The following is a 57,671-nucleotide window of genomic DNA, read 5'->3' as shown; positions in this document are numbered from 1 at the left end:
GCAGCTGCAACAAGCCTAATAGCTCTTCTGAGGTATGCTCTTTCGGTTCTTTTTCAAAGGCATAGGGATTCTTGAAAATACCCCGGCCGATCATGATTCCGTCTACGCCATATTTTTCTGCTAGCTCCAAACCTTTGGTACGATCAGGGATATCGCCGTTGATCGTCAGCTTCGTTTGTGGGGCGATTCTATCCCGCAAGGCAACCACTTCAGGAATCAATTCCCAATGGGCATCGACCTTGCTCATTTCTTTGCGGGTTCGCAAATGGATCGAAAGGTTGGCGATATCCTGTTGCAGGACATGGGTCAACCAAGCTTCCATTTCTCCTAGTTCGGTATAGCCCAAACGCGTCTTGACACTGACCGGCAGACCGCCAGCTTTGGCTGCTTGGATCAGCTCTGCAGCAACTTCTGGTCGCAAGATCAAGCCGCTGCCTTTGCCTCGTCCAGCAACGTTTGGCACTGGGCAGCCCATATTTAAGTCGATCCCTTTAAAGCCCATCTCCGCTAAGCCGATACTCATCTCACGGAAATACTCTGGCTTGTCGCCCCAAATGTGGGCTACCATCGGTTGCTCATCTTCGGTGAAGACTAAACGTCCCCGCACACTGTCGCGTCCTTCTGGATGGCAGTAACTATCGGAGTTGGTAAATTCCGTAAAGAAAACATCTGGTGCGCCGGCAGCTTGAACGACATGTCGAAAAACGACATCGGTGACATCTTCCATTGGTGCTAGGATAAAAAAAGGCTTCGGCAATTCAGCCCAAAAATTTGTTGTCATGATTTACGCTCCATTTCTTTGTCCAAGGATCTTATTTTATGACCCCACTTGCAAAACAAACCCCATTATACTAAGAATGCGTCAAAGAAGCAAAAGAGCAAGACGACACCCGCCGGTGCTTCGCCTTGCTCTTTTACAACAGATACTTAATACTGCCGAATAACTGGCGGTTCGTAGGCTTGAATAAAAGCTTCAAGCTCCTGGGTTGTTTGCGCAAAACCGATTTTTTCGCGATCGGCCTGCGTCAAGAACTCATTTTCCACCATATTGTCATACAAGGCTCTCGTTGCGCGGTAAAAATTGTTCACATCATAAAAAGCACACGGATTCGGGTTTTGACCGATTCTTGACCATGAGATCATCTCCGTGATTTCTTCCAGCGTACCAGGACCGCCTGGCAGTGCGACAAAGGCCTGCGACAATTCGAACATTTTTCGTTTTCTTTCTGACATCGTCTCGACGACATGGAGTTCGGTCAATCCAGGATGTGCTAGTTCCCGATCTTTCAAAAAGGTTGGGATCACCCCGATCACCTGACCGCCATTTTCTAAGACAGCATCTGCCAGCACGCCCATCAAGCCCGCTTTTCCGCCGCCATAGACCAGCGTATTTTGCCGTGAAGCGATCCACTGCCCCAATTCTTGGGCGGCTGTTGCAAAACTAGGTTCATTACCGACACTGGCACCACAATAGACTGCAATTTTCATAAAACTCTCCATCATCCTTCTCAATCATTTTGAAATAGTATATCATGATTCTGATAAAGGTTCTGGGAAAGGATGGAAAAAAAATTATGAACATTGAGGAATATCAACGATTTATCAGTGACTTCTACAAAGCCCGCAACTGGTATCAATATGATCCGTTTATTCGGGCGAATTTTTTAGCAGAAGAAGTCGGGGAAGTGAGCCGTGCCATTCGGACATTGGAGATTGGCCGTGACCGTCCCGATGAACAAGAAGGCTTGCCGGAAGAAAAACTGGCAAATCTGACGGAAGAATTGGGCGATGTACTGGATAACTTATTTATTCTCGCCGATAAATACGATATTTCTCTAGAAACGATCATGCAAAAACACAAAGAGAAGCTATTGTCTCGCTATCAAATGAACCATATGACAGAAAAAAATAGCTAACGGGATACTTGTTGCGGAACGGGCAGCGGCAAAGGTTGCTTTTCTTAAATACAAAAAACCAACGTTTCTGTGGTCGATCGGCCAGTGAAACGTTGGTTTTCTTCTATTATATAAAAAGTTGGTTCTCCTTTTTATGCAATAGGAGGTGTTTATTGTGCCATTTGCTCTACCAGTTCTTCCAAACCAGTCAAGGCTTGGTAGCCGTAGCCAAAGAGATAATTGTAGTCCATGCTGTAGACTTGTTTGTTTTTGATGGCTTTCATGCTGGAGAGTTTGTCATTTTTGTACAAGCCTTCAATGATTTCTTGACCAGAAACACTGCCTTCGATCGTTGACCAGTCGCCGACGATCAAGACATCGGGATCCGTTTCGATCAAGGTTTCGACACTGACTTCTCCTGAATAGTCTTGAAACACATTGTTCAGTTTGATCATGTCAAAGTTACTGTTGAAAAAAGACTCGTCTTGAGCGGCATAGACACTGACCACACTTGGATCAGACATAAAGAGATGGGCAAAGGTTTGCTCTTCTTTGTCTGCTACTTTTTCTTCCAAGGCACTCTGGCGATCCTTTAATTCTTTTTCAAAAGCAGCGGCTGCCTCGGGGACATTGAAGAGCTTACCAAGGTTTTCAATGTCTTGATACACAGAATCAAACGTCGCCCCAGTGACAGAGGTTTCTTGGACGTAAGTCGGAATGCCCATCTCGTTCAAGGAATCAACGGTGCCAACGCCCCAATCTTGATTATCAAAAAGTCCTCCGCGGCCAAAAATCAAATCTGGATCCACACTGAGCGCCGTTTCTTTACTGATATAGTCGCTGCCCAGGTCGTTTAGTTCTGCGTAATCAGCAGCAACTTCCTTATCAGCGGCACCAAAGGTTGCACCGACACCCGCAATCTGATCCTTGAGGCCGAGATGCAGCAGCAATTCCGCTGCTGGTCGTGTGTTGGCTACGACTTTTTTCGGTGCTTCATTAAAGGTTTGGTCCTTGGCGGTCCATTGCGTACCGCCTTCTGCTTTGGTGTAGTTGCTGATGGTTAAGGGATACGTACTTTCTGCCTGTGAGGAAGAAGCCGAAGTTCCTTCATCCTTCGTATTGCCGCAAGCGCTTAATGTAAAGACTGCCAATCCTACCCCAATCATTTTTCCCCATTTATTCATCTGTTTGCTCCTTTTCAAAATAATAATGAAACCCTAATCCGCCTGTGATCGGATGATGGTAAATACTGCATTTCACGCCATAGATTTCTTCGATCAGTTCTTCTGTCAGCAGCGTTTCTGGTTCGCCATACCCTACGACCCGACCATCTTTTAAGGCATAGATGATGTCGCAATAATTGGCTGCTTGTTCCAAATTGTGCAGCGCCGCCAACAAGCCAATCTTCAGATGCTTGACGGTCTCTAAGATTTCCAGTTGATATCGGATATCCAAATGATTGGTCGGCTCATCGAGAATCATAAATTTCGGTTCTTGGGTGATGGCACGAGCAAGGACGACCCGCTGTTTTTCGCCTCCTGATAATGAGAGGTAGCTGCGTTTTCTGTAGGCACTTAACCCTGTTTTGGCTAAGGCTGCGGTGACCAGCTCATGATCGGCTTTAGTGTCTTGTTCCAACAAACCCTTGTGGGGCGTGCGGCCTAAAAGCACCATCTGTTCTACTGTTAAATCAAAGCTCAACTCATTGAACTGACTGACGACGCTGACTTGCTGGGCGACTTTTTTTTCGGAACTTTTCAAAATATTCATCTCACCTAAATAAATGTCGCCGCTGTCAGGTTTCAACGTTTTGTAGATAGCTTTTAACAATGTAGACTTGCCGCTGCCGTTGGAACCAATCAAGCCGACAAATTGCCCCTGTGCGGTTTGGACGGAGATGTCTTTTAGAATCTGTTGGTCCCCGATCGTTAGATTGAGCTTTTCAACTGCTAATTTCATTCCGTCACCCCCCAAAGTTGTATTGCCGTTTGACAATGATATAGATAAAGATCGGTGCGCCAATCAGCGCTGTAATGATCCCGATCGGCAGTTCGACTCCTTGCAGGGTCGAGCGGGCGATCACATCCGCCCAAATCAAAAACAACGCGCCTGTCAAAGCGGTCAAAGGCATCAACAGGCGATGATCCGACCCGCTGACTCCACGTACGATATGAGGAATGATCAAGCCGACAAAGCCGATCATACCAGAATTCGCAACGATGATACTGGTTAATAGCGCTGCTAGCAGCATGTAAAAACGACGATAGAAGGTCAGCTTGACCCCTAAGGTGGAAGCAACTTCATCTCCCAGCAAAAGCGTATTCAAAACACGGTATTGCGTCAGGAAGAACAGCGTGATCAAAGAAACCAGAACCACGATAAAGCCCAATTTGTTCCAAGAAGCCGAGGCTAAGCTGCCCATCGACCAAAACGCCACAGTCTTCATCCCTTCTGCATTGCTAGCCAGATAGATGATCAAGTTTGAAACAGAGCTGCATAAGGCACTGACGATCGTCCCCGACAGCACGAGTTTTGTGGAAGTCATTTTCCCACCGATACTAGCAAGCAGCAGCACCAAAATGGTGGCAATCCCCGCTCCTGCAAAGGCACCAAACGATAAGCCCAGCTGCAAGACTAGCGCCGAGCCGCCAAAACCGACTAAGATGGCGAAGGTCGCCCCTAAGGATGCGCCTGAAGAGATCCCTAAGATATAGGGATCTGCCAGCGGATTTTGGACCACCGCCTGCATCACTGCCCCGCTGATCGCTAACCCCATGCCCACAAAAATAGACAGCAAGACCCGCGGTGCCCGAACAAACCAGACGATATTGATGTTTGCGTCTGAAATGCCTGAAAGATCACCAACCAATCCATGGCTGATTTTATAGAAGAGAATTTGATAAACTTCGCCAAGGGTGATATTGGCTTGTCCGTTTGCCAAAGCAACTCCTGCAGATAAGAGAATGGCGACAACTAAAACACAGCAAATGATTGTCGAAACCATCCAACGATTTGATTTAATCAACCCTACCGACATGTGATTCTCCTTTATTCAGCACGATCCTCTCCTGATTTCACAGCAAAAACAACCTGACTGTTGCCTCGCCACCATCATAAAAGAAGCATCTGTGCGTTTTTTCGCTTATAACAGTTCTTCTCATGAAAAGCGCCAAAGCCATGTACTGCTTTGACATCTATTTGCAAATGAGAATCACTCTCAATGAATAGAGTCATTATAAGGAACCTTTTGTGAAATGTAAATAATTTTCTGAAAATTTCCTTAAATAAGAGTTATTCTAATGTTCGTGATTGATTGGGCGTTTTCCTCTCCATTGACCTATCGAAAATACGGTACCCGTGAAGAAGCGAATCCTTTGGCAAAAATAATCCCATGCTTTTAAATGATGAAAAAAAGACAGACTTCATTTTGTACGAAGTCTGTCTCCAGTCTGATGCCTATGCTCAGGCAGGCTTGTTCTTGTAGCTTCCCTTTGTTCGAACGTGAAACCTATGCGTTGCCAAGGATTTGCTGATTCAACGAAATCATCTCCAAAAGACCTTGAGCGGCTTCACTGCCTTTGTTGCCGGCTTTGGTTCCCGCCCGTTCAATGGCTTGTTCGATTGTTTCAGTCGTCAACACACCAAACATGATCGGAATGTCGGCATTCAGACCAATTTGGGCTACGCCTTTCGCCACTTCATTTGAGATCAATTCATAGTGAGTCGTTGCTCCGCGAATCAAGGCACCTAATGTCACGATCCCATCGTATTGCTTGTGGTCAACGATTTTTTTGGTAATATACGGAATCTCATAAGCCCCTGGTACCCAATACACATCGATGTTTTCTGCTTTGACTCCATGACGCAGCAAATTGTCTTTGGCGCCTTCCACTAACTTGGAAGTGATAAACTCGTTGAATCGTGAGACCACGATCCCTACTTTGACTGCCTCTCCCTGAAACGTTCCTTCAAATACTGTCATCGCTCATTCTCCTTTGGTTGATTAAATAGATAGGTAATGGTGAAACTTTTCTTTCTTCGTTTTCAAATAGCTGCTGTTTTCTTTATGCGCAGGCATCTCCAGCGGTACCCGTGCTACTACCTTGATCCCTAAGCTTTCTAATTCCTTCACCTTGTCAGGGTTGTTGGTCATCAGTTGAATCTCCTGCACTTCTAAGGAACGTAAAACATCGGCGGCAAACGTGTAATGACGAGCATCTGCTGCAAACCCCAATGCAATATTTGCTTCATAAGTATCCATGCCTTGTTCCTGCAGCTGATAGGCACGGAGCTTGTTCCGCAAGCCAATACCGCGGCCTTCTTGGCGTAGATACAAAATCGCACCGCGGCCTTTTGCTTCGATCTGCCGCATCGCTTCTTGTAGCTGTTCGCCGCAATCACAGCGATGAGAGCCGAAGACGTCGCCTGTTAAACACTCTGAATGGATCCGTAGTAACAGCGGCTCGGTAGTATGTTGAATCTCGCCTTTGGCTAGTAAAAGGTGTTCATTGCCGAACTCATCTTCAAATAAGGTCAATTGGAACGCCCCATAAGCCGTTGGCAGATCCACCGTGATAGGCGTGGTTCCTCGTAGATATTCCGCCAACTCATCAATGGTCAAAAACGGCAGCTGCCATTTTTCTGCTAATTTTTTCAATTCTGGGACCCGAGCCATCGTGCCATCTTCATTTAAAATCTCACAAATGTAGGCTGCTTCCACGCTGCCAGCAAGCTTTGCTAAATCCACAGCCGCTTCTGTATGTCCTCTGCGTTCCAACACGCCGCCAGGTTGAGCGGTCAAAGGGAAGATATGACCAGGGCGATAAAAATCCGCAGCTTGTGACGCAGGATCAGCCAACTTTTCAATCGTCACTGCCCGGTCTTTCGCAGAAATTCCCGTACTCGTCGTCACGTGATCGACACTGATGGTAAACGCGGTGCCAAAGGCATCCGTATTATTGGCGGTCATCTCAGGCAATGCCAGCTTTTCAGCGATCGCTTGTGAGATGGGTGCACAGATCAAGCCGCGGCCATAAGTCACCATAAAATTGACGGCTTCTGGCGTTGCGTATTCAGCGATCCCAATCAAATCTCCTTCTGATTCCCGATTTTCATCATCGGCGACAATCACTAAGCCGCCTTTTTTTAACCATTCCACTGCTTGTTCTACTTTATGCATCGTCTGCCTTCTTTCATTTTCGTTGGTATTTGACATATTTCCCGATCATATCCGTCTCGATATTGACCCACTCCCCTTGTTTCAACTGCCCCAGCGTCGTCTGGTCTTTGGAATGGGGGATCAAGCTAACGGAAAATGCCTGTGCCGTCGTCTGGGTAACCGTCAAACTGACGCCATTGATCGCAATCGACCCTTGCGGAATGATTTCCCCTTGCACACTGACAGGATAAGCAAACGTCAAGATCAAGGCATTTTCCAACTGCTTTTTCTGGATCAAACGGGTCGTTACATCAATGTGGCCAGCGACAAAGTGGCCTTCAAAACGCTGCGTTGCTGCCATCGCTCGCTCCAAATTGACTTCGGCACCCACCGAGAGTTGTTTAAAGGTCGTTCGTTGAAAGGTTTCTGGCATGATATCCACCGTAAACGTCGTCGCTTGTTTGGCGATCGCCGTCAAACACGTCCCGTTGATCGCCATACTGTCTCCGATCTGGTAATCCGCCAGTAATCCTTCGGACGCACTGCAAGTTAGCTGGATCGTGCGGCTTTGCTTGCGGATCTCTTTGATGCGGCCTTTTTCCTGAATCAATCCTGTGAACATTCCTCTGGTCTCCTTCCTCGGATGCAAACATCTTCCCCAACTGCAGTCACCGTCACCTCTGTTAGCTGCTGCAGCTGTTTCGGGGTACGCTCACTGGTAAAACTTGCGAGACTATTGCCCCCAAGAAACTTTGGCGCCACATAGGTAATGCTTTCTTGCCACAGTCCGCTGGCTAAAAAGGCATCATGGATCGCAGCGCCTCCTTCTACGTAAAGCGATTGGACCTGTCGTGCGGCAAGCTCCTTCAGCAATGAAACAATTGTCAACTCTTCCAGCTGGATCACTGACACATGAGCTGGCAAATCACTGACAGTTGTCTGCTGCGTAAAAATCCACACAGGTGCCGAATCATCGACAAACAGTGCCAAATGGGGTTGCGACAGCGTTCGCCCCCGACGGTCTAACACGATGCGAATCGGCGGAAAGCTGGTTTCAACCGTGGTCAATAAGGTGGGATCATCCGTCAACACCGTCTGACTGCCCACTAAGATTCCTTGATAGTCCCCACGTTCTTGATGGACGTTTTGCCAAACCGCTGAACCAGTGATCGCACTGCGGGTCAACGCATCATGAGCGATCCGGCCATCTAAAGTGATCGCTTGCTTCAACGCCACGTAAGGTCGCTGATGCTGATGGTAAAAATTATAGTGTGGATTCAAACGTCGCACCGCTGTTTCTTCGATGCCCACCAACACGTCGATGCCCTGTTCTTCTAAAAAGCGCTTGCCTTGTCCAGCCACGATTGGGTTAGGGTCTAACTGGCCGACGACTACCTTTTTGATGCCACTGTCGATGATCAGCTGGGTGCAAGGCGGCTGTTTTCCTTGATGGTTGCAAGGTTCTAATGTCACGTATAAAGTCGAATTGATTAGGTCTTCGGAGGAATGGCATTGTTCGATGGCGTTTCGTTCCGCATGGGGCTGCCCATAGACTAAGTGAGCCCCTTTGGCAATGACCCGTTGCTCTTTGACGATCACAGCGCCCACTAGCGGATTGGTAAAGGTTTGGTAGCGCCCTTTTTTGGCTTCTGCGATCGCCAAACGCATGTATTCGTTATGCATCTTCCTTCCTCCTTTCAATAAAAAAATGCCTCGTGAGAATCTCACGAGGCATAGACAAACAAGACCGGCAAAAAATCAATTTTAGACGCACTGCGCCCCTTGAAATTTTGTGGTTTTTCTTCTCCCATCCAGACTTTCACTGTCGGTGCCAGATTCACACTGGCTCCACCGCATAGCTATGCGGGTCACGGACTTCAAGCATTGCGCTTGTCACCGTCGGTCGGGAATTACACCCTGCCCCGAAGAATACTATTCAATTCATGTGCATTTTAGCCCGACCATTTTTGTTTGTCAATAGGCCTGATTACAAGCCGATAGGAATTCCTCTTGGCTTTTTCTTTTGGCAACCCCAAAGCAGCGACAGCAGAAATCTCTTGTCGTTCCGCCATTTTCCTAAGCTGCAGCAAGGCGGTTTTGCCTGTGAAAAACACGAGAAAACCTAGGTTAAATATTTTTTCTCGAACGAAGCCATTTATCAAACTCCGTCACGAGTAAGACGACCATCCCAGAAGCTGCTGAGATGACCCAGCCGATCAAGGACATGTCCTCAGTATGAAAGGCGCTTTGCATAAATGGAACATAGGTCAATAACAGTTGCAGAATCAGCATCACACCAATGATCACGAATGCTTTTGGATTGGTGAAGGAAGCTTTAGAAAACGCTGGTGCACTTGTACGGATGTTGAACAAATAGAAAATCTTACTCAAGACCACGATATTGACCATCATGGTACTGGCAACGGCTTCGCTGACGCCTTGCAGCAAGAGCCAGTCATGAGCGATCAAACTGATGACTGCCATCAAGATCGATACATACGCCATCTGCCAAATATCGTGGCGATTCAACAATTTATTGCCTGTCTTTCGCGGTGTGCGGTTCATGATCCCAGACTCTGCTGGTTCAAAGATAAACGCAAACTGGATCGTAATAGCAGAAACCATGTTGATCCACAGCAGTTGCGTCGCCTGCAGCGGCAATTCTTTTTGCATCATGATCGTAAAGGCAATGATCAGCCCTTCGGCAAAAGATGTCGGCAACAGAAACAGAATGCTCTTTTTGATGTTGTCATAGATCCTGCGTCCTTCGCGAATCGCTAAGGACATGGTACCGAAATTGTCATCGGTCAAGATCATATCAGCAGAGTCTTTGGCTACATCCGTGCCGCTGATCCCCATCGCTACACCGATATCCGCCCGCTTCAACGCAGGGGCATCGTTGACTCCGTCCCCTGTCATCGCCGTGACTTTGCCTTTGGCTTGTAGCGCTCTGATAATGTCCAATTTATTTTTCGGCGTGGTTCGTGCAAAGACTTGATTCGTCAAGGCAGCATCTTGAAATTCAGCTTCACTCATCTGATCCAACTCGGCACCAGTCACGACGTGAATCTCATCCGCTAAGCCAAGCTTTTCCCCAATCGCTTTGGCGGTCAGAGGGTGATCGCCAGTGATCATTTTCACTTGAACACCGGCTTGGTTCATTTCCTTCAGGGAGGCAATCACTTCTTCTCGCGGCGGATCGATGATCCCAGCGATCCCTAGTAATTGCAGCCCTTGCTCAAAAATCGTTTCATCAATGTGATCAATCGAAACTTTCTGATAGCCCACCGCTACCACTCGTTTGCCTTCTGCCGACAAGCGGCGGACATGGTCTGTCCAATAGGCTTCATCAAAAGGCGCCGCTTGTTTTTGCACCATTTCAAACAATTTATCTGGGGAGCCTTTAACAAATAGCAAGCGTTCCCCCGCAGGGTTTGCCACTAGTTTCGCCATGTAGCGGTTGTCCGAATCAAAGGGCAGCATATCCAGCTCTTGGTAAGCAGGTGCTTGCGGATAGGCAAATTGCTTATGATACAGCGTCAAGAAGGAGCCATCTGTTGGTTCCCCATTGATCGTCCAGTGATTTCCTTCTGGCACTAATACCGTATCGTTGGCTTCGTAACCAGCTTCCAAAAACAACTGCAAGGTGTCTTGCGCGTGGACGTCCTCCTGCTTTGGACGAATTTCTCCCACCGGCGCATAGCCGTCACCCGTCACTTCATATTCCTGCTCAGCCAATACGATGTCTTTGACCGTCATTTCATTTTTGGTCAGGGTACCTGTTTTATCCGTCGCGATCACATCCACTGAGCCTAGCGTTTCAACCGCTGGCAGCGTTTTGATGATGGTGTGCTTGTTTTTTGCCATGTCGCTGACACCCATCGCCAAAACCACCGAGGTCGTTGCTGGCAATCCTTCTGGGATCGAGCCGACGATCATGGTGACAACGGCTAAGGATAAGACAGAGATCGCATAGGTCTGCTGGAACAAGCTGACGACAAATAGCAAGACCGCCACGCCCATGATCACATAGGTGATGCCTTTCCCCAGTCCATCAATCTCTTTCATCAACGGCGTTTTTCGTTCTTCCGTTTGATTGACTTCAGCTGAGATTTTCCCGATTTCAGTCGTGACGCCAGTAGCGATCACGATCCCTTTCCCGCTTCCTGACGTCACGGAAGTCGAAGCAAACGCCAAATTCCGTTGTTCCGCTAATGGCGTTGCTTCATCCATTGAGGCATCTGTTATTTTTTCCACCGAATCGGCTTCACCAGTCAAGGCGGATTCTTGGATACGCAAGTTGTCGGCTTCGATGATTCGCAGATCTGCGGGCACATTGTCACCAGCTTCTAGGAATACGACATCCCCTGGAACGACTTCGGCAGCTGGAATATCTTGACGAATCCCATTCCGATAGACCGTGGCTTCTGCTGATAGCATCTCTTTGATCCGTTCTAACGCATCGGAAGCATTCGCTTCTTGGTAATAACCGATCAACGCATTGACCAGCACGACGATGCCAATGATCACGGCATCAGAGAAATGCCCCATCAGCAGCGTTAAGATGGCAGAGAAAATCAAAATGTAGATGATCGTGTTATGGAATTGTCGCAGCAGCAAACGCCACTTGGCGGTTTTTTTGACCGCTAATTGGTTCAATCCGTAGGTTTCTAACCGCTCGGTTACTTGCGCCTCAGTCAACCCTTGATCGATTGACGGCACCTGATACTGTTCGATTGTTTCTGACACTGATAACTGAAACTCTTTTTTATTCATTTTTTTCTTCTTCCTTTTCTTTTTCATTGATGGATAACACAAATAAGCCCCTTATTTAGAAACTGCTCCTAAATAACGCGCTGTTGTTTGTCTCCTATTCAATTAAAAAGTAAGGCAAGTCAAAATAGTGTTTCTGCTCACCGTCACTCGAGTCGCTTGACATTCGTTTACCACCCCCTCTAAAGTTAGCAATAAGCGTAACAAACTATTTTTCCAAAGTCAAGAGTCACCGCTTTCAAAAATGAAAAGTGGCTGGCTTCTTCACAAAAAAAAGCCGCACGCCAACGATTCATTGCCGTACAGCTCCTTCAGTACATTCTCTTCAAGCCCAAAGGCTCGCCTTAAAGCTGATCCAGTGCCTCGCTGATGGGGGTTTCCCCAGCTTGGACTTTGATGACTTTTTGATAAGTTGCTGGACGTTCCAGCATTTCACCTAACAAGACGGCGACATCCTCGATGGGGATCGCACCAGAGGTCGTTTCACTGATCTCGATCAAACTAGAACCTGGCGTTTCTTTCAACGCACCCGGCTGCAAAATCGTATAGTCTAGTGCGGTGTTGTCGATCAGCCAGCGATCAGAGAAAAATTTGGCGATCGTGTAATCCATCAATGACGCCATGCCTTCCCTTTGCCACTGTTCAGGTTCTAAGGCATAGGCTGAGCTAAGGTGGATGTAGCGCTTAATTCCTTTTGCTTCAGCGGCTTGCATCACTTTGACCGCACCATACAGATCAGATTGCAGCAAGTCTTTGCCTCGGGAACCCGCCACGAAGTATACCGCTTCCGCATCTGCGAATTTCGCCGCCATCTCTTCCGGTTCTGTGTGTAAATCAAAGAACACGGGCTTGATCGTCTCCGTTTCTGTGATTTTCTCACTGCTGCGCGCACCAGCATAAACGATGTGTCCTTGTTTTTCTAGAAAGGTGATCAATTTTTGGCCTACTCGTCCAGTAGCACCAACGACAAAAATTTTCATTTTCTTTGCTCCTCTCGTTTCTTTTTCCAACTCTTGCTAGTATCATCGTAGGACAAAAACCAAGATCCAACAACTATTCTGTTTCTAAACGAAGGGGAAAAAAGCACAGCACAAACCAATTCTTGCTGTTTTTCCCCATAGAAACCCATGTTTTTTAAAAAACACCCAAAAAAATGAAAAAAATTTTCTCAAACAATTGACAAAGCGTTGACTCTTTTGTAGACTAGGTAGAAATAATTTAAATATTTAGAAAATTCCAAATAAAGAAAAGGACGGTGGCGTATATGACCCGCACCAATGTTAGCAAACGAATTATTTTATTATTATAGTCGGGACTGTTTGATTTTATACATTCAAAGAGTCCCTATTCACATTGCATCCAAAAAGAAGAACAGCTTCTTGAGATGGAGTGTTTTTTTATACCCATTTTCAAGAAAGCGGCCTTTTGCAAGCTGACACCTTGATGTCAGATAGATCCAAAACGCTCGTTGACCAACTGCTGCCGATTCCCCGCGGTTATGCACTGCACTTATTCTAAAGACCCCTTCTGTTTGGACACTTGATTGGTCAAGCAGAAAAAAGGAAGGATGATTTTTTATTATGAAAACCGTCAACACGATCGCTGCTTTTGTAAACAAGTATTTGATCTACATCATGATTTTATTGATGATCGTCTCTTATTTTTTCCCGCAACCCTTCTTATGGATTCCGCCTCGTACAACGATTCTTTTGAGCATCATCATGTTTTGTATGGGGATGACTCTAAACGTTGCTGCGTTTAAAATGGTCGTCTTACAGCCCAAAGCATTCATCTTAGGGGTGCTTTTCCAGTTCACCATCAGCCCTTTGGTGGCTTACGGCTTAGCGCAGCTGTTTGGTCTTTCTTCCAGTTTGATTATCGGTTTTGTCTTACTAGGCTGCGTTTCTGGTGGAACCGCCAGCAATGTCATGACCTTCATCGGCAAAGGCGATGTCGCCCTCACCGTTTCCATGACCACGGTATCGACCTTGTTAGCGACCGTCGTTACACCCTTTTTGGTTTATGTCTTGGCTGGTCAGTACACCGAGATCTCCTTCTGGGAAATGCTCTTGTCTGTCTTGCAGATGGTGCTTTTGCCAATCATTTTAGGGGTGATCGTCCACAAACTCATTGCCAAGCACATCGAGCGATTTCTGCAATCATTTGTGTTGATTTCTTCCGTCAGTATCTTATTGATCGTTGCAGGAACTGTCGCTCGCAACGGCGCCGTCATCGTCCAATCTGGCTTGATCGTGATTTTCTTAGTCTTGCTCCATAACTTGATCGGCTACGGCGCAGGCTATGGTCTGAGCCGTGTGATGGGCGTCAGTGCCACCCAAGCCAAATCCATCATGTTTCAATTAGGAATGAAAAATACTGGCCTAGCGATCTCGTTAGCCAATGCCCACTTTGCCGCCATTGCTGCAGCCGTTACCCCTGCCGCAGTCGGCATGGTGATCCATCAAATTACCGGACCAATTTTAGCCAATCTCGTGGCCAAGAAAGAAGGAGAAAAGTATGAGTCAAAGTATCTTTTTGCCAAACTACACAATCGGGGCGGACGCCTACGAAAAAGTAAATGACATCGTAAAACCATACGGCACCAATGCCGTGATCATCGGCGGAAAAACCGCCCTTGAAAAAGCTGAAGACAAGATCAAAGCCGCTTTAACGTCAGCAGTCCAAGTGACGGATACCTTGTGGTACGGCGGCAACTCGACCTATGAAAACGTCGATCAGCTGTTCGCTACTCCAAGTGTCCAAGCCGCCGATGTTCTATTCGCCGTTGGTGGCGGCCGCGTCTGCGATACCGTCAAAGTGGTTGGGGAAAAAGCTGGCAAACCAGTCTTCACCTTCCCAACGATTGGCTCCAACTGCTCACCAGTCACCGCGGTTTGTGTCATCTATAAAGAAAACGGCGAGATGCAAGGGTTGTTTTTCCCTTCGCAACCGCCGACCCATGCCTTTATCGACAGTGAGATCATCGCCCAAGCCCCCGACAAGTACTTATGGGCAGGAATCGGCGATGCCCTCTCCAAAGAGATCGAATCGACATTTTCAGCGCGGGGCGATCAGTTAGATTACACCGATGGGTTAGGCATCCAAATCGGCAAAATGTGCACGGAACGCTTATTGCAATACGGCACACAAGCCTTGAAAGACAGTGCCGCCAATCAGCCGTCTTATGCCATTGAGCAAGTCGTCTTGGATATCATCGTAACCACCGGCTTAGTTTCCGTCTTAGTCGTCAATGATTACAACTCCGCCCTTGCTCATTCCTTTTACTACGGAACGACCGTTTTGGAAAAAATGGAAGACTATTTACACGGCGCATCCGTTAGTTACGGCGTTTTGGCCTTGTTGCAGCTCGATCAGCAAGATGCCCTCTTCCAGCGCATCTACGCCTTTATGAAGGAAAACAAACTGCCGGTTTGCCTAGCAGATATGGGCCTTAACGACACCAGCGATCTTGAGGCAATCTTAGACAAAGCAATGACCACCAATGACATCGTCCACGTGCCTTATGAGATCACGCGAGAAATGTTTAAACAGGCAATCCTAGACGTGGAAGCCTATCATGCCAAACAAAACCAAGCAGCATTGGCAGCTGCCAATTAAATGAAACCCTCCAGCAATTCGTTGCTGGAGGGTTTTTGTTTGGCCTTTTTCTCTTCTTCGTACTTGTCCTCCTTCTTCTTTCTCACATGTTAAAAAAATGCAATCGTTTACTTTGATTTATTTTTAAAAACTTATTACTATTTTAGTATAACAAAGGAGGAGATTGGTTTGGAATTGGTTTATTTATCTGGGTTGTTTTTGGTCATTTTCTTGTTGTATTTTCTGGCAAAGAAAAATAATCGAATCAAACAGCTGTTTTCGAAGATCACGATTGCTTTTCTGTTTATTTACTTGGTTTGGCGTTTATTTTTCACGATCCCGATTGATAGTTCTGCTTCACTAGTATTTGGGATTATTCTCTATATTGCGGAAGTCATTGGTTTATTTGTCTATGGCTTTTTTGTTTACCTTTTTTCCAATAAGCTCTCAAAAGAATACCGCTACGAGGGGGATGAAGCAGAAGAATTCTTGCCAAGTGTCGCCGCTTTTATTTGTACTTACAATGAAGACATCAAGCTGGTGATCGCCACCGCACTGGCTGTCAAAGCCTTGAAATACCCCAATAAAAAAATCTATATCTGCGATGATGGCCATCGAGAGGAACTAAAAGAAATGGCCGAGCGAATGAACCTCGGCTATTTGACCCGCGAAGGAAATGCCAATGCTAAAGCTGGGAATATCAACTATGCCTTGTCCCAAACCAGCAGTGACTTGATTTTGCTTCTGGATGCTGACTTTATCGTCAAAAAGAACATTATTTTTGAAGCTGTCGACTATTTCCGCAATCCTAAAGTTGCATTGGTGCAATATCCACAAATATTTTATAACAAAGATCCTTTTCAATTACTGCGCAAATCCATGTACAACGAACAGGAATTATTCATGCGCTTTCTAGAACCCGCACTTTCTCGTGAGAATGCTTTGATCCATATCGGTACCAATGCCATCATTCGCCGCAGTGCCCTTGAAGAGATCGGCGGCGTTCCTACCAGCAGTATCACCGAAGATATGGCGACCGGGATGCTTTTACAAGACGCCGGCTATGAAACGATTTTTATCAATAAAGCCTATGCCTTGGGGATCACTCCTTACACTGCCAAAGAGCTGACCTCACAACGGACTCGGTGGGCGCAAGGAACGAAACAAATTTTTGACCACTTCAAACCGCGCCGCTTAAAAGGGTTGTCGTTCATGCAAAAACTTTGTTATTACAACTCCTATTTGTATTGGTTTACCTCTTTCCAAAAAATCATCTTTTTATTGGCACCAACCTTATTTATGGTTTTTGATATCTTTATCGTCAGAAGCAACAATCACCAATTGTTGCTGTTCTTTTTACCGCCTTTCATTATGATTTCCCTGTCGTTTCGGCTGTATGTCCCTAAGATCAGGAACCTGACAAGTTCCCACATCTATGATTGCTTTGTCGCTCCTATCCACACCGGGGCATTGATCAAAGAATTTATGAAATCACAGAAAAAATTCAACGTGACCAAAAAAGAGATCGTCGGCAGCAACGCCTTTGATTGGCGAACCGTCTTGCCCCACATCATCCTCTTTACTTGGATTTCCTTTGCCTGTCTGGTAGCTGGGTATCGTTTGTACCGAGGAGAAGGGTATGAATTCGGCTATATCGTGACCTTGATTTGGTCGCTCTATAACCTCTATGGCTTGTTTTATGCCATTTTGATCGGGAAAAACCGTTTTATCGAAAGTGATAGTGAAGCCTTGAGTATCGCCATCAATCGTCAGCTTTCTTATGATGCCAAGACGTTCGAGATGTATCAAATGAGTTTCAATGGCTTCCGTGTCCGTACTCATCCCGAGCAAACCTTCATACCAGGTGAAAGTTACGTCTTTTACGATGATAAGCGTCGCTTCACTATCAATTCGATTTGCCTAGAGGATCATGGCTCCTATGTGACTTTTGCCTTTAACAATCTAACACCGCAATCTGCTGAAGAGCTTGCCAGCTACTATAGCGACCAGCTCAATGCTGCCAAACAGTTGGAATTTGATATGGAGGAAGAAGTCGCAGAAATGAACAGTTAGTCCCGCCCCCTTTGTCGCAAGAGACAAGGGGGCTTTATTGATTCCAGACGGCTCCTCAAAGGGCTGTTCCCCATCTAATGATGATTGTCTTCCTTTAGATAACACTCTGGCATTTGCTGCATACTTTTCCAATGATCATTGATTGAAAGAGCCAGAACAGAATCTAGACGATTTCTCGATAGTAAATACTTTTTAAGCCTTTAGAAAATATTAAAGAGTCTGCTTTCCCTATGACCTGATTGAGCTGATGCGCTTGTCACCGCTCACAAATTTGTGAATAAAAGCGCATGAAAAAACAATCCTTGTTATACTTATAAATAACACGAAGCCCTTAGAAAAAGGAGGAATCCTTATGACCCGTTACAAACGATTTCGCTTTGCTCATTTAGTCGCTCTTTTGGTGCTGGGCTTACTCCTCACTGGCTGCAGTGCGGATACGGCACCAATTGAAGAACAACCGACTGCCAACACCGCAACTTCTTCCGAACCAGCAGTTTCCTATGAAACCTTTCCATTGCCACAACCAATCTTAGACGGGGATACCAGTGTGGCGGAAGCTCTCTTCGAGCGGCGCTCGCAACGGGATTTTCAAGATACTGAGCTAACACAAGAACAGTTAGCACAGCTTTTATGGGCCGCTGCCGGTGTCACTACAGAAGATGGTCGCCGCACAGCGCCTTCGGCTGGTGCCTTGTATCCCTTAGACCTCTATGTCGTGGTCACACAGGTAACGGGGCTTGAGCCAGGGCTTTATCTGTATCAACCTGAGCAACATGCCTTAGCAAAAGTTCTTGCCGGCGATTTTCGGACCGCATTGGCGGAAGGTTCGTTGGATCAGCCAGCGATTCAACGGGCACCTGCCACATTGCTTTATACAGTGGTTTATGAACGACTGATCGAGCGCTATGGGGACCGAGGAATCGAACGCTATGCCTATATCGAAGTCGGTCATTCCGCCCAAAACGTCCTTTTGCAGGCCCAAGCGTTAGGCTTAGGCGCTGTGCCGATCGGCGCCTTCACGGATTATGAACTCACAGAGCTGCTGCAGCTGCCAACGGAAAATGAACCCCGCTATTTGATTCCTGTAGGCGTTATTGAGTAACACTGCCGACGAACGAAATCCAATTTTCATGGGACTGATGAACTGCCGTTAGAAAACGGCAACTGGCAAGGTTGATTTTCCCAGAAAAACCAGTAGAATCGAAAAACCACCTGCAAAAACAGCAGGTGGTTTTTCGATGGGCTTACAGTTTGTATGCTCGGACTTCTTCGGGTATTTCTTCTAGCGGCAACTCTTTTACCACCGCTTCGGTGCCTGCTGCCATCGCGGTATCGTAGTACCAGCATTTGTATTTGATCGTATTCATGGTTTCTTGCAAGGCTGCCATTTGCTTTGTGACTTCTTCCAGACGTTCATGAAACAGCTGCTGCCGTTTCTGCAAAGACGCATCGCCTTCCTCGCCCCAATCCAAGAAATTCTTGATGTCTTTGATGGGCATGCCGGTATTCTTCAAACAATCGATCACTTTGATCGTCGCTACTTCTTTTTCTGAAAACACCCGAATGCCGCCATTACTGCGGGCCAACTTCGGAAACATCCCTTCTCGATCGTAATAACGCAGTGTCGAGATGGGGATATTGGTCGTTTGTGATACTTCGCCAATCGAGTAACTCACTTGCATCGCTCCTAAAAAAAATTATATTTATCGCTTGACCTAAACCTAACTTCAGATTCTACAATTAAAATACACCGCAAGCACTGTACTGTCAATCACCTATCGTCTCACAGGTTCACCATTGGCAGTAGCAGGATTCGCTGAAAAAATCATTCACTGGAGGAAATACAAATGACAGAAATCAAAGAGAAAGTTATCGTAATTATGGGGGCCTCTTCAGGAATTGGGGAAGCAACTGCCGTTAAACTAGCCGAGCAAGGGGCAAAAGTAGTGATCGCTGCCCGCCGTGAAGAGCGCATCAAAGCACTGGCTGAAAAATTAGGAGAAAATGTCTTGTATCAAACAGCTGATGTCACCAATCGCGAACAAGTCCAACAAGTCATTGATTTAGCCATGACCTCCTTTGGTCGGATTGATGTCCTTTTTAATAATGCTGGCATCATGCCTCAAGGAAACTTGGCAGAGTTGAACTATGACAGCTGGCAACAAATGCTGGATATCAATATCATGGGGGTATTGAACGGGATCGGCGCTGTGCTGCCCATCATGCAAAAACAACAAGACGGCTTGATCATCGCCACTGACTCAGTTGCCGGACATGTCATTTACCCAGGTTCTGCCGTGTACAACGGGACAAAGTTTGCAGTTCGTGCAATCATGGAAGGCTTGCGCCAAGAAGAACGTGAACATGGCATTCGCTCCACCATCGTCTCTCCAGGAATGGTCTCCACGGAATTGTTTGAAACCGTCGGCAATGCTCAACTAGAAGCAGCCTTGAAAGAAACCTCTCGCGTAGAAGGCAATAGCCTAACACCAGAAGATGTAGCAAATGCAGTGGTTTATGCCATTCAACAGCCCAAACATGTGGCGATCAGCGAAGTCTTGCTACGCCCAGCAAAACAAACCGTTTAAGCTATTTCTACTAGCCCGTGAAACCTGCTTCCGCTTGATGCGGCCGCAGGTTTTTTTGTCGTCAAATCCCGCCGTTTTCCAGGACAAAATTGCTTGGTTTTCTTGTTACACCCACTTGTCCAAAGAATGTAAACCAATCGTTGCTTTATGTAAACGACTACGTTCTGTTGCTACGGGGGAAATTTTTTTATACTTAGTACAAAGCTTCCGTATAAAACGATCAATCAGAAACGAACCTGTCGTTCTCCTCTTATTTACAAATAGCTGACCATGATCGTTTTCCCGCCTTCACCGTTGACTTGCAAGTATTATCAGCTGTCCTCTTTTAGTACTTGCTTTTTATAAAAGAATGGAGTGAGTGTATGAATGTGAAACAGCTACTCATTATTGCCGAGCAACGAAGAAACATCACGAATCAGAAATTGACCTATGCAGAAAACTTCTTGGCGGCCGGCTACTCTGCTGCCGAATTGCTGGCAGACGAAACCTTTCTCGAATTAGAGCGAAGGGAAACCCAACTGATTGCAGAACGCAACGCCATTTTTTACGAAGAAGTCAGCCACAATTAATCCCCCTGTCCAATTGTAGGCGACGAAAAAGCGAAGGCTCAGCAGCACCTTCGCTTTTTTCTGTAATAACTTGAGCTTGCAGTTTTCTATTTAATTCCTTCACCATTTGATTGAATCACTTTTTTGTACCAATAAAAGGACTTTTTCTTATAGCGAGCCAACGAGCCAGTCCCATCGTCATGCTTGTCTACATAAATAAACCCGTAGCGTTTTGCCATTTGTCCAGTTCCTGCTGAAACAAGGTCGATGGGCCCCCAAGAAGTATATCCGATAAGATCAACACCATCTGCAATAGCATCAGCCATTGCCTTAATATGTCTTCGTAAATAGTCGATACGATAATCATCCTCGACTGTATATTCACCATTTTTTTCAATGAGGGTATCCATTGCACCTAACCCATTTTCGACCACCATCAAGGGAATTTCATAGCGTTCATAAATTTGATTTAACGCAATGCGCAATCCTAATGGATCGATTTCCCAGCCCCATTCACTCGCTGTAAGATGCGGATTTTTAACCCCATTGAAAAAATTCCCCGTTTGCTTTTCGGCTTGATCATTTACTTTAGTCACAGTAGAAGATTGGTAGTAAGAAAACGTATAGAAATCAACAGTGCCCTCTTTCAGTACTTCTAAATCTCCTGCTTCGATAGTAAGGTCTATCCCTCTATCTTGCCAAAACTTTTTAGCAAAATATGGATAGCGACCTTTCACTTGAACATCACCACAGTAAAAATTACTGATATTAGTCATCTCTTGTGCAAAACGAATATCCTCTGGATGAGAAGACAACGGATAAATCATTCGATAGGCAATCATACAGCCCATTTGCAAATTTTTGTGTAGACTTTTTGCGTACTTGATCACTCGGGCACTTGCAACGAATTGGTGGTGGAGCGCCTGAAACCGTTGCTGACTGTTATCGATATTTTGTGTATTCAAAAAATCATCAATATCTTTTGGATACATTCCTCCTCCTAAATACGTACCCACCCCTACATCTCTGGATAAAATATTGATTTCATTGAATGTTAGCCAATATTTCACATCATCCTGATAACGATCAATGACCGTCTTGGCGAATCTTTCATACGATTCAATCATTCCTCTGCTTTCCCAGCCATTGAACTGTTTTGTCATTTCTATCGGTGATTCATAATGAGACAATGAGACCATCGGTTCTATCTCGTACTTCTTTAATTCTGCGATCAGATCATCGTAAAACTTTAACCCTTCTTCATTTGGTACTTTCTCTAAACCGGTCGGAAAAATACGAGTCCATGCGATAGAAAAGCGATACAGCTTAAATCCCATTTCTGCAAATAAAGCAATATCCTCTTTGTATCGATGAAAATGATCAATCGCCTCATGACTTGGATAAAAAGCACCTTCTTCAATTTCTGTGGTGATTCGCCGAGGCGTGTTCACATCGCCTCCCAGAAGCAGATCACTGATTGACATTCCTTTGCCGCCCACTTGATACGCTCCTTCTAATTGATTGGCAGCTGTCGCCCCACCCCAATAAAATCCATCTGGAAATTTTGTTTTCATTTTTTCCCCTTCTTTCTTCTAAATAATTGTTACTAATTTATTCGAGTAATCAATCAATTCATCGTGCTCAAAAAATACCGGTTCATTCTGATTGTTCATAAAAATCAAAACAGAAGTTGGATCGTAGCCTTTAGACTTGATAAAATCAATATCAACACGGGCTAGCAACTCACCCGCCTTTACTCGCTGACCTTCCTCAATAAAAAGTTCAAATCCTTCTCCATCCAGTTTCACTGTATCTAATCCAATATGCAGTAACATTTCTAATCCATTATCATGTCGCAACCCGATGGCATGTTTTGTTGGAAAGACAGTCGTTATCGTGCCTTCAATCGGTGAATGGAATTCTCCTGACGCAGGATCGATCGCTAGCCCTGGTCCCATTTGTTCGGTAGCAAAAACCTCGTCAGCTACTTCACTCAGCGGCAAAACGCTGCCACGGACGAAGCCTTGAATCAATGCTTCTTCAGCCGCTGTCCGTTTTTCTGAAGCAATCGGTGAAGGATTCTCCAACGTTTTCATATCTTCTTCAATACTCTCTTCAAAACCAAAAATGACTGTCAAAACAAACGATATCGAAAAAGCTAACGCCAATGTTATGGCTGCTTTTACAATATTAGAGGCATCCTCTCCGAAAAATACCGGCAAGGTCAAAAGCCCCGGCGATCCGAATGAATAGCGGACTAGTCCGCTGATCCCCGCATAAAAACCAGCAATTCCACCTGAAATCATCACATAAATCAGTGGTTTTTTCAGTTTCAAGTTAACCCCGTACAGTGCAGGTTCCGTGATACCAGACAGCGCCGTGATACCGCTGGAAAAAGCAATTTGTTTCATCTGTTTATCTTTGGTTTTAACAAATACCCCAAAGGCGGCCCCCGCTTGCGAAATGTTGCTTGCTAACATACCTGGTCCTTGGACGATCTCAAAGCCTACGGTTGAAAAGGAGACTTGCGCAATCGGAGTCAAAGCCGTATGCATACCAACCATTACTAATAAAGGCGTGAAGATGCCCATCAGTGTCGGCACGAGCCATGGAACAGTCACTCGCAGATAATCCACAACAAAGAACAATCCATCTCCAAAAATCGCGCCGATAGGTCCTAAGATCATCAGTGCTAGCGGAGCCATGATGATCACGATGAAAAGCGGTTTCAACATGGTTTTTAGTACACTCGGAATGATCTTTTCAGATAAACGATCAACATAACTCATAACCCAGACGATCAAGATGATTGGGATAACCGTTCCTGAATAAGCGGCTTCACGTATCGGAAGCCCAAACAGCTGCATAGAAACATCCGAGGCAACCAGACTCTGAAATGTTGGATGTAGTAAGACGCCTGTGATCCCCAATGCTAAATAAAGATTGGTTTTGAATTGTCTTGCCGCACTAGCCGCAATTAAAAAAGGCAAAAAGTAAAAGGCGGCATCTCCAATCATATTGATGATTTGATAATTTAAACTTTCTCTACTCAATCCCAAAAGGACCAGTAAAGCTAAAACCGCCCGAATTAAACCAAATCCGATCAATGCTGTAATGATTGGCGCCATTACACCAACAATGTTTTCGACGATTCGTTTCACAAGTCCGTTTTTAGGTGTATCTACAGCTTCAGCACTGTTTTTTTCCGTGATTTTATACTGATTGATTACAGTCGAATAGTAATTTCCTACTTCTCCACCAATCACAAATTGTACTTCATCTCCGGTCAATTTAGTCCCTAGTACTCCTGGAATTTCCTTCGCCTGTGCTTGATTGAATTGCGTGGTATCTTTTAACTGGAAGCGAAGGCGAGTTGCACAATGATAGACCGCGTTAATATTTTTCTCTCCACCGATCGATTGAATGATTTTGTCTACTGATTCTTTCTTTTTATCAACCATTTGGTTCACTCCTCGTTTTGTGATAGTAATAGTCTATTAATATGAATAGCTAAATATGCAATTTCTTCTTCAGTGATTGGTTTCTCATAGATTTCTTCTAAAGTCCGTTTTATTCGCTGACTATAGGCCATCGGTTCTTGATACAGCGTAGAGACTGTCTTTATTAAAACTGCATCATTGTTTAACATCGTGTTCGTTAAATAGCGTTCTGCAAAAAATTTGGCATGTGTAACCAGACGCTCATAGTGCAGACTGTGGCTATCCAATTTTTTCTTCACCAACATTTGTACAGACTTTAAAATATTTGTCACGATTTTTGTGATTTGGATAGCATTAGCATGAATTGCTGAGCGACTATTACCGTTAATGATATGGAAAGTAATGTTCGCTGCTTCTTGTTCGTTCAAAGAAATACCAAGTGCTTTTTCAATAATGGCAACACCTTTTTGAGCAGCCTGAAATTCTTCAGGATAAAATCGTTTGAACTCCCAATACATTGAAGAAGTCATAATGACATTGTCTCTGATCCTCTCGACAGTAAAATAAATATGATCAGTCAGTGAAAAGAGTGTATTAGCAGATAACTCCGTATCTAGATATTTCTCCGCTTCTTGAATGACTTCATACGCTAGCTCGATATACTTTACAGGTACATTGTTCATAAACGTAATCAAGGACTCCATTCGATTATCTTCAATCGGAAGATAGAATTTAGAGATTTTCTCTTCCGAAATCAATTGACCTTTCTTTTGCCGATAACCGATACCCTTGCCAAAAGCAATAACATCTTTGTTGTCTTTCTCAACAATAATAACGTTTACATTCAAAACCTTCTTAATCAAATACATGTATTCTTCTCCTTCCTCCTTTCTAAGCGTAAAAAAAGGCATAATAAAATCAAATCTGCGAATCCTCGCAAAATTGATTTTATTATGCCTTGCCTGCCGTACAGTCACATACACATAAAAAAAATCATTATTTATTTCTTAAATTAATCATAGCATCCAAAAAAAGAAAACGCAATCATTTTTTTAATGTACAAAAAACCGCAAAATAGGTATTTCCCTTCTTTTGCGGTCAGCTTCGAATCTTCAAACTGGTTGACAATAAACTCTTTCAAATGAAAAAACGCGACAAACCTTTCAAAAATTCCGTTATTTCTTCACGATCAGCTGAACGGCTTGATCGATTTTCTGCTTTTGGGTTTCCGTGTCGCTGTCTGGATTTTCCAAACAATTTTTCAAATTCTCAGCGACAATGATCCCCATAATACGGTTAACACTGGAACTGACGGCGGACAATTGCGTGATGACATCGACGCATTCTTTCTCGTCTTCGATCATTTTTTGAATCCCCCGCAACTGGCCTTCGGTTCGTTTTAACCGATTCAAAATATCTTTGTTGCATGCGGTCATCGTTTGATTTCTCCTCTCCATGCTGACATGCCGCCGAGGACATTGGTCACTTGAAACCCTTGCTGGCTCAAAAACTCAGACGCCATTTGCGAACGAGCCCCTGAATGACAGATGACATAGTAGTTTTTATCCTTCTCTAAGTCGCTGATTTGTTCCGTAAGCTCGCTCAACGGTAGGTTTTGTGCTGTTTTGATGTGCCCTTGTGCAAACTCATCAACTTCTCTGACATCAAGGATCTCAAGCGGTTCACGTTTTTCTTTTTGGGTAAATTCGTCCATAGATATGGCTTTAATCATGAATAATCATCTCCGGCTTAATAGTATTATACAACGAAAAGGCACCATCGAGGTTTTGACAATTGATGCCCGCTTGTTTTAAGATGCGTTCGGCAATGTAGCTTCTCAATCCGCTATGACACGTAACGACATACGAAACGCTTGGATCCAATTCAGACAACCGATCCCTCAATTCATCTAACGGAATGTGGAGCGCCTGTTGAAAACGTCCATTATTGGCTAATTCCATCTCTGAACGAACATCCAACAACTGCTTACCGTTTTCTAAGGCATCCGTCAATTCGTGCCACTGAATATTCTCACTGATTCCTTCCGCCAGATTGATCGCTGCATAGCCAATCATATTCACTGGATCTTTGGCTGAGCCAAAAGGCGGTGCATAGGTGAATTCCAGTTCAGGCAAGTCAAAGATCGTTAAGTCGCCTTTGATCGCTGTTGCCAAAATATCGATCCGTTTATCGACCCCTTTGGTTCCGATGCCTTGCGCACCGTAGATTTTTCCAGTGTCAGCATCAAAAATCAGCTTCAAATAAATATCCGTCGCATCAGGATAATACCCAGCATGGTCTTTGCCTGAAAGATGAACCACCTGAGGATTTAGCCCCGCCAGTTTGGCGCTGCGCTCACTTAACCCTGTGGACGCTGCCGCAATATCGAATACGCGCACGATCGCCGTCCCGATACCGCCTTTGTTTTTGCGAGCCAGTCCTCCCAATACATCAGCAACTTGCCGACCTTGGCGATTGGCTGGTGACGCCAGGGAGATCAGCGTGTCTTCGTGGGTGATTTGTTGTTTCACAACGATGGCATCACCCACCGCGTAAATATCTTTCTTGCTGGTTTGGTATTGCTCATCTACTAGGATACCCCCCCGGTGTCCTAATTGGATACCAGCACGTTTCGCCAAATCCGTTTCTGGTTGGACACCAACCGAAAGAATCGTGACATCTGAAGCCAGGATCGTGCCATCTTCCAGAACGATTTCTTGCCCTGCTTTTTCAAAAGCGGTCGCTGACTGCGAGGTCAAAACTTTGACCCCTTGCTTGATCAATTCATTTTTGACATACGCAGCCATTTCTTCGTCCAAAGGTGGCAATACGTGGGGTGCTTTTTCTACGATCGTTACTTCGAGGCCTTTTTTATGTAAATTTTCAGCGACTTCTAAACCAATAAACCCAGCGCCAATGATCGTCGCTTTTTGAGGCTTTTTGTCTTCAAGATGCGCCATAATTTGGTCTAAGTCAGGAACATTGCGCAAAGAAAAGGCGTTGGTTGCTTCTTCTAGCCCTTTGATCGCTGGTACTAGCGGTTTTGCCCCCGGCGATAAAATCAACGCATCATAAGATTCCGTGAAGACCTGTTCGCCATATTTGACCGTGACCGTTTTCTCCTGCGGATCGATCGCCAGTACCTCATGAAAAGGCCGCACATCTAGGTTAAACCGTTTTTTTAATGCCTCAGGTGTTTGGACCAATAGGGCATCTCGCTCTTTGATCTCACCAGAAATAGCATACGGCAGCCCACAATTCGCAAAAGAGACAAAAGGACCTTTTTCAAAAACAATGATCTCCGCTGCTTCTTTAAGCCGACGTAAGCGCGTGGCTGCCGACATTCCCCCTGCTACCCCACCGACAATAACTATTTTTTCCATCATTACTTTCCTCCTTTGGTTGTTCCGCGCCATTGATTCATGCCGCCACGAACGTTGACCACATCAAAACCTTTTTTACTTAGGATTTTGGCTGCTTGTTTGCTTCGCATCCCCGATTGGCAAATGACTGCCAGCTTCTTGTCGCCTTTTTGAGTGAAGCCCGCAATCTTATTTAACGGTACATTTTTCGCATAGGCAATGTGCCCGCTGCGGTACTCCGCCGGCGTGCGTACATCCAGAACCGTCCATTCTTTGGCTCCTTCTTTTTGTAAATCTGCTGTTGACATACTTGGTATGCGTTTAAATAGTGAAAACATTTCTTGCTCCTTTCGTATACCCCTCGGGGTATATTAAACAAGATGTTTTACGATTTGTCAACTAAGTGAATTTCTTTAAGAAAAGAAACTTGCTGTTGCGCTATCCCCCACTCGATACTCTCGACAGCTGCCGGACAGCTACCGATCAAGCAGCGAAAGGCCTGAATCACACATTTCCCTCCCCTCGATCACAATGCTATAATAAAAGAAAAGATATATTGTAAAAATAACACACATCAAATCGTTTACTTAGCAGCTGATCGCTTTGATTATTAAAGATGATTGGCTCCCGCCCTAACCAAGAGCGGACAAAAAAGCGACGCAAGCACCACTTTCCCTTGATTTATCAAGCAGCAAGCCCTGCTTTCTTGGAACCAACGCGGGGTTCGACTATGCTTAAGTCACATCAGCGAAAGGAAGAAAAGATGGAATTTGGCGAAAAAATCAAAGAAGTACGCACAAGAAATAACTTGACCCAAGAACAATTTGCCACTCAACTACACGTGACGAGACAAGCCGTTTCGAACTGGGAAAACAATCGCAATCTACCAGATTTAGAAATGCTGATTGCCATCGCCACGATTTTTCAACTCTCGCTTGATGAATTGATTTTAGGAGGAACTCAAGTGAACAAGATCACTGAAAAACTAATCAAAGACGGCAGCGAGACCCGACGCGCCAAACTCAATTTGATCACTACCTTGATCGGAACATTTTTACTACTTTTCGGCTTTGCCTGCTTCTTCATCAAAGCTAGCTCCGTGGAATACATCGATCAATCCGGCATTTTACATGAAAATTTCTATCTAATCCCCCTAGGATTTTTGTTCCTATTGGCTAGTTTCGTAGTATTTGCAGGAACCGGGCTCAATTATTTTCGAGCTGTTAGAAGAAAATAAATAAGAAGAAGGCATAAAGCGACCCTCGAAAAGCAGATCAAAACCTGACTTTTGCGGGTCGCTTCATTTAAATTTCCTTGTTAAATTGTTTGACTCCAATAAATACTGTACCGATACTTTATCTCCTTACAAAAACCCCTCTATTCTTCTTTCGTTTCACAAATTAATCCCACTACTTATTCCTTAAAATGTTTAAACTATTCACGACCATTCGTCAAGTAATTATGCTTAAAATAGCATAAAAAACCATTCCAATCATTATTTTTGACACAAAAAAATGTCAGATGATAGCCTTGAAATAGAAGGTTATCTCTAAGATGACCTTCTTGCTTTTGGAATAAATAATAAAAAGGAGTGTATGAAATGAAACATCTAAAAGCGTTGGTTGTCAAAGCACTAATGATTTGGGCGATTTTGTGGATTGTGTTGTCAGGAATTTACGATGTCAGTTTTATGGACTCGACGATCGTCGGTGTGATCATTGTGGTGATGATCTATGTGCTAGGCGATTTGGTCATTTTGCGGAAGATCGGTAACATTGCGGCAACGATCGCAGATGCCGGCGCAGCAGCCCTTATCCTATGGCTGTATCTGACTTATATGGACTATACAAATGACATCTGGATGTTAGTATTGATCCCAGCAGTATTGATCGGTGCGGCAGAATGGTTCTTCCACATCTGGTTGTTAAAAGCAGACATCGTGCCAGATGAACGGAAAATAAAATAATTTTGTTGATTGCTAGAATCGAACGCAGACTCTTGTTCTGTGTTCGATTTTTTTTGTTTACAAGATCGGCTATTGAAAAGCGACGCATCTTCTTGTTCCATATGCTTTCTATAATCACGGACGCTTGCAAAGATTTCTGGTTAGCTGTTGCAATCGCCAAATTTGAATAAATCCCATCTTTCCTTTACTATAAACGAAATCCGATCGTTTTTTTGCACGGTTATACTATCAAGGAGGTTTGTATGGCAATTCATGTGATGTGGTTTAGAAAGGATCTACGCTTAGAGGACAACACGGCACTTACTGAGGCGCTTGCGTCTCTTCAAGCAAACGACCAATTGTTGTGTGTGTTTCATCTCAATGACAAGCAGTTTCTCCCCGATGCACCAAGCCATGATTACTTTTTTAGCGCGGTTGCTCACTTTATCGAGGCTGCCAAAAAGCAAAATCTGACGATCCACCTCTTGACGGGGACTTTGACAGAAGCCTTTGATCAGTTGTTCGCTTGCTATCCAGAATGGAGCCAGCTTTACTTCAACTTTGATAACCGTGGATATGGTCGTAAACGCGATCTCTACATAACAGAATTGGTCGAGCAAAAAGGCATCACCGTTCATTCTTTTGAAGACCATCATCTGCATCAACCAACGGAAGTCACCAAAGAGGATGGGACATACTACAAAAAATTTACGCCCTATTATAAGAAATGGATCCAGTTGCCCAAACCGGTGTATCAAAAGCATGCCCTTGATTTTGAAAAAGCCGCTCATTTTAATGATGCCCCTCACTTCAAAGCAGGGACAATGCTGCTAGCTGAGCTGATAAAAAATAGAAAGACTGATTTCTCAACGATCGTTGGGGAAGACTATGCGCATAAGCAATTGCAGGCATTTGTGCAAAAGCGTTTGGCTGCCTATGAAAAAGACCGTGATATCCCTTCAATCAAAGGAACCAGTCGTCTATCCCCTTTCTTGTCTTTTGGACAAATCTCTATTCGGAAGGTTTGGGCCGCTTGCCAAGAAATGCCATCCAGCACTGGCAAAGCGACCTTTTTAAAAGAACTGGCTTGGCGAGATTTTTATCATATGATCTACTTCACTCATCCAGAACAAAAAAACTATGAACTCATTGAGAAATATCGAAACATGGATTGGCAAAAAGATGAAGAGGCGCTAAACAAATGGCAAGCAGGACAAACCGGCTATCCGATCATTGATGCCGCGATGCGGCAGCTGAATCAGACCGGTTGGATGCATAACCGTCTACGGATGATCGTCGCTTCCTTTCTAACCAAAGATTTACTGATCGATTGGCGGCAAGGAGAAGCCTATTTTGCTCGACAATTGATCGACTACGACGCTGCCAGCAATATCGGCGGCTGGCAGTGGGCAGCTTCGACCGGCACCGATGCAGTTCCTTACTTTCGAATTTTCAACCCCATCACTCAGGGGAAAAAATTCGACAAAGATGGGACGTTCATCAAACAATTTGTTCCCGAACTCGCCCAGTTGCCACTAAAATTCGTCCACGAACCTTACCTGATGACTAACCAAGAACAAGCCGACCTACAAATAGTTTTAGGCACCGACTATCCGTTGCCTATAGTCGACCATAACGAAGCCAGGAAAAGAGCCCTCGATTTGTATAGTAAAATCGAACCATAAAAAGCTGCCATGGACTGCTCTCAAGCATTTTCGGTAGAAAAAAACCAGCAAAGACGGTCTCTTACGGAGCGTCTTTGCTGGTTTTTTATGAAACTGGTGCGCCCTCTTTCGCCTTTCTATAGTGAAAAAACAAACGGCACGTCTCATCAAGCTGTCTGTTGCTGGGCATACATAAAAGAAGCATTTTCCATGCTGTGTTTTTTAATTAAGGTCTTGTTGTCTACTTCCCCTCTTATTTCTAGTCGCTCTAAGCAACAATCCCCTGACAATTTATAGATTGAACCCTTTACTAGCGGCGTTCCCTGCTTTTTCACGACTGGCTAGTAACGTTTCTCCTTGCAAAACTGTTCGTCTGATGAAAGGTCATCTATAGAACCATTCTGTTATAATAGCTCCATATTTGAGGATAAGGATGGTTTATATGAAAAAAATAATCGGATTCATCTTAGTCGTACTTTTAGGGTTTGTCGGATACAAAGGCTATGAATATTATCAATCCACCTACTCAGGACAAACAGCTTACGCGTATGTCCCGTCTGAGATTCCGCCTAAGGTCCAACACGAAAGTAAGAGCGGCATCGGCGACCAGTCTCCCTGGTATTCTTACGATTACACATTAGACTTTGTAAAAGAAGATGGCAGCACCCAAACCCTTGAGGTTTCATTATCAGAAGATAACGCAAAACCCTTAACACCAAATTCTTATGTAAAAGCGGTGATCAGTGAAAAGCGTACAATAAAAGGCCCGAATGGCGTTGAAAAAGACGCAATTCCCAAAAAGATTCTAGAGAGATTAGAAAATCAGAACTAACGATGCCAGACCCACATCTCTATGTGGGTCTTTTTTTACATCCTTCCAAAATCAGCATTTTGAATCCCTTCTATTATTTTCACGCTTGATGTCTTCTGCTCTGTTGCGATACGTTATACAAGGATACTGGGCACATTTATCTAGCAGAAAGCTGCTTGACTGATCCCTGTTTTCATTCCGTCATCCATGATAAGAGCAATTCAAGCTCCTTTTCCTTCTCATCCTTTGCAGATAATTGAAAAAGCAGCGAATCACCTATCCGTTGACTCACTGCTTTTTAACTAACAAGTAATGGCTCACACCACAAAAGAATGGTACTTAGAGTAAGCAATTTGATCGACGATCGCAGAAACCTGATTGACATCTAAATCGGCACCGATGGCAGTCACTTGATAAAATTGACCATAATTGTTGCCAAGTTGAGGGACACGGGCGTTTGAAATCAGCAAATCGTATTCTTCCTCATTGTTATAAGGAGAAATAGTCACATTTTGTTTCCCTTTTAGTTCATTTTTTAACAAGTAAATGGAAGCATCTGCCAAAAGACTAGAGCCCATATTTAAGACCCCGATCCGTACCCGATATTCCTCTTTCGGTGATAACAGATAGATTAAAAAGACCAGACGTTTCTTGAGGTAGTTGAGTTTCGTGGGCGTAAACAAGTTGGTTGGTGCAATGATGTGTTGCAGGATGTCTGTAATCACTTGATCTCGCAAGGAATTGTGAAACAGCTTGTGGTAATAATTCAAGGTGACTCTGTCAATGGAGTAATTTACCCCATGAAAGTAATAGACTTGTGCGATCAAGGAGAAGACACTGGCTTTAATATCGATCGTCGTATGCGAGGCTTCAAGACAATAAATGGACTGGATCGCTGCCATGACTTCATCGGTAATCTCAAAGACAGGATTTTTATTGGTATACAGCCCTAAGCGAAGCTCCTCGTAAGGAATTCCTCCTACCGTAACGAGAAAAAGACAGATAAAGAAGGGGACGATCTTGGCTTCGTCTACTGAACAGATGCTTTTTTTCGACACATAGGCTTGTCGAATAAAGCGACAAATCGGCATTTCTTGGCAGCGATTGATTTTGATTTGTTCCTCCGGACTTAAGCTTCCCAAGGTTGTGTGAGGCGTGACTTTTTTCATGATCACAAATAGCCAGATCTTCAACTGCTTTTGTTGCGCAATCGAGAGGGTTATTTTTTTCGCTAGCTCCGCCACTAGGTCATCGATCAAGACAGAGTCGATCGCTGTTTCCCCCATTTTTAAAAAATTATAGTAAAAATAAATGCGTTGCGTCATCGTTCCCGCTAGCTTTTTGTTCTTTATCTTTAATTCAAAATGCTGCAGCAGCTGATTGCACTCTGCAATCACACGATTCAGTGTCCCGACGCTTATTTTTAATTCATCAGCTAATACGAAAGCATCATAGCCTGCATGTTGAAACAAATAATGGATGATTTGATATTTTACAGATTTTTTCAATAACGTGTCGGTCAAATCATCCAATGAGACGCTGTCGTTTACTTGCAGATCAAGGGTATAACGGTTGATTGCAAAAGAGACCTTCTCATTTTTTAGTTGTTGCTGAAGATTTTCTGATAGTTTCGTCAAGGTTGGCATCGTAATATCTAATTCCCGACAAGCATCACTTTTTTTGATATGACCAGTCGATAAATACAAGAATTTGAGCAAGATATACTCCAATTTCAAGTCTTTATCCAGTAAGTCTTCTTTATACATGACTGTTTTTCCTCCTGTGTAAATCCTTATTCTTTTCGAATAGTTACAATCAATTTACAGAAAAAGATAGCAGTACATTTCCTATGAAACAAACAAATGCAGTAAAAACATGCCCTTTCTACACATACTTTTCCTTCACTTACTCCCCAAATAAACCAAAACGAACGAACAAAAATGCGCCCTGCCAGACGAACTTTCCTCAGAATTTTCTCGCGACAATGTTCTCGGATTTTCTTTTTGCATATGTAAAACATGCTTCTCTAAAAAAATATATTTAGACCATAATAATTAATACTATCACAAGCCAGAAATGTCAATAAATGAAATTATCAAGCGCCATTTTTTTACTTACTCTTAAAAAATGACACTATCAAGTGCTTACCCGTTCTTATAAACAAAAAAAATCAAAGGCAGTCGATGCAACCGCCTTTGATTTTTCTATAAACCAATGTTCATTCAGTCTTGCAAAAAAAGTTTCATAAAGGGACTTTTTATTCATTGAAAAAAACAATGAAAGGGTTTCTAGCGATACCGTTTCTTAATGTGAAAAGCCATAGGTTTGATCGGATGAAACATGACGGCTTGGTCGCTTGTTCAAGCGCTCGATTCCTTCTTTCATGTCTTGCACCAGATCCATTGCCATTTGCATACTTAAATCTGCCCGGCAAACAAAGCGTTGGATATTGATATGTGATAGATTATCAGGTAATGGATAGGTAGGGACTTGCCAGCCTTTCATCGCAAATTCATCCGTCAAATCATACAGATTCCAAGAAATATCGGCATCTTCTTTTAATTTGTAGCAGACGATCGGCAACCGTGAACCATCATTATAAATATCGAAGTAACCCATGTTTTCAATCTCTTTTGCTAAATATTGGGCAACATCGCTGGTCTTTTTGTGGATCAAGCGGTAGCCTTCAAACCCATTGCGGATAAAGGTGTAATATTGTCCGATGATTTGGCTGGCGCTTCTTGAAAAGTTGATGGCCATCGTTGGCATTTCACCGCCAAGATAACTTACTTTAAAGACCAACTCTTCTGGTAAGAAATCTTTTTCTTTCCAAAGCACCCAACCGATACCAGGGTAGACTAACCCATATTTATGTCCAGACGTACTGATGGAACGAACGTTTTTCAAACGGAAATCCCATTCAAGTTCTGGTTCCATAAATGGCGTGTACAATCCCCCACTAGCCGCATCCACGTGGATGTAGACTTTGTAGTCGGTGTGTTTGTTGTATTCCTCTAATTTCTTGTCTAGTGCTTTGATATCATCGTATCGTCCAGTGTAAGTGATTCCTAAAATACCAACGACCCCGATCGTATATTCATCTAAATAGTCCGTGACCTTTTCAACATTAATGCTGCCATGTTCTTCATCGATAGGGATCGTTCGCATTTCAATGTCCCAGTAGACACAGAATTTTTCCCAAACGACTTGATAGGCAGAAGAAATCACTAAGTTTGGTTTTTGTTTATTGATATCTAAGCCAAGTTTTTTTGCCCGATTGCGCCAAGCAAATTTTAAGGCCAATCCACCTAACATACACGCTTCACTTGAGCCTACCGTTGATGTACCGATAAAATCGGACGCTTCTGGGGCATGCCATAAATCAGCGATCATATTGACACAGCGGTTTTCAATTTCTGCTGTCCGTGGGTACTCGGTTTTATCGATGGCGTTTTTATCAAGGGTTTCACTCATAATTTTGACTGCTTCTGGTTCCATGTAGGTTTGACAGAACGTCGCCAAATTTTGTCTTGAGACCCCTTCATCGATCAATTGATCTTTGACTAATTCATAGGCATCCCGCGGTACCAAGGACTCTTTTGGTAATTTGTACATAGGGATCGCTTGATCCATTGCCTCATTCCCATAGATAGGCTCCAAATATTGGGCTTCTTTTCGATTTTTTTTACTAAATAACATGCAGCTCTCCTCCTCATAGGTTGTGCTTTTTATTTTTTATCGCTTGCTTTTTCACCTACATATTTATAGATGACAAACGGTATCACGACAATAATCAGCCAACTGATGATCAAGATGGCTAAATAGGTTCCGCCCTTTCCGGTGCCGATATCGCTCGGTGGAAAGAAGGAAATAAAGAAAGAAAAAATAGAAACAAGCAAACCAACCATCGCAACACCAATTTTCACATTTTTCCCACCAGGAATATGATACGTTCTTGTTAAGTCGTCTTTTTCTTTGACTAATTTAATATAGGAAAGAAACAAGAGGACATAAGCCACCAGATAGATGCAGACCGTCAACGCCATCGCAACGAAGAAGGATAGATTGGCGCCTCCACCGCCTAATGTCAAGACAACCGCCCAAATGGAAACAATGATGCCTTGTACCAAAACGATATTGATTGGGACATTGTGTTGATTGACTTTGGCCATTTGTTTTGGCAGCAAGCCATTTTCAGCTGCTTCAAGCATCGCAGTCGATGGGCCGACCACCCAAGCAGCAATTTCTGCAATGACACCTAAACAGATGACCACGGCAATCAAACGAACCAGCCATTCTCCGCCGCCAAAATGATGGATCAAATAAGAATAGGCTTGAATCACGCCAGTATCAAGAGACAATTGATTTTGGGGAATCGTGGCAGCCACCGTTGCCCCACCTAACGTATCCAAAAGAATCGTTGCTACAACTAAAATCAAAATAGCTTTCGGGTAATTCTTTCCAGGATTGTCCATATCTTTTACGTGACTGGCAGAAGATTCAACCCCTGCATAGGCTAAAATAAAGGAAACAAAAACGACCAGCGTATTGATTTTCGTGAAATCAGGAATCCAAGCGCCTGATCCAAAAGAAACTTTGACGGGATTCCCTTGAGCAATGTAGACAATTCCTAAGATAAAAAGAATGATCCCTGTTGCGACGATCCCCACAAAGAACCCTACTTTGGCAATCTTCGCAGTATTTTTTGTTCCGCCAAATTGCGAGATCGTGATCAGCCAAAAGATCACTAAAGTGGCAATCAGCTTCAGCCAAACATTCGTATTAAGAGCCGGCCAATTTAGGGCATAGGAAAGCGCCCCGACAATAAAGTAAATCATCGTAATAAAGCCTACCGTGATTTGGAACCATTGGAAGAAAATGGCAGCAAAGCCCCATTTTCTCCCTAATGTTTTTGAGACCCAGGTATAGAGTCCCCCTTTTTCCCATCCCTTTACAGTAGCCATCTCCGCAGAGCAAAGGGCTACAGGGATAAACCAGAGGAAACCGCCGACGAGTAAATAAAAAACTAAATTCATCTTCGATGTCGCAAAGGTTGGATACTCATATACCGTCATCACCATTGAAGCAGTTATTGCAAAAAAACTCAACAATGATAGTTTTTTCTTGCTAGTATCCATTTTTTTTACCTCCTATCGTTAGATACTATTTTTCAGCAGCGGAAGATAGATCAATATGGTACGTATGTGTCAAATCTCCATCTGCTTTAAATTCGATTTCGACCGCTTTGATCGCTGGCAAACTTTGTTCTTGCGCCACTTTAAAATGAATAAAGCCATCTTTATGTTTGTCATGGGTCAAAATCTCATCATCTAAGTAGTCCACAAACACTTCCGCTTCTACTTTTTTGCCATCATTCAACACCAAATAGGCTTTGTCAGGTTTGATTTTTTTGTCTTTCGAATCTTCATTAAACAATTGATATTTCAGTGAGAGCAATGTTTTGTATTCTTTGTCTTTGTCTTTGAATTCTTCTACATTCACGATTTTTACATGATTCACTAAAAAGCGAATGTGATCCCAACCAGCATTTTCATAATTCGTTTCATACCAAACGACGTCTTTGATTTTCGGATCGATTCCCTTAGTTACGATTTCTTCAAAATACCCGTCATCACTCAATTTTTCACTTCCCACAACTACTTCATCTGACGAATCGCTGATCAACGTTTCCGTTCCAGACCCAGAGACCACTTCCCCTGATTCTTCCACTGTTGAGCATGCACCTAGAGTAAACAAAACGCCTACACCTAAAACGAAACCTGCAACTAATGATGTTTTCTTCATTGTAAATCCTGTCCTTTCTTTTATTATTTTTATTCCATCTCAGGTATACCATTTAACCCAAAAAAGCGAATACCTAATTTTTTATTTTAAAAACAAAAAAACGCGAAAAATAATTCGCGTTTCGGTGCTATCATGAAGTGCAGATAAGAACAATGACCATTGAAAAGAAAGGACTGAGTTTTTTTGAGAGCGCTTGTGGTCGTCCTAACTGCCGTTTTGTTAAGTATCAGCCCTCTTTCAGCTGACTTTTATCTGGAAAAGACGGACAGACATACTTCTAACGCAATGTTTTCTCGGATAGAAGTTGCCCAAAATGAGTGGGCGACTACTGGATCAAAAAGATTTGTTGGAACGCTGATGCTTCCTGATGCAAAAGGCAGCCTGTTGACAGCTGACGGGCATTTTATGAGAAGACCTTCCAAGCTTGCGACGAATAGACGCGTAGCAATAGCAGCTTGTAGGGTTCAAAAAACACCCAAAATCGCACGGGGCAGTCATCTGTCTCAGCGCTGTAGCTCTTTAGCCCCTACGACTTTGCGGTTAGAAAAAGCGTGTCAGGCACGGCAATCAAACGTCCTTAGCTCTCATCCGAGTATCTGGTGTCGTACATGACGCCTTCATCCACAGGGTTTCCGCAGTGATGGCACATAGGTAAGTCAAAAACAAATGATCCTCAAAACGTTTATCCTCCGGCGTATCCTAGACAAATCTACTTCCCCATCCTGAACAAAAAAATAGCCACTACCTACTTTCCACTTACTTGTGCCATCCTCTGCTTGATAAAATGATCAAAATTTTTTGATTGAAAAGAAAAAATTGCCTATTCTGTTTTGATCATTTTTTTAGTGATCGATCATTACTTAGCTAGCTAAGCCCCCCAAACCTCAAGCAGCCCCCGAAAACAGTTTCGGAGGCTGCTTGGGGTGAGCTTTGCTCACTATTTAGTTTTCTTATAAAAATTTTAATATGAGAAATCATTTATTACAATATGAATGAGAAAATTGAGTTACGCTTTCTATTTTCATAAGTAAGTATAGATTCTATTCACAATGTAACATAGTAACCTTATTTAACTAAGCTATTTTTTTAAGAAGACCTTATCAATCTTCTGAAGCAAAAATATTCCACCAGATTATATTAGTCTTGCCGAAGCCATTTTTATATGCTCTTCAATATTGTACTTATAGCTAACGCACTTCGACTCACCTGTATTCATTCGAATTAACGGACAGCCTCCTAAACACAAAGGTTGAACTTTACAACTTGAACATTTCGCTTTCGAAAAAAATTTGTACTCTGTAAATGTTTTATGCACACTGTTCAATTGTATTCCTGTATAGATATCTCCAACTCGTCCAATCGTTTTACCAATATGAACCCAGCATTTATATAAAAATCCATTAGGGTCGATTACATAGTCATCTCGATTGATAGCTTCGCAGAACCCAATCGTTGTCCGTGGTATGGCAACAATATTTATCCCTCTTTCCAAAAGACTTTTATAAACCATTATTTCTTCTTTCGAAAACTCTTGGGATGTATAACATGTGGGTGTTTTGTAGGTATCAAAATCCTCTACCGGCGCAAGATAAAAGCCAACTTTCTTAAGTAAATTAAAATTATCCAGCGAGTTCATCAAACGAATAACATCTTCATGATTATTCTCCCTATCTATATTTACTCTTACAGTTACTGGAATATATTTTAGAGTTTTAACTATATTCTGTAATATTCTTGCAAATGTCCCTTTCCCATTTGTTAAACATCTTCTAGAATCATGATTTATCTGATCCCCATCCAGAGTAATTTGAGCATAATTAACGTGATAACTTTTTAAAAGTTGTGCAACTTTTTCTGTTAGCAAATAACCATTGGATACAATTTCTGCGTTGAAATTTTTATATTTTTTTTCGTTTTTCATTATTATTTCACTTATAACTTTAATAGAGTTCAATCCCATCAAAGGCTCTCCTCCATACCAAATTACTTTCAATGACTGATGGGGTAATACATTTTTAAGAATAAACTCAGCTGTTTTCTTAGCAGTTTCAGTAGTCATAGTATGTTGTCTAAACCCTTGCTCGTAACAATAAAAACAGGAAAAATTACAGTTCATCGTAGGGGCAATTGTGAAAGTTACTTGACTAGGATTATATCGTTTTTCATTTGCCACAGACACTAATCTTGCTTCTTCATCAATCTCATCGGAAACAATGATATTTTGATTTTCTAAATAAGAGAATAATTCTGTTTTCTCAAAGTTATCGTTATTAATAAAAGTCTGTAGATCATGGAACTCGCTTTGAGTTAGTAAAACGATAGCAGAGTATACCGAATTGTACAAAAGTATTTCATTATCCACTTCTTCAACAATCGTATATTGCGATAATTTCATAAAATCACTCCTAATTAAATTGGGTAAAAAATTTTCTGTTACCTAGATTTGTATGCTTTACAAAAGAACGTATGAATGTTTCTCTATCAATTGAATAGTTGGGGTTACATGAAGTATCACACTGTACCTTTCCTCGACACACTGCAATTAATTCACATGAATTACACTGATTGTTGCTTTTCGGAAGAACACTCTTTTGGTCATAAAGGCTATATTGAACATCTTCTGCAAAAGAAGATGATTCTGTAAAACTTTTTATTATTCTACGTTCATAAAAATTTGTTGCATTACATAACCCTATAGATCCATCAGAGAAAAACTTTACAGACCAAGGATTATACGCATCGCACTCAAAGCGATACGAAGAAAATGGAGAGACATTCACTAGGAAACCGTTTTCAATTAGGTGATCAATTGCAGTTGAAGATACCCACTTTAGATATTTTTCATAGGATAATGCATTGAAATAATTTTCATTAAACTCATAGTTATTAATGTAATAGCAATTGATATGGGCTTTGATATCACTTTGGCGGATCGTAACGAGAAAAGACTGAAACTCTTCTGTATTTTTATCAGATGTATTATAACCAATATGGATTTTAACACGTCCGCTCTTAGATGCTACCGCTAGATTTTCAAAAATCTTATCATACGTTCCGCTTCCACTCTTAAGAGATCTATTTCTATCATGATCTTTTCTAGATGTTAGTGTAGTATCGACAATTAAAGAATCAAAATGATTTATAAAATCTGGAGTGAGTAGATAGGCGTTTGTTCCTAAACCATAAGAAATTGAGAGTGATTTCTCTGACGCAATTTGATCAATCTTACTTTTAATTGCGAGAATTCTTTTTTTATAAAGAAGTGGCTCGCCCCCGAAAAAATAGATATATAGTCTCCGAACGCCTAGCTGAGCAATGTCTAAAATGTATTGCATTATATTATTTATCGTCTGATCAGTAATAACATTTTTAGAAAGGAAATCATTCTGGTAACAATAAGTACACGAAAAGTTGCAATCTTCTGTGATATTTATAGTGATAGTAACTAAGTCTCTCTTTAAATTGATTGTTTTCTGTTTATAACTTTCCAAATCACCGTGTATAAATCCATTTTCAAATAAATATTTTCGTTCACCTTCACTTATTTCGCTCGAAATCTCCGTTTTACTTTTCATTTTTTTTGAATCAATAGTAACTATTTCTTGCGTTAATGTATTGCAAAGAATAGTCTCGTTACCGTTCTCAATGATATCGACATACCGTGAAAAACGCATCACCTAACCCCCTTTTTCAATAATTATACATTTCACAAAATAATATTTCAATTTTTTTTTAATTTGTGATATAGTTTTTACATAGGAGGGAGAGAATGAAAAAAATATTAAAAAGAAACCAACCACTTTTCTTTTTGCATGTGATTTTATGCGCAATGGCAGCGCTCATTCAAGTTGGGGTTGCTTTGGTGTATAGACAAATCACCGAGGTTGCTATGTCAGGAGATGTAAAAAGACTTTTATTTATTGGTATATTCGCCTTCTTTTACATCTTATTGAACACGATGAGCGATTTTATTCCAAGAAGAAGTAAATCCGTCTTAGTTCAATCAATAATGAATCAACTGAGAGAGAGTCTCTCGCAGAAAATCGTTCGAATGAATCCGGTACTATTTCTTAAAAATGAGAAAAACGAGTATCTCTCAAAGTTGGCAAATGAAATGAAAGTCGTTGAATTAGAATTTTTAAAGCCCGGATTTGGACTGATTTTAAGCATTTTTACCTTTCTATTCTCTCTTTTATTCACACTAAAATTAAACACTTCTTTTTCATTGATTATGCTGCTCTTAGCTTTTAGTCCTTTGCTAGCCCCTTATTTCGCTAAGCGAATCCTTAGTGATCGTCGCAAGTCCGTTGTTCTGGAGCAAGATCGTACACTTAGTTTATTTGACCAACTTCTCTCAGGATACCTGACCTTACGTGTCGGCAAAGGTTTTCCAACATATACGAAAATTTTTACTAACAGTAGTGAACGATTAAAAAAGGAAAGTATCACTTTTGAAACCTTACAAGGACTGACTTATGCAATTTCTTTTGGACTTGGGGATCTTGCCTATTCAGGGACATGGATCGTTGGTGGTTTCTTTGTTGCTGCCAAAATAATCACCATTCCCGATCTTATTGCGATGACTACACTAATGAGTACGATTGCCGGTCCGTTAGAGTATTTCAGTACTTCAGTTACAGATATTTTAGCGAGCAAGAAGGTCGCGGACGATCTTATAGCTTTCATTGATGGTACCGATGATGATGAGCCCAATCGCTCACTTGAACTTGCAGAACCAATAACTACTTTATCGATTGAAAATCTGCATTTCCATCATGGAAATCGTTTGATTTTTAATGGTTTTACTCAAACATTTGAGCGTGGAAAAAAATATGCTATCACTGGCGCAAGCGGTAGCGGGAAGTCGACACTATTGAATATTTTAGCGGGAATTTACCCTATCGACGATCATCAAGTATTGGTTGACCAGCAAGAGATGAATCAGCTATCTAGAGACTCCCTTTATGAGAAAGTTGCACTTGTCCAACAAAAAACTGCTATCTTCCAGACGAGTATTGCTTACAACGTTTCTATTTTTAGTGAATACGAACTTGAAAAAATCGTTGATGTTTTAAAACGAAGTGGATTAGATGATCGCTTTGATAACAATGATTTAACCGATACGCAAGATAATACATGGATAAACTTTCTTTCTGGCGGCGAGCTTAGACGGCTTGAGATTGCTCGGGCAATCTTTAAAGATTCCGATGTTATTCTTTTTGACGAACCAACATCTGGTCTAGACAGTATAAACGAGATGATTATCAGTGACTTAATCTGCTCACTTACAGATAAAATAATCATTGTCGTTACTCACTCAACAAATCAGGAATTTCTAGGTTCATTTGATGAGCTAATTCAGTTAAATAAATCATGAATTTAGATGATATAGGCCTACCTTATGTCATCTGGAAATATAAAAGAAAGGAGAGGTATACAATGAAAGTAATCTCTGAAGCTTCAAAAGAACAAATCATCACCATGTGTGGAAGTAATCAGCATTCCCATCATCCACCAATCATCTTACCTGAAGAGACTGATACACCATTTTCAAATCAGAAAAAAGAAGAGATAAAAAAAGAAGAGAAAGCTAGTTAAGAGAAAATCATTTGATCCTTACTTTACTTATTAATAAGGATAATAGCAATCAAAGAAGGGGTCGTGACTAGCTATATATGTCTCGACTCCTTCTTACATATTTCCCGCAAACGCAAATAATTTTTAACAGCTACTTGTTATCAACTTTCTTCATATAAAGAATTGGATAAGGGTTTCCTTGTTCGTCTAACTCGCTTCTTTTGTATACCTCAAATCCCATATGCTCATAAAATCCTTTCGCCTGAGGATTCTGTTCATTTACTCCCAGTTCATTTACAGAATAGTTTTCCATCCCGTATGCCAAGAGTTTTCTTCCTAGTCCCTTGCCTCTTTGTTCATTTGCTATAAAAAGCATTTCAAGATTTCGATCCGAGATCCCCATGAAGCCAGCTGGCTCTCCATTTTCACTTTCTACGATAATCAAATGTGGCACATGATGCAATGCCTCTGGAATGTATTGCTTAATGGCTTGGATTTCGGTCTCTGACAAAAAGGTGTGCGTCGCCTTAACAGAACTCTCCCATACTTCAATTAATTGTTGCTCTAACTTTTGATTCATACTACTTACTTCTTTTATATTCATGGATAGTCACACTCTCATCAGCTTATTTTCGTTTTTCATAACAAGAATCGCTGTTTCATTGATCCAAGTTAAGAATTTTCAACATCATCATAACATGAGATGGATTTATTTAAAATCTATGGATAAAAACTGCCTCGCTCAAATAGATAACGAAACAATCAATTCTAAGAGAGTATGACTTGCTTTGAAACACACTAAGAAAGGAGCTTTCAATACTGATGATTTCTCAAATCATTCTGTTGAAATAAAAATGCTTGTAGCTTTTTCTTCCCGAATAGTCGCCATAACGAACAAAATATATTCTTTTCAATAAACGATTTTAAACCACTTGCCCTAGAGTCCACTTCAGGGTTTATGATTACTTATAGAAAAGATAAGGAGAACCAACGATGAATATAAAAAAAGCAGCGGAAATGTTTGATTTGAGCGTAGACACATTGCGCTATTATGAACGAGTCGGTGTGATTCCACCTGTCCAACGCAATGAGAGTGGCTATCGGGTGTACACAACAAATGATCTAAACTGGATCTATTTAGCAAAACATTTACGAAATGCAGGATTGTCGATCGAATCGCTAATTGAATTTGCTCAATTGGCACAAGTACGTGAAAGTCAAAATGTCGAAAAAGCTCAGAAACAGATTTTAGCCGATCAACTCGAAGAATTAGAGAAAAAGTTAGCAGCAATGCAGGAAGTAAGAGACCTACTTATTTATAAGATAGAAACGTATGATGAGCATATCGCAAAATTTAAAGCAGGAAATATGACCCCTGATAAAGTGGAAAAATTATGGGAACGAAAAAAGTAACATCTTTCACTTGCTATGGACTTAACTCCAAGGTTTAGGATAGAACATGCAATGAAAATTAGAGGAGGAAACATTATGCAAACAATCACACTCAATAATGGTGTCACCATGCCGCAACTAGGATTTGGCGTTTATCAAATTCCTTTGGAAGAAACAGCAGAAGCTGTTTACCAAGCAATCAAAGCTGGGTATCGACTGATCGACACTGCTTCTATTTATGGAAATGAAACAGAAACAGGCGAGGGAATCAAGCGCGCCATCACTGAAGGTCTAGTCACTCGAGAAGAACTTTTTGTTACCTCTAAATTATTTATTCTCCAAGCTTCCGAAGATAAAGCGAAAGAAACGATTGAACATTCGCTTGAAACAATGGGATTAACTTATCTTGATCTCTACCTTATTCACCAACCATATGGAGATATTTATGGTGCTTGGCGCTCAATGGTTGCTGCTCAAAAAACAGGGAAATTACGTGCAATTGGCGTTTCAAATTTCAAATCAGCTAAGATGATCGAGTTTGTCGGCTTGAATGAGGTGAAACCTCAAATCAATCAAATCGAAGTGAACCCTTGGAATCAACGAGTGGAAGATCAGGAATGGCATGAAAAATATGACGTCCAAGTGGAAGCTTGGGCACCTTTTGCAGAAGGACGTCATGACCTATTTACCAATCCGACATTAGCAGAAATTGGCAAGCAATATGGCAAAACGGTTGGCCAAGTTGTCCTTCGCTGGTTGATGCAAAGAGGGATCGTCGCTTTAGCAAAAACAGTTCGTCCAGAACGGATGGCTGAAAACATTGCTATTTTTGACTTTGAGCTTTCCCAGAAAGACATTGAAAAAATAGCCGCTTTAGATAAAAAAGAGTCCGCATTCTTTGACCACGATGCACCGCAACAAGTGGAATGGTTTATGGTGCGGATGTTAGATACTGAAAACTAATAGGGTTTTTATTGAAGGAAACCAATACAAGTCCGCTTCCGTTTCGAAAGGAAGCGGACTTGTATTGGTCCTTACTGAGTCGTATCTTGTCTCTTTTCATTGTAATTCTCACAAAACTCTTTGGAGATTCTGCCTTGATCAAGTAACTGAAGAATCCATCGATTAAACTCATTTCTCTGGAGCACTGGGCTTGTAGCTAAACAACGGACAGCGTTCTGTTACGCTCGCTCTTAAAATCTCTATTGTACGATTTCTATTTACTACTCCCTATTTATCAAAGACAATGATCTTTTTGCCAGTATTTCCGCCTGCTTGGAAATCAAGGTGAGCTTGCTTGATTGCTTCTAATTCAAAGGGATATGTCTTGTCTACAAGGACATCAAGTTTTCCTTGCGCATAAAGATCAATGACTTTTTCCAGCTCTTCAACAGTCATGAACCCCATAGAATACATACCAGTAATTCCTCTACGCTCCGTTTCTTCTTGGTTGATTGGCGCATTAACAGAAGTGACGCGTCCACCTTTTTTGATTACTTGATAACTGTTCTCCAATGTTTTAGGACCAGTCAAGTTGACCACTAAATCGACATCAGAAACCAATTTTGTGAAATCTTCTGTCTGATAATCGATCGTTTCATCCGCACCTAGTGCCTTCATATAGTCAGCTTGTTCAGCGCTGCCTGTTGCTATGACATACGCTCCGGCATGTTTTGCCAGCTGAACAGCTTTAGACCCGACACCGCCAGCACCGCCATGAATCAGTACTTTTTGTCCATCTTTTGCTTGACCATCACGAATGGTTGCTCCATAAGCTGTGGCTACGCCAAGGAAAAATCCACCTAACGGCACCAAGTCCAGCTCCTTCGGTACAGCAGCAACAACTGCTGACTCGTCTAACAAAATGTATTCAGAATATGTACTCATAAACGCCATCCCAACCACATGATCACCTACTGAAAAGCGGGTCACATCATCTCCGACAGCTGTTACGATACCAGAAAAGTCTTGTCCCAAAGAGTGTGGAAGCACAGGTTTCAATTCTTTTGGCATCGTTGGAAATGGTCCATTCGCACGAATAACAATATCAGGATCATTCACGCCGATCGCTGCGGTTTTGATCACAATTTGTTTAGCAGCTGGCTCAGGGATAGCAGTTTCAACAATTTGCATCACATCTACAGAGCCATATTGATTCAGTATCATTTTTTTCATAAAAAACCCTTCTTTCTTAAGATGATTTCATTATGACCTATTACCTCAATAATAAAAAGTACCATATTTTTTGATAGGTACTATCGTTTTCAATAGATTTGTGTAATCATACGGATTTCAGGTACAAAAAAAAATCCTTGAACGCTTCAAGGATTGACTACTTTTTCGTTTTCTGACTCATAGGTAGAAGCAAATGTTTCTAAGGCATCCAAAACTGGCATGAATTTATGTCCCATTTCGGTCAGTGAGTATTCAACTTTTGGCGGCACTTGCGGATAGTCTTCACGATGAATGAGGCCATAGCTTTCAAGCATGCGCAATTCCTTTGTCAAATTTGCTTGGGTCACCATGGGCTTTTTACGACTAAGCGCACCGAAACGAAGCGTTTTGTGCCGTAAAAAGGACAAGATGACCATGGACCACTTGCCGCGTACGACCTTCTGGACGCTAGCCACTGGGCATTCTACAAATAATTCAGTTTCTTCTGTTTGCTGCATCACTACTTCCTCCTATTCGCTCACTTTTGCTGCGGTCTTTCATATCAGCAATACTACCGAAATGATGACGACATACGAAACCATGAAGTATAGACATCAGTATATAACGACTGCAAAAAATAGCAAGCCCGTAACGCTTATCTGAACTCTCAAATCGGCTTCAATCAACCTAATTTTAGAGCTTCTAGGCGAACAACCAAGCCATCCTCAATTCCTTTACGCTTATAGACAGCCACTGCACAGTAATTTTTAGATCAAGATGGCTGCTGCCATCACAACGAAAGAAGAGACGACATGCGCAATAATCGGTTCTCCACTATTATCTCTGCATCAAAGGCTACCTCTTTATTTCAATTAAATGATAGAAAGAGTGATCAAGGCAATCCCAAAAGTGATGCCATCTAGAACAAACCATTCTTTTTTACCTTGAGACGCCTTGGTAGCAATCAAACAACTTACTCCATAAAGAATCAATAGAATTCCTATGTTTATGGGAAAAGATAACCAAGCTGTCAGGGCATTAACAAATAAGAGAAGCATCAATGGTAAAATATAAAATAATGCATACCACTTTTTTAAATAGTGCGGCAGCTTCTGGTAATTTGAATACATCTATTTATCCTCACAATTCATTTCATATTGGTCATTTATTTCTGATATGAGCAGTAAGTACTTTCGTTATAAAATGAGACAAAACAAAGCTTAGGATGATAATCCCAAAAGTAATAGCAAAAGATAAAATCGTATTCTCCAGTAAATTAGCAAATAAGGGCAGCTTAATATACAAATAACACCCAATTGCCGCAATAATACTACCTGCTAAATAGAAACAAAGCATTTCAGCGACTGTTTTTGAAGAATGAATGTTTCGATCAACTGATGAAAAGTCGCCATTTTGAAAAGGTATTGGTGATCCAGTTTGTGAAGGATCAGATTTTGTATTCATTACGTTAAAGGAATTACTAGATAGATTGCTAATTGAATGTTGTTTTCGATTCTTTTCGTGATTGTTCATAGCTATTCAGACCTGCTTCCCTAAAAAAATTCATTATTTTCAATTCCTTCAAAATAATCTCAATACCATGATTTCATGCATTGTGCTATTGCATCTATTCAAAAAACTCTATATTTTCAAAACCAAGTCGAATCAACAGCACGTTGTAGGGTCATCGGTCCATGTTTTGCTTCATATATAAAATCTTTTGACTGTAATCCAGTACGCTCCTTAAAAATTTTCTCAAACATAGAAGAATCGTTAATGGGATCGTCATTGTGTGTCAAAATCAATATATAATGTTTCTCTTTTGGATTACTCCAGACCCCCATATTACTTAAAGAAGCTAAATCAAGCGGTGGAGTATTAGAAGATAAATTAATCGTATACTGGCGTCTATGCAAAACATCATTTATTTTCATAAAGCACTTCCTTAATTAGTTAGTATTTCCTCAAACATTACAGATCCAAACAAACAATAATTACCTTTTCATTTAAATACAAACATACATCATATTATATTGCGTTCCTCTTAAGCATTTTTTTCAAGATAAGCTTCAGTTCTTCCTATCTCTAAAATAACAAAAAACCAAATAACCACTCGAGCATACTAACAAAGGAAGCCCGATATAGAGCATACCAGTTCCTAATGGATAATTAATAGCAAGATCAAGTTGGATATTCTTAAGTTCTTCTTTGCTGATTGTGTCAAAATCTTGAATAGGGATCAAAATCGTCTGTAAAAAAAGGCCAACGATCGTCATAAAAAGGCTGATCCCAAAACAGCCAATTGCAAATTTTTTCATAAGAGTCCTCTTTTCAGCATACACTTTCTTACTGTATGTTCTTATTATATATGCCGACCACTCAAAAAAGAAGTTTAAATTATTTTTACGCTTTCATTTTAAAGAATTATTTAAAACGACGAAAACAGTCAGTTTGTCGTTGTATCATCATTACTAATTAACAGTCCATAAGAACCAACTGGTATACTGACAGAATTGTTTAAAGCTGGATTTTAGAGAGGAATGAGATGATTTGTTTTATCAGGCACGCTAGCTCTACTATATATTTACTATAATTGCCTAATGAAGAGGTATCCTTGATTTAATCAAGACGGGGTAAGCCTTTCCACTCTATAAAAGAAAATATGATACTGTTAGCAATGTATCATACTAGGAATTAGGACAGAGAAATTCTTCTCTATGCTTGATTTTTATTTTCTTAACATATATTTTGAACTATAAATAGTTGATTATAATTCTTTAAGCAATGAGAAAGGAGTCAGTAAATTTATCTTTTTAACCCACCACAAAAATTCTCTTTATCCTTTCTGTTTTTTCCGATTTAATCGATGCTCATTTATTACAAAACCAACTATCCCTACCAATATAGCTACAACAGAAACGATTAGGTCATAGACAGTCAGGTCATGAAATCTAAGAACCGGCGCTACTAAAGTAACGAGGCTAAACAAAAACACCCGTTCACTTTTATGAAGATTTGGTTCATAAGTCATACTTGTCCAAGTGACACGAATAACGTTGTGACGAAGCAAAGACGCCCATAAAATGACCAGTACGAGGAAAGTGAGAATGATCATAAGTACCGCCGTTATGCCATAGTACTTCACTTGTCGTATAAGTGAGGACAGTATAGCTAAAAGTAAATAAAGACCCACCAATCCTAACCGTCGCTTCTTTTTGATAGTATTCATGGTCACACCCCCTCTAGACAAGATTTAAATAAATAACCAGAAAAATGACGAAACAAGTGACGGTCAGTTCGATTATATTTTCTGTACGTCTCGTACGGTTCTTAAAAAAAAATACCCGGAGCAGTCGAAGAAAATTGTGAGCGATATTTTTTGGGGAGAAAAAATCCTACTAATATTCCTACTAGGACCAAGTAGAAGGGCCAGTTCGGTGAGACCCCACGATTAAGAAAAGCCATGGCGAATGCGATCACGTAAATCACTACCTGAATAACCGTAATACTGTAAACCTTTTTTAACTCTTTCGACATCGTTATGCCCTCCAGTAGAAGATAAAAATCTTGATTGTAATAGAATTGCTACGGCGTAACCGAGTTTTATAAAACTAACTGACCAGATTACAACATCCTTTTCAACCGCATAAGCTGTCAATGAAGCGAATCTGGCTCCCATTTGAAAGACTGTTGTTGGCTGATTCCCTATCCGCTATCTCTCGGTTAACTCATCCCTGAATTTCAGGAATAGCTCTTTCGCTTGTCCTGTGCTCATGTTTGTCAGATCTTTGATTTTCTTGACCATGCCAATATCATTTTCGTTTTTTGAAAGCATTTGTCGTGCCATTTCTTCTTTGATTTCTGCTTCTTCTTCCTTCGTTAAATTTCTGACTTCTTTCTTTTTACCAAATAGTCCCATCCTGCTCTCTCCTTCTTGTAAAATTTATGCGCTTTTCACACCAGCCAGACTGAAGTACTCTTTTTTATCTAAAATGCTGTTTTTCTGTCCATGACTTGATTCCTATAATCTAATCTACCATTTCCGTCGAAATCGAGGAAATAGTTCGTTCTCTTTTTTATTTTTAGGGAAGATATAAAAATAAAACACGGAGCCAATGATAATCGCTGGCGGCACAGAGATACTCAATAGTTTTAAAGCGGTGGTTAACAATACACCAAATTTTTCTTGAATAGAAAGATTCATAATCGTGCTGAAGTCTTGATTGAACGAAGTTATGATCATCGTGACAAAAAAGATCAAGCAAAAACTGATCACCCCATACTTGATACTTACTTTTAAATCCTCATTGTCTTTCTTAGTTTCTTCCAAAAGTAATGTTTCTAATGAGATATCCAATTCTTCGGCTATTTTGATCATATTTTTTTTGCTAGGGTACGTAGCACCTAATTCCCATTTTGAGATCGTCTTGTCACTTACTTCTAATAATTCTGCTAGCATACTTTGCGTCAGCTTGTTTTTTTCTCTATATTCTTTCAGCTTCATTGCTAATATCGTTTCTTTCATTCCAACCACTCCTCATCCATTTCTACCCTTCATTTTGACATAAAACCTATCATTTAACAGGAATTCTTGAAAAAGAGAGTAGAATAGAGGGGATTTCATGGCTATTTCTGGCGATTTGCCTGAAACATACTACCGAATCCTTCCTTACAACAATAGTTGCTGTGCATTCTAATATCTTCTAAACAATGTCAAACCAGAAATTATAAGCATCTGTAAATAATTAAAGGAGGAGCAAAAACTTCCCGGTTATTGCCCTCCCTCATTTCTCAAGAAAATTTGTTAATAGAAGATTTTCTATCTATCATTCTTATTAGAAGAAACCAAAGTGCTTTTTCGCTTCAATGTATACTATATGATTCTATACATACACCAGCATTATAAACACCCTAAAAAAACCTAAGTCATTTTCTCATACACCAAAGTTGTGATAGAAGAATTGGATTAACGCTACAGTAGCTGAAAAAACAAGTAACAATATAGAACGATTAATTAATAGGACATTTGACTTAGGTGTGTAATATCCATTATCTAACGCTACTTTCAATAAGTTTGTAGGATGATTGTCTAAATATTCTTTCCAAAACAATTCAATTTCGTTCTTCGAATATACTTTTTTTACATATAAAATAGCTATAATATCCGCTATAAGAGTTAACTGAAAAAAAATAAAAAGGACACTTAACCAGTACACCATTGATAAGAATGGCGTAAAAAAATATAGGAGTATGAATATGAGTTGAAAAAAATACGCTAGGTGACGCAAGAAAAAACCAGTTTTAGGATTTTCTTTAAAAAAATAATTGGTTTGTTTTTTTAACAATCCTTCAGCCTCTTTTAAAGACATTGAGCCAAACTCATTTGCAATTTTTTGGTAAATTTGTTTATTTCCTTTTTCATTTTGTCTAATTAGTACACCACAAGCAATGAGTAACACCCAATAACATACTATATAAATAATCATTATATTATATTCCTCACTCACCTAATCTAATAATTTAAAATTCAAAATCATCCTTGTTACTCTTTTCGAATCGATTCAGCTCTCTTATTAATTATTAGCTTATATATTCACTATATTGATACCAGATTCAATGTTGTTAGTTAATGGAAAAACTAAGGTTGATTTACTGTGACTCTGAGAATTATTACTTCTATTATTATTTTGATTAATATAAAGTGACAACGTTAGTTCATCATCATTTCCATCGAGTAAATATGATACTTCATCATAGTTGTTCAATTCATTTTTCAGTTCTACAATTAATTGTTTATCAGCAATTGAGACTTTGTTTATATTCGATCTATCAATTAGTTCTTGTTTATTATCTGTAATAACTTCTGTAAAATAATGAACTGGAAGGTAGCTAACTTCTTTTTTTGGAATCTGATTATCAACAAAGTTGAGACCATTATTACACTGACAAAAATAATTTTTGATAGTTCTTTTTCATTATTAAACCCCTCAAGTAATTAATTATCTTGATTATATAAAAAAAACATGTCTTAGTCTAGATAACAGTTTGAAGATGTAATAAAACAATACTGTAAACGATTACTGATATAGAAGGGAAATACATTATTAGGTAAATTTTATAAAGTAGTTGCATCATCTTCATAAAAAAAACACTGCACTATTAGCAATGCTCTAAGAATACATGGATTAATAAATTTTTTAATTTACCTTATCTCTCACTAAAACAAATCGATTAGTACCATCAATTTTTCGATACTCTCGGTCACAAGTTTTGCATAGATAATGTCCATTTGAGTAAAAAGAATTTCCTTTCCTTACCGTAATTTTTTCTAGATCACCACAATCGCATTCTATCCAATCAGGTGGCCAATACCATCGTTGATTATACGGTGTAACAGGTACTTTCCCTTGGTCACCGTAACATTTCCGCTCAAAAACCATATGAATCATCCCTTCGTGATAAAACACTATAACGTGTATATATTTATTATATAGTGTTTTTCAGAATAGACTTTTCTTGTTATAAATTTGTCTCTATAAGGGCCACTGGAACATTAGTTTTTGGCAATCAGTAAAATAAGTTATAAAATCTTATTATAACAATGTTTTATAGTTTCAAAAAGTCATTGTCAAAATGATTCTAATTAATCATTCCCAAAAACTACCGCTATTTTCTGTACGGATGTTCCAGTGCCCCCTTAAACGAGGGATCAAAAAAGGATCAAAAACTATTAAGTTTCTGACACCTTTTTTATCCTGAAATACATCTTATTTGGTAACTAATAACGGGAAGTATAAATACATCAACTTTTTAAAACGGTTCAGAGAAAATATTGTTGGCGCACTTTAAACATAAGATAGATGCATTTTGATTCTCTAAAGCCTTGAGGGATTTTTCTTGAGCGCTATTGATTTTGGGAGGAAATTGCCATTTAGTCCAACATGTTTCATAAGTACTTATTTCTTTCTTACATCTGTTACAATAAAATTTTTTTGACTTTACATCGTACATGTTAAAGCTCCTTTAATCTGTATTTGGACATTGGTTAACCATCTTTTTTGTAATTCTAAAAGATAGGTATATCCATATAAGCAAAAACAATAAACAAACTAAGAACAAGCAGAAAAAGAGAATGTAATTTGATAATTTAAATATTTCATTTATCATAGAAGTTTTCAATAAGTTTTGAACTAACATGAATATAACAATCAGTATCAGAAAAACGATTGAGCTTCCGTTTATTCCAGCTAAATAAACCGCTGGTATTAAAAGGGAAGTGTATATTACACTAATAGCTATTGATAATCCTATAACACTTAAGTATACCAAAATTGAGTATTGGTTGTAAAAAAGTAAAAATATAGAATCTACAATCAAATTGAATAGTGAAATAGTTGCTAGAACAACTCCCATAACAGTATATCTTGATAGGACTATATCCGTATGTCTAATAGGCAAAGTAGTAGAAAAATAGTACCAATCGTCTTTATGATCATCTGTGAATAATGGTAGTACAATCGATACAGAAAAAAATATACTAATAATATTAGCTATTATAAGCCCAGTTTCTTTAAATATCAAAACAGCAGTAAAGTATATGATCAAAAATGAGATAACATACATTATTTTAATCTTATTCCTTAAGGAATAAACACAGCACATCCAGTTTCCTTTGAAAAATCTGATATATAAGATAGTAATGTATCTCTAAATACGGGATCCAATCCATTAGTTGCCTCATCCAGCAACAACAATTTGGGCTTTCGAAAAAAAGCATAGGCAAAATTTAATTTCACTTTCATACCATGTGAATAATCGTTAATTTTTTTATCTTTTGGTAAGTCGAATTCCTTTATGTATGAAAAAAATAGCTCCTTGTTCCAGTTGTTAAAAACTTTGCTAAAAATAGAGTTTATATCAATAGCTGTAAATGATGCGTTGAAATGATTTTTGTCTAGAATAATGGCCATTTCTGATTTGTCTGTTTTTGTGTGCTGATCGCCCCAAAAAGATATTTCTCCATTGGACGGCTCTAAATTTTTAAATATTACGTTAAATAAAGTTGTTTTCCCTGCACCATTTTCACCTATCAAACCAACAATATCCCCACTGTAGAGTTTAAAACTTATGTTGTTGAGACTAAAGTCGCTCCTCTCAAAATTAACATCTGTTACTTTCAAAATTTCCTGCATAGTAATTCTCCTTATTTAAATCATTAAAAATAGCGGTGATATATGCTTCTACCAATGCACCTAGAAAAATAGCGATAATTCCTAATAATAAAATTAATTTTGTATTTTTGACGTTTGCCACATGATATTCAATACTTTTCAAACCAATAAGTGCACCCAAGAAAAAACCAAAAAACTCGATCCCTCCATGAAGTAGAACGGATACTGCACCCATTTGTAACATAATAATTAGCGGCGTATTAATGCCTAGAAGATAAGCATTAGATATTATTACAACATAGGTAACATACTTATTTAGAACACATCCGCTACATAATATAAAAAAAAATGAAATTATTGAAAAAAACTTTTGTGAAAAAGTAAAAATCATTTTCGCCCATTACTACTTCTGGCCGATCTAAGTTTATGAACATCAAACTAATAATAACAATAATAAAGTAAGTTAAAAAAAATAACACATTAATTTTGCATTTCTTTCTTGTAATCTTGGAACATCAGAAAAGTAACCCCTCTTAGTTAGAAAAAAAGTAAAGAATAAGCAAATCCAGGATATACCATATAGAAATAATAAGTGTAAAATCTTTTTTACTTCCTTCTATTTTTTTGTAAACAGATATGCGAGTATGATTATACTGATAATTTCAAAAGGATTGACCTTGGTTATTAGAATATTTACTAAGTGATTATCCGACTTAATCAAACTATTCAATCCTATATAAGACTCTTTACTAACTCCAAAAATGGCGCCCAGAAAAGTGTTCCTTATTTAGAAATAAATCATCCATTGTTGTTCCTCCTCTAATTGGTTTTGACCATTCCTTCAGTAATTATTCAAACGTTAATTTTGCAATCTCAAAATCAAAATACGTTCCAGATACCCAGTCAACATGACCGCTATCTGTAAAAGTTTTGCGGATCACATCCTCTTCATCTTATAGTGCATGTATGGCATCAAGGATTGCCTTTGCTTCGTTCTTCTTAAAAATACCTAACTCTTCTTTTCTTTGCGTAAATTGCAGATTCTCAACCGTCGCAGCGTTACTTAAAAAGCCCATCAGGATAGAAAAAATCCCCTTTTTTCACATAAACTTGTTTTACTAACTCACCGCAATCACATTTTGTCCAGCTAGGCAGCCAGTATAAGCGCCGATTGTAGGGCGTTATTGGTATTTTCCATTGTTCATTCAGTTTCTTCATGCACATGAAAGATATTTTAAGTACCCGATAGATTAATAATACCGAGAAAATGTGTTATTAAATTATGGAACAATGGTAGTACTTAGAAATTTTTAAGAAAGAAAAGCGATCTTTTTTGCCCTCCACCTTCCAGCTGCTCCCCACCACTTAGGAGGGCAAAAAAATAGACGTGCAATAGCACGTCTGTAGCGTCAATGATTGATATCTCACCGAAATCTTGCTATAATTACTGTGTAAAGAGGAGTTGCGTGAACAACTCCCCTACAGCACCGTTTAAGACGGTGGCAAGTTTTATATTATTTTAGTAATCAGTCAACTCGCCAAAGTTTAGTGACTGGTTACTTTTTTTTGTCGTTTTTTGCTGCAGTTAGGATGCCAAAGATAATCGTTGCGATTAAAGAACCGAAACTAATCATTAGCCCTAATGCTTCAGCTACAGACAAAAGGCTTCTCCTTTCTAAAGAGTGAACACTTACTTTCATAAGCACCACCACCTTTCAAAAGATAGCCACCGTCACAAACTTTACTGTCCTACTATTATACCAAAAACCCACGCTAAAAACCGATATTTATCAAGGCTTCCAGCGTTTTTTCATGCGATAAGAACGGTCTAAGTAAAGGAATTTTTTTCTCGTTTCATCGTTTAAAGGAACCATCCATTTGTTTTTTCCACGTTGAAAGATCCCTTTTATTTCAGCAGCTCAAGAACACATACCGACACCATTTTTCTCTGACCTTACCTCAAGAAACCCCCATTCCTCACCCTTCATCCTCCCAAGACAGCTCATCCAAGATCCTAATCAACTTCTGGACCTCTTGATTCAACATCGCACTCTTTAAGTAGGCATATTGAATATAAAAGATCTCCTTATCTTCAGGGACCAGTGGTATTTTCACTAAGCCTTCCATTTCTTGAAACACGGGAAATTCCGTCATCAGGGTAATGCCTATATTGGAACTGACCAGTTGGCCAATCGTCTGGACGTCTGAAAAATAAAAGGGGACTTCTGGCTTCTTCTTTGATTTCTCACTTAAATTCTGAAAGGCGCGCATATGGGTATAGCCTTTTTCCAATAGGATAAAGGGATATTCAGCAGCTTCTTCGAATGAGATTTCCTTTTTTTCTGCCAATGGATTTTCTTTTGACACAAAGATAAAAAACTCTTGCTGGTGCAGCAACTTCACCTGCAGATTCGGGTGGACGAGGGGATTGACACTGCCCAACAAGCTGAAATCGATTTTTCCTGATAATAGTTTTGAAAGCAATTCATTGGATCCCCCAGATACCAAGTGAAATTTCGAAATAAAGCGGATGATCTCTTTTTCATCTAAGAGTTTTGAAAAGACTTTGGAACGAATGATTGGCGGCAAACCGATGTGGGTCCGATTGTTTTTAGCATGGTCGATGGCTCGGTCCAAGGTCACAAATTCATCTAAGATATATTGCGCATGAGCCTTCAAAATTTCCCCCTCTGTCGTCAATGAGATGGAGCGATGAGA

The 57,671-nt window shown here is 40.9% G+C and carries 58 protein-coding genes and 1 riboswitch (2 of these 59 running past the window's edge); of the genes, 15 read left to right on the top strand and 43 right to left on the bottom strand.

The features are described 5' to 3' along the window. A protein-coding gene (locus ECA1_RS05165) for a tRNA dihydrouridine synthase (protein ID WP_005230648.1) crosses the window boundary here: on the bottom strand, positions 1 to 781 show its 5' portion. It extends 206 nt beyond the left edge of the window; 781 of the gene's 987 nt are visible here — the first part of the coding sequence; it begins with the start codon at positions 779 to 781; its stop codon lies off the left edge, out of view. A 146-nt stretch (positions 782 to 927) separates the two neighbouring features. Next, on the bottom strand, positions 928 to 1,488 hold the full coding sequence (locus tag ECA1_RS05160) for an LOG family protein (protein ID WP_005230646.1): 561 nt from the start codon (positions 1,486 to 1,488) through the stop codon (positions 928 to 930). Positions 1,489 to 1,574: 86 nt separating this feature from the next. Here ECA1_RS05160 and ECA1_RS05155 point away from each other — a divergent pair, with 86 nt between their 5' ends. Next, positions 1,575 to 1,916 (top strand): MazG nucleotide pyrophosphohydrolase domain-containing protein, encoded by a 342-nt coding sequence (locus tag ECA1_RS05155; protein ID WP_005230638.1) that lies wholly within the window; start codon positions 1,575 to 1,577, stop codon positions 1,914 to 1,916. 149 nt (positions 1,917 to 2,065) lie between these two features. Here ECA1_RS05155 and ECA1_RS05150 read toward each other — a convergent pair whose 3' ends face one another. The 9 genes from ECA1_RS05150 to ECA1_RS05110 form a co-directional block, all read right to left on the bottom strand. After that, complete coding sequence (locus ECA1_RS05150) at positions 2,066 to 3,079, bottom strand: ABC transporter substrate-binding protein (protein ID WP_005230628.1); 1,014 nt, start codon at positions 3,077 to 3,079, stop codon at positions 2,066 to 2,068. Beyond that, entirely contained in the window at positions 3,072 to 3,854 is a 783-nt protein-coding gene (locus ECA1_RS05145) for an ABC transporter ATP-binding protein (RefSeq protein WP_005230626.1), read from the bottom strand. The genes ECA1_RS05150 and ECA1_RS05145 overlap by 8 nt, the downstream gene beginning before the upstream one ends. A 4-nt stretch (positions 3,855 to 3,858) precedes the next feature. Next, the gene (locus ECA1_RS05140; protein ID WP_005233272.1) at positions 3,859 to 4,932 is read right to left on the bottom strand and encodes a FecCD family ABC transporter permease; all 1,074 of its coding nucleotides are present in this window, start codon (positions 4,930 to 4,932) and stop codon (positions 3,859 to 3,861) included. Between the two features lie 471 nt (positions 4,933 to 5,403). Further along, entirely contained in the window at positions 5,404 to 5,877 is a 474-nt protein-coding gene (ribH, locus tag ECA1_RS05135; protein WP_005230622.1) for a 6,7-dimethyl-8-ribityllumazine synthase, read from the bottom strand. Between the two features lie 21 nt (positions 5,878 to 5,898). Further along, positions 5,899 to 7,110, bottom strand: a complete 1,212-nt coding sequence (locus ECA1_RS05130) for a bifunctional 3,4-dihydroxy-2-butanone-4-phosphate synthase/GTP cyclohydrolase II (RefSeq protein WP_005230620.1) — start codon at positions 7,108 to 7,110, stop codon at positions 5,899 to 5,901. After that, positions 7,088 to 7,675 (bottom strand): riboflavin synthase, encoded by a 588-nt coding sequence (locus ECA1_RS05125; RefSeq protein ID WP_005230617.1) that lies wholly within the window; start codon positions 7,673 to 7,675, stop codon positions 7,088 to 7,090. The genes ECA1_RS05130 and ECA1_RS05125 overlap by 23 nt, the downstream gene beginning before the upstream one ends. Further along, a complete protein-coding gene (gene ribD, locus ECA1_RS05120) occupies positions 7,660 to 8,736 on the bottom strand; it encodes a bifunctional diaminohydroxyphosphoribosylaminopyrimidine deaminase/5-amino-6-(5-phosphoribosylamino)uracil reductase RibD (RefSeq protein WP_005230615.1) in 1,077 nt (358 codons plus the stop codon). Before ribD ends, ECA1_RS05125 begins: the two co-directional genes overlap by 16 nt. 112 nt (positions 8,737 to 8,848) lie before the next feature. Further along, positions 8,849 to 8,987, bottom strand: a riboswitch (FMN riboswitch). A 193-nt stretch (positions 8,988 to 9,180) separates the two neighbouring features. Then, positions 9,181 to 11,829: an HAD-IC family P-type ATPase gene (locus ECA1_RS05115; RefSeq protein ID WP_060791882.1), complete on the bottom strand. Its 2,649-nt coding sequence runs from the start codon at positions 11,827 to 11,829 to the stop codon at positions 9,181 to 9,183. A gap of 341 nt (positions 11,830 to 12,170) precedes the next feature. Next, positions 12,171 to 12,806 carry an NAD(P)H-binding protein gene (locus ECA1_RS05110; RefSeq protein WP_005230609.1) on the bottom strand — a complete coding sequence of 212 codons (636 nt, stop codon included), beginning with the start codon at positions 12,804 to 12,806 and terminating at the stop codon, positions 12,171 to 12,173. A gap of 600 nt (positions 12,807 to 13,406) precedes the next feature. Between ECA1_RS05110 and ECA1_RS05100 the strand changes: the two genes are divergently transcribed. The 4 genes from ECA1_RS05100 (at position 13,407) to ECA1_RS05085 (ending at position 18,598) form a co-directional block, all read left to right on the top strand. Beyond that, the gene (locus tag ECA1_RS05100; RefSeq protein ID WP_005230603.1) at positions 13,407 to 14,408 is read left to right on the top strand and encodes a bile acid:sodium symporter family protein; all 1,002 of its coding nucleotides are present in this window, start codon (positions 13,407 to 13,409) and stop codon (positions 14,406 to 14,408) included. Further along, positions 14,344 to 15,444: an iron-containing alcohol dehydrogenase family protein gene (locus ECA1_RS05095; protein ID WP_005230601.1), complete on the top strand. Its 1,101-nt coding sequence runs from the start codon at positions 14,344 to 14,346 to the stop codon at positions 15,442 to 15,444. Before ECA1_RS05100 ends, ECA1_RS05095 begins: the two co-directional genes overlap by 65 nt. A 168-nt stretch (positions 15,445 to 15,612) precedes the next feature. Further along, positions 15,613 to 17,496 (top strand): glycosyltransferase family 2 protein, encoded by a 1,884-nt coding sequence (locus ECA1_RS05090; RefSeq protein WP_060791881.1) that lies wholly within the window; start codon positions 15,613 to 15,615, stop codon positions 17,494 to 17,496. Positions 17,497 to 17,848: 352 nt separating this feature from the next. Further along, positions 17,849 to 18,598 (top strand): SagB/ThcOx family dehydrogenase, encoded by a 750-nt coding sequence (locus ECA1_RS05085; RefSeq protein WP_005231944.1) that lies wholly within the window; start codon positions 17,849 to 17,851, stop codon positions 18,596 to 18,598. Between the two features lie 142 nt (positions 18,599 to 18,740). On the opposite strand, the gene ECA1_RS05080 is transcribed toward ECA1_RS05085, so the two are convergent. After that, positions 18,741 to 19,178: a MerR family transcriptional regulator gene (locus tag ECA1_RS05080; protein WP_005230594.1), complete on the bottom strand. Its 438-nt coding sequence runs from the start codon at positions 19,176 to 19,178 to the stop codon at positions 18,741 to 18,743. Between the two features lie 165 nt (positions 19,179 to 19,343). Between ECA1_RS05080 and ECA1_RS05075 the strand changes: the two genes are divergently transcribed. Further along, positions 19,344 to 20,084: an SDR family oxidoreductase gene (locus ECA1_RS05075; protein WP_005230592.1), complete on the top strand. Its 741-nt coding sequence runs from the start codon at positions 19,344 to 19,346 to the stop codon at positions 20,082 to 20,084. A 362-nt stretch (positions 20,085 to 20,446) separates the two neighbouring features. Continuing rightward, the gene (locus tag ECA1_RS05070) at positions 20,447 to 20,653 is read left to right on the top strand and encodes a hypothetical protein (RefSeq protein ID WP_005230591.1); all 207 of its coding nucleotides are present in this window, start codon (positions 20,447 to 20,449) and stop codon (positions 20,651 to 20,653) included. Positions 20,654 to 20,739: 86 nt separating this feature from the next. On the opposite strand, the gene ECA1_RS05065 is transcribed toward ECA1_RS05070, so the two are convergent. The 8 genes from ECA1_RS05065 to ECA1_RS17775 all read right to left on the bottom strand — a co-directional run bounded on the left by ECA1_RS05065 (position 20,740) and on the right by ECA1_RS17775 (position 27,942). Continuing rightward, positions 20,740 to 22,206, bottom strand: a complete 1,467-nt coding sequence (locus tag ECA1_RS05065; RefSeq protein WP_005230590.1) for a glycoside hydrolase family 1 protein — start codon at positions 22,204 to 22,206, stop codon at positions 20,740 to 20,742. A gap of 18 nt (positions 22,207 to 22,224) precedes the next feature. Then, on the bottom strand, positions 22,225 to 24,093 hold the full coding sequence (locus ECA1_RS05060) for a beta-glucoside-specific PTS transporter subunit IIABC (protein WP_005230589.1): 1,869 nt from the start codon (positions 24,091 to 24,093) through the stop codon (positions 22,225 to 22,227). A gap of 5 nt (positions 24,094 to 24,098) precedes the next feature. After that, a complete protein-coding gene (locus ECA1_RS05055; protein WP_005230588.1) occupies positions 24,099 to 24,941 on the bottom strand; it encodes a PRD domain-containing protein in 843 nt (280 codons plus the stop codon). Between the two features lie 306 nt (positions 24,942 to 25,247). Beyond that, positions 25,248 to 25,508 (bottom strand): metal-sensitive transcriptional regulator, encoded by a 261-nt coding sequence (locus ECA1_RS05050; RefSeq protein ID WP_005230585.1) that lies wholly within the window; start codon positions 25,506 to 25,508, stop codon positions 25,248 to 25,250. After that, positions 25,505 to 25,804: a rhodanese-like domain-containing protein gene (locus tag ECA1_RS05045; RefSeq protein WP_060791880.1), complete on the bottom strand. Its 300-nt coding sequence runs from the start codon at positions 25,802 to 25,804 to the stop codon at positions 25,505 to 25,507. The genes ECA1_RS05050 and ECA1_RS05045 overlap by 4 nt, the downstream gene beginning before the upstream one ends. Then, positions 25,797 to 27,455: an FAD-dependent oxidoreductase gene (locus tag ECA1_RS05040; RefSeq protein ID WP_005230581.1), complete on the bottom strand. Its 1,659-nt coding sequence runs from the start codon at positions 27,453 to 27,455 to the stop codon at positions 25,797 to 25,799. The genes ECA1_RS05045 and ECA1_RS05040 overlap by 8 nt, the downstream gene beginning before the upstream one ends. 2 nt (positions 27,456 to 27,457) lie before the next feature. Beyond that, on the bottom strand, positions 27,458 to 27,772 hold the full coding sequence (locus tag ECA1_RS05035) for a rhodanese-like domain-containing protein (RefSeq protein ID WP_005230579.1): 315 nt from the start codon (positions 27,770 to 27,772) through the stop codon (positions 27,458 to 27,460). Positions 27,773 to 27,819: 47 nt separating this feature from the next. After that, complete coding sequence (locus ECA1_RS17775) at positions 27,820 to 27,942, bottom strand: hypothetical protein (protein ID WP_255209316.1); 123 nt, start codon at positions 27,940 to 27,942, stop codon at positions 27,820 to 27,822. Positions 27,943 to 28,197: 255 nt separating this feature from the next. Between ECA1_RS17775 and ECA1_RS05030 the strand changes: the two genes are divergently transcribed. The 4 genes from ECA1_RS05030 to ECA1_RS05015 all read left to right on the top strand — a co-directional run bounded on the left by ECA1_RS05030 (position 28,198) and on the right by ECA1_RS05015 (position 31,875). After that, entirely contained in the window at positions 28,198 to 28,671 is a 474-nt protein-coding gene (locus tag ECA1_RS05030) for a DUF3955 domain-containing protein (protein WP_050759621.1), read from the top strand. A 363-nt stretch (positions 28,672 to 29,034) separates the two neighbouring features. Beyond that, the gene (locus ECA1_RS05025) at positions 29,035 to 29,400 is read left to right on the top strand and encodes a DUF2512 family protein (protein ID WP_005230569.1); all 366 of its coding nucleotides are present in this window, start codon (positions 29,035 to 29,037) and stop codon (positions 29,398 to 29,400) included. A gap of 242 nt (positions 29,401 to 29,642) precedes the next feature. Beyond that, positions 29,643 to 31,064, top strand: coding sequence for a cryptochrome/photolyase family protein (locus tag ECA1_RS05020; RefSeq protein ID WP_034869476.1), 1,422 nt, complete (start codon positions 29,643 to 29,645; stop codon positions 31,062 to 31,064). A gap of 421 nt (positions 31,065 to 31,485) precedes the next feature. Then, on the top strand, positions 31,486 to 31,875 hold the full coding sequence (locus ECA1_RS05015; RefSeq protein WP_005230565.1) for a YxeA family protein: 390 nt from the start codon (positions 31,486 to 31,488) through the stop codon (positions 31,873 to 31,875). 296 nt (positions 31,876 to 32,171) lie between these two features. Here the strand turns inward: ECA1_RS05015 and ECA1_RS05010 are convergent, their stop codons facing one another. From ECA1_RS05010 to ECA1_RS04985, 6 genes are all read right to left on the bottom strand, one after another. Continuing rightward, positions 32,172 to 33,620: an AcpB/EbpR/MafR family transcriptional regulator gene (locus tag ECA1_RS05010; RefSeq protein ID WP_005230563.1), complete on the bottom strand. Its 1,449-nt coding sequence runs from the start codon at positions 33,618 to 33,620 to the stop codon at positions 32,172 to 32,174. A 538-nt stretch (positions 33,621 to 34,158) separates the two neighbouring features. Then, on the bottom strand, positions 34,159 to 35,553 hold the full coding sequence (gene gad / locus ECA1_RS05005; protein WP_005233215.1) for a glutamate decarboxylase: 1,395 nt from the start codon (positions 35,551 to 35,553) through the stop codon (positions 34,159 to 34,161). Between the two features lie 29 nt (positions 35,554 to 35,582). Further along, positions 35,583 to 36,992, bottom strand: a complete 1,410-nt coding sequence (locus ECA1_RS05000) for an amino acid permease (protein ID WP_005230559.1) — start codon at positions 36,990 to 36,992, stop codon at positions 35,583 to 35,585. A gap of 25 nt (positions 36,993 to 37,017) precedes the next feature. Next, the gene (locus ECA1_RS04995) at positions 37,018 to 37,659 is read right to left on the bottom strand and encodes a hypothetical protein (protein ID WP_005230557.1); all 642 of its coding nucleotides are present in this window, start codon (positions 37,657 to 37,659) and stop codon (positions 37,018 to 37,020) included. Positions 37,660 to 38,791: 1,132 nt separating this feature from the next. Next, on the bottom strand, positions 38,792 to 40,054 hold the full coding sequence (locus ECA1_RS04990) for a radical SAM/SPASM domain-containing protein (protein WP_005233213.1): 1,263 nt from the start codon (positions 40,052 to 40,054) through the stop codon (positions 38,792 to 38,794). A 10-nt stretch (positions 40,055 to 40,064) separates the two neighbouring features. After that, entirely contained in the window at positions 40,065 to 41,333 is a 1,269-nt protein-coding gene (locus ECA1_RS04985) for a radical SAM protein (RefSeq protein ID WP_005230552.1), read from the bottom strand. Between the two features lie 95 nt (positions 41,334 to 41,428). Here ECA1_RS04985 and ECA1_RS04980 point away from each other — a divergent pair, with 95 nt between their 5' ends. Then, positions 41,429 to 43,036 carry an ATP-binding cassette domain-containing protein gene (locus tag ECA1_RS04980; protein WP_005230550.1) on the top strand — a complete coding sequence of 536 codons (1,608 nt, stop codon included), beginning with the start codon at positions 41,429 to 41,431 and terminating at the stop codon, positions 43,034 to 43,036. A 62-nt stretch (positions 43,037 to 43,098) separates the two neighbouring features. Continuing rightward, positions 43,099 to 43,257: a hypothetical protein gene (locus ECA1_RS04975; protein WP_008380281.1), complete on the top strand. Its 159-nt coding sequence runs from the start codon at positions 43,099 to 43,101 to the stop codon at positions 43,255 to 43,257. A 130-nt stretch (positions 43,258 to 43,387) separates the two neighbouring features. Here the strand turns inward: ECA1_RS04975 and ECA1_RS04970 are convergent, their stop codons facing one another. Further along, a complete protein-coding gene (locus ECA1_RS04970) occupies positions 43,388 to 43,840 on the bottom strand; it encodes a GNAT family N-acetyltransferase (protein WP_005230546.1) in 453 nt (150 codons plus the stop codon). A gap of 389 nt (positions 43,841 to 44,229) precedes the next feature. Between ECA1_RS04970 and ECA1_RS04965 the strand changes: the two genes are divergently transcribed. Then, complete coding sequence (locus ECA1_RS04965) at positions 44,230 to 44,649, top strand: MerR family transcriptional regulator (protein ID WP_005230545.1); 420 nt, start codon at positions 44,230 to 44,232, stop codon at positions 44,647 to 44,649. Between the two features lie 75 nt (positions 44,650 to 44,724). Further along, positions 44,725 to 45,591, top strand: coding sequence for an aldo/keto reductase (locus tag ECA1_RS04960; RefSeq protein WP_060791879.1), 867 nt, complete (start codon positions 44,725 to 44,727; stop codon positions 45,589 to 45,591). Between the two features lie 267 nt (positions 45,592 to 45,858). Here the strand turns inward: ECA1_RS04960 and ECA1_RS04955 are convergent, their stop codons facing one another. The 16 genes from ECA1_RS04955 to ECA1_RS04880 all read right to left on the bottom strand — a co-directional run. Then, positions 45,859 to 46,803, bottom strand: coding sequence for an NADP-dependent oxidoreductase (locus ECA1_RS04955; RefSeq protein ID WP_005230541.1), 945 nt, complete (start codon positions 46,801 to 46,803; stop codon positions 45,859 to 45,861). 146 nt (positions 46,804 to 46,949) lie between these two features. Then, positions 46,950 to 47,300 carry a winged helix-turn-helix transcriptional regulator gene (locus ECA1_RS04950; protein WP_060791878.1) on the bottom strand — a complete coding sequence of 117 codons (351 nt, stop codon included), beginning with the start codon at positions 47,298 to 47,300 and terminating at the stop codon, positions 46,950 to 46,952. A gap of 354 nt (positions 47,301 to 47,654) precedes the next feature. Further along, a complete protein-coding gene (locus tag ECA1_RS04945; RefSeq protein WP_005230538.1) occupies positions 47,655 to 47,912 on the bottom strand; it encodes a hypothetical protein in 258 nt (85 codons plus the stop codon). 31 nt (positions 47,913 to 47,943) lie between these two features. After that, positions 47,944 to 48,315: a hypothetical protein gene (locus tag ECA1_RS16985; RefSeq protein ID WP_005230536.1), complete on the bottom strand. Its 372-nt coding sequence runs from the start codon at positions 48,313 to 48,315 to the stop codon at positions 47,944 to 47,946. A gap of 116 nt (positions 48,316 to 48,431) precedes the next feature. Further along, positions 48,432 to 48,716, bottom strand: coding sequence for a hypothetical protein (locus tag ECA1_RS04940; protein WP_005230534.1), 285 nt, complete (start codon positions 48,714 to 48,716; stop codon positions 48,432 to 48,434). Positions 48,717 to 48,851: 135 nt separating this feature from the next. Continuing rightward, positions 48,852 to 49,100, bottom strand: coding sequence for a hypothetical protein (locus ECA1_RS04935; RefSeq protein ID WP_005230532.1), 249 nt, complete (start codon positions 49,098 to 49,100; stop codon positions 48,852 to 48,854). 518 nt (positions 49,101 to 49,618) lie between these two features. Continuing rightward, complete coding sequence (locus ECA1_RS04930) at positions 49,619 to 50,011, bottom strand: hypothetical protein (RefSeq protein ID WP_034869483.1); 393 nt, start codon at positions 50,009 to 50,011, stop codon at positions 49,619 to 49,621. Between the two features lie 222 nt (positions 50,012 to 50,233). Then, complete coding sequence (locus ECA1_RS17555) at positions 50,234 to 50,440, bottom strand: hypothetical protein (protein WP_228077414.1); 207 nt, start codon at positions 50,438 to 50,440, stop codon at positions 50,234 to 50,236. A gap of 54 nt (positions 50,441 to 50,494) precedes the next feature. Then, positions 50,495 to 50,701: a hypothetical protein gene (locus ECA1_RS04920; protein WP_005230526.1), complete on the bottom strand. Its 207-nt coding sequence runs from the start codon at positions 50,699 to 50,701 to the stop codon at positions 50,495 to 50,497. A gap of 114 nt (positions 50,702 to 50,815) precedes the next feature. Next, positions 50,816 to 51,307 (bottom strand): helix-turn-helix domain-containing protein, encoded by a 492-nt coding sequence (locus tag ECA1_RS04915; protein ID WP_060791877.1) that lies wholly within the window; start codon positions 51,305 to 51,307, stop codon positions 50,816 to 50,818. A gap of 409 nt (positions 51,308 to 51,716) precedes the next feature. Continuing rightward, on the bottom strand, positions 51,717 to 52,268 hold the full coding sequence (locus ECA1_RS04910) for a hypothetical protein (RefSeq protein ID WP_005231945.1): 552 nt from the start codon (positions 52,266 to 52,268) through the stop codon (positions 51,717 to 51,719). Positions 52,269 to 53,805: 1,537 nt separating this feature from the next. Then, positions 53,806 to 54,405: an ABC-2 transporter permease gene (locus tag ECA1_RS04900; RefSeq protein WP_231435919.1), complete on the bottom strand. Its 600-nt coding sequence runs from the start codon at positions 54,403 to 54,405 to the stop codon at positions 53,806 to 53,808. Between the two features lie 17 nt (positions 54,406 to 54,422). Further along, positions 54,423 to 54,974 (bottom strand): ATP-binding cassette domain-containing protein, encoded by a 552-nt coding sequence (locus ECA1_RS04895; RefSeq protein ID WP_005230521.1) that lies wholly within the window; start codon positions 54,972 to 54,974, stop codon positions 54,423 to 54,425. Continuing rightward, positions 54,943 to 55,344, bottom strand: a complete 402-nt coding sequence (locus tag ECA1_RS04890) for a hypothetical protein (protein WP_005230519.1) — start codon at positions 55,342 to 55,344, stop codon at positions 54,943 to 54,945. Before ECA1_RS04890 ends, ECA1_RS04895 begins: the two co-directional genes overlap by 32 nt. Before the next feature lie 1,165 nt (positions 55,345 to 56,509). Further along, a complete protein-coding gene (locus tag ECA1_RS16970; RefSeq protein ID WP_015510573.1) occupies positions 56,510 to 56,653 on the bottom strand; it encodes a putative holin-like toxin in 144 nt (47 codons plus the stop codon). Between the two features lie 277 nt (positions 56,654 to 56,930). Further along, on the bottom strand, positions 56,931 to 57,671 hold the 3' portion of the coding sequence (locus tag ECA1_RS04880) for a LysR family transcriptional regulator (protein WP_005230517.1). It continues 156 nt past the right edge of the window; only the last 741 of its 897 coding nucleotides appear in the window; its start codon lies beyond the right edge, outside the window; the stop codon is at positions 56,931 to 56,933.

This window comes from Enterococcus casseliflavus NBRC 100478, assembly GCF_001544095.1.
In the GTDB taxonomy this organism is placed as follows: Bacteria; Bacillota; Bacilli; order Lactobacillales; family Enterococcaceae; genus Enterococcus_D; species Enterococcus_D casseliflavus.
Note: the sequence above shows the minus strand (reverse complement) of the source record. Positions and strands in the feature narration are given on the sequence as shown.

Coding starts and splice junctions, on each gene's coding strand:
- ECA1_RS05160 (WP_005230646.1), bottom strand. CDS start 1,488: ATGAAAATTGCAGTCTATTGTGGTGCCAGTGTCGGTAATGAACCTAGT.
- ECA1_RS05155 (WP_005230638.1), top strand. CDS start 1,575: ATGAACATTGAGGAATATCAACGATTTATCAGTGACTTCTACAAAGCC.
- ECA1_RS05150 (WP_005230628.1), bottom strand. CDS start 3,079: ATGAATAAATGGGGAAAAATGATTGGGGTAGGATTGGCAGTCTTTACA.
- ECA1_RS05145 (WP_005230626.1), bottom strand. CDS start 3,854: ATGAAATTAGCAGTTGAAAAGCTCAATCTAACGATCGGGGACCAACAG.
- ECA1_RS05140 (WP_005233272.1), bottom strand. CDS start 4,932: ATGTCGGTAGGGTTGATTAAATCAAATCGTTGGATGGTTTCGACAATC.
- ribH (WP_005230622.1), bottom strand. CDS start 5,877: ATGACAGTATTTGAAGGAACGTTTCAGGGAGAGGCAGTCAAAGTAGGG.
- ECA1_RS05130 (WP_005230620.1), bottom strand. CDS start 7,110: ATGTCAAATACCAACGAAAATGAAAGAAGGCAGACGATGCATAAAGTA.
- ECA1_RS05125 (WP_005230617.1), bottom strand. CDS start 7,675: ATGTTCACAGGATTGATTCAGGAAAAAGGCCGCATCAAAGAGATCCGC.
- ribD (WP_005230615.1), bottom strand. CDS start 8,736: ATGCATAACGAATACATGCGTTTGGCGATCGCAGAAGCCAAAAAAGGG.
- ECA1_RS05115 (WP_060791882.1), bottom strand. CDS start 11,829: ATGAATAAAAAAGAGTTTCAGTTATCAGTGTCAGAAACAATCGAACAG.
- ECA1_RS05110 (WP_005230609.1), bottom strand. CDS start 12,806: ATGAAAATTTTTGTCGTTGGTGCTACTGGACGAGTAGGCCAAAAATTG.
- ECA1_RS05100 (WP_005230603.1), top strand. CDS start 13,407: ATGAAAACCGTCAACACGATCGCTGCTTTTGTAAACAAGTATTTGATC.
- ECA1_RS05095 (WP_005230601.1), top strand. CDS start 14,344: ATGAGTCAAAGTATCTTTTTGCCAAACTACACAATCGGGGCGGACGCC.
- ECA1_RS05085 (WP_005231944.1), top strand. CDS start 17,849: ATGACCCGTTACAAACGATTTCGCTTTGCTCATTTAGTCGCTCTTTTG.
- ECA1_RS05080 (WP_005230594.1), bottom strand. CDS start 19,178: ATGCAAGTGAGTTACTCGATTGGCGAAGTATCACAAACGACCAATATC.
- ECA1_RS05075 (WP_005230592.1), top strand. CDS start 19,344: ATGACAGAAATCAAAGAGAAAGTTATCGTAATTATGGGGGCCTCTTCA.
- ECA1_RS05070 (WP_005230591.1), top strand. CDS start 20,447: ATGAATGTGAAACAGCTACTCATTATTGCCGAGCAACGAAGAAACATC.
- ECA1_RS05065 (WP_005230590.1), bottom strand. CDS start 22,206: ATGAAAACAAAATTTCCAGATGGATTTTATTGGGGTGGGGCGACAGCT.
- ECA1_RS05060 (WP_005230589.1), bottom strand. CDS start 24,093: ATGGTTGATAAAAAGAAAGAATCAGTAGACAAAATCATTCAATCGATC.
- ECA1_RS05055 (WP_005230588.1), bottom strand. CDS start 24,941: ATGTATTTGATTAAGAAGGTTTTGAATGTAAACGTTATTATTGTTGAG.
- ECA1_RS05050 (WP_005230585.1), bottom strand. CDS start 25,508: ATGACCGCATGCAACAAAGATATTTTGAATCGGTTAAAACGAACCGAA.
- ECA1_RS05045 (WP_060791880.1), bottom strand. CDS start 25,804: ATGATTAAAGCCATATCTATGGACGAATTTACCCAAAAAGAAAAACGT.
- ECA1_RS05040 (WP_005230581.1), bottom strand. CDS start 27,455: ATGGAAAAAATAGTTATTGTCGGTGGGGTAGCAGGGGGAATGTCGGCA.
- ECA1_RS05035 (WP_005230579.1), bottom strand. CDS start 27,772: ATGTTTTCACTATTTAAACGCATACCAAGTATGTCAACAGCAGATTTA.
- ECA1_RS05030 (WP_050759621.1), top strand. CDS start 28,198: ATGGAATTTGGCGAAAAAATCAAAGAAGTACGCACAAGAAATAACTTG.
- ECA1_RS05025 (WP_005230569.1), top strand. CDS start 29,035: ATGAAACATCTAAAAGCGTTGGTTGTCAAAGCACTAATGATTTGGGCG.
- ECA1_RS05020 (WP_034869476.1), top strand. CDS start 29,643: ATGGCAATTCATGTGATGTGGTTTAGAAAGGATCTACGCTTAGAGGAC.
- ECA1_RS05015 (WP_005230565.1), top strand. CDS start 31,486: ATGAAAAAAATAATCGGATTCATCTTAGTCGTACTTTTAGGGTTTGTC.
- ECA1_RS05010 (WP_005230563.1), bottom strand. CDS start 33,620: ATGTATAAAGAAGACTTACTGGATAAAGACTTGAAATTGGAGTATATC.
- gad (WP_005233215.1), bottom strand. CDS start 35,553: ATGTTATTTAGTAAAAAAAATCGAAAAGAAGCCCAATATTTGGAGCCT.
- ECA1_RS05000 (WP_005230559.1), bottom strand. CDS start 36,992: ATGGATACTAGCAAGAAAAAACTATCATTGTTGAGTTTTTTTGCAATA.
- ECA1_RS04995 (WP_005230557.1), bottom strand. CDS start 37,659: ATGAAGAAAACATCATTAGTTGCAGGTTTCGTTTTAGGTGTAGGCGTT.
- ECA1_RS04990 (WP_005233213.1), bottom strand. CDS start 40,054: ATGAAATTATCGCAATATACGATTGTTGAAGAAGTGGATAATGAAATA.
- ECA1_RS04985 (WP_005230552.1), bottom strand. CDS start 41,333: ATGCGTTTTTCACGGTATGTCGATATCATTGAGAACGGTAACGAGACT.
- ECA1_RS04980 (WP_005230550.1), top strand. CDS start 41,429: ATGAAAAAAATATTAAAAAGAAACCAACCACTTTTCTTTTTGCATGTG.
- ECA1_RS04975 (WP_008380281.1), top strand. CDS start 43,099: ATGAAAGTAATCTCTGAAGCTTCAAAAGAACAAATCATCACCATGTGT.
- ECA1_RS04970 (WP_005230546.1), bottom strand. CDS start 43,840: ATGAATATAAAAGAAGTAAGTAGTATGAATCAAAAGTTAGAGCAACAA.
- ECA1_RS04965 (WP_005230545.1), top strand. CDS start 44,230: ATGAATATAAAAAAAGCAGCGGAAATGTTTGATTTGAGCGTAGACACA.
- ECA1_RS04960 (WP_060791879.1), top strand. CDS start 44,725: ATGCAAACAATCACACTCAATAATGGTGTCACCATGCCGCAACTAGGA.
- ECA1_RS04955 (WP_005230541.1), bottom strand. CDS start 46,803: ATGAAAAAAATGATACTGAATCAATATGGCTCTGTAGATGTGATGCAA.
- ECA1_RS04950 (WP_060791878.1), bottom strand. CDS start 47,300: ATGCAGCAAACAGAAGAAACTGAATTATTTGTAGAATGCCCAGTGGCT.
- ECA1_RS04945 (WP_005230538.1), bottom strand. CDS start 47,912: ATGTATTCAAATTACCAGAAGCTGCCGCACTATTTAAAAAAGTGGTAT.
- ECA1_RS16985 (WP_005230536.1), bottom strand. CDS start 48,315: ATGAACAATCACGAAAAGAATCGAAAACAACATTCAATTAGCAATCTA.
- ECA1_RS04940 (WP_005230534.1), bottom strand. CDS start 48,716: ATGAAAATAAATGATGTTTTGCATAGACGCCAGTATACGATTAATTTA.
- ECA1_RS04935 (WP_005230532.1), bottom strand. CDS start 49,100: ATGAAAAAATTTGCAATTGGCTGTTTTGGGATCAGCCTTTTTATGACG.
- ECA1_RS04930 (WP_034869483.1), bottom strand. CDS start 50,011: ATGAATACTATCAAAAAGAAGCGACGGTTAGGATTGGTGGGTCTTTAT.
- ECA1_RS04920 (WP_005230526.1), bottom strand. CDS start 50,701: ATGGGACTATTTGGTAAAAAGAAAGAAGTCAGAAATTTAACGAAGGAA.
- ECA1_RS04915 (WP_060791877.1), bottom strand. CDS start 51,307: ATGAAAGAAACGATATTAGCAATGAAGCTGAAAGAATATAGAGAAAAA.
- ECA1_RS04910 (WP_005231945.1), bottom strand. CDS start 52,268: ATGATTATTTATATAGTATGTTATTGGGTGTTACTCATTGCTTGTGGT.
- ECA1_RS04900 (WP_231435919.1), bottom strand. CDS start 54,405: ATGTATGTTATCTCATTTTTGATCATATACTTTACTGCTGTTTTGATA.
- ECA1_RS04895 (WP_005230521.1), bottom strand. CDS start 54,974: ATGCAGGAAATTTTGAAAGTAACAGATGTTAATTTTGAGAGGAGCGAC.
- ECA1_RS04890 (WP_005230519.1), bottom strand. CDS start 55,344: ATGATTTTTACTTTTTCACAAAAGTTTTTTTCAATAATTTCATTTTTT.
- ECA1_RS16970 (WP_015510573.1), bottom strand. CDS start 56,653: ATGAAAGTAAGTGTTCACTCTTTAGAAAGGAGAAGCCTTTTGTCTGTA.